Below are 57671 nucleotides of genomic sequence, written 5' to 3' on the forward strand. Positions count from 1 at the left end.
GAGGGTTGGGCACCAGAACCAGCTGTTGTCCTTTCTGCCAGCGTTCCAACTTGTACGGCCCCGATCCGGCGGTGTTAGCCGCCAGCCAGCCTTTCCCCTGATCGTCAGGATGCGCTTTGGCGATAGCCGGGTTCACAATGCCTGCGCCGTCATTCGCCAGCGTATAGAGGAAAGGCGCAAAGACCGTTTTCAGCGTAAAACGCACGGTCATCGGATCGACGACCGTCACCGCCATATCTTTAGGAAACGCTTCCGACGGCCCTTGTCCCATCTCCATCAGGCGATCGAACGACCATTTCACCGCTTCTGCGTTCACCTCCGAGCCATCATCAAATTTCGCTCCCGGCTTCAGTTTGAACGTCCACACCAGTTGGTCGTCTGATGCCGTCCAGCTTTCCGCCAGTTCGCCTTCGACTTCCGTCGAGCCTTTACCGCCTTCAGTCTTGTACTGCACCAGCCGCTGATAGGCCGGGTAGGTTACCGTCCAGTCGTTGTTGTCAATGGTAACCGCAGGATCCAGCGTTTGCGGATCGGCCGCCTTGCCGATAACCAGCATATCCTTAGGCACGGCAGCCTCCGTCTGAAATGTGGCCCCCGCCACAGCAAACAGAACGGCTCCCGCCAGCAGACCACGGGTGAATCGGCGATGAAGCGGGGTAGGTACTTTGTCGCTAAAGATGCTCATGGGCAGACTCCTGGTATCAATCAATAAAAGGGCGAATAACGTCGTTTTTTACCTGCAAGATTTGCTGCATATCAGTCATCAGCCGGCGTTTATCGGCGGATAACAACCGAAACGATCGGTTAATAACGGGTATTCCCGCGCGTTGGGTAATTCAAAATGCCACCACTCGCTGGCAATGCCGCGATAGCCGCCAGCCTGCATCACTGCGTTTAATAACAATCGATGACGCTGTATCTGTGGAGGAAGATCGGGATAAAAGGGATGCGAACGTTCATTCATTTCGTCAAACGCGGCGCCCATATCGAGCGCCGCGCCATGCTCATCCAGCAGCGTGAGGTCAATGGCGACGCCACGGCTGTGATGGGAACCAAGACGAATATCCACCACATATTCGGGATTCGGAAACGCCGTCCACAGACAGACCTGCGCCTGCTGCGGGCGATAGGCGTCAAAAATTTTCAGGTTAAAACCAGCCAGCCGGGCCACATCGGCACAGCGAACCAGCGCCTGCGACGCATCCGGGTGCAGCAGGCAACGGTGTTCACGGTAAATCGGCTGTCCGGTCAGGTTATCGTCGGTGGCATATTTCAGATCGATAACCACCTCCGGCAGCAGCGCCGCGACATCGACCAGTTCCACGCCGTCATCTTTCTTCATCAAACCGTTTTGCGTCACGGTGTATTCCTCATTCATCAGACTATGTTTATCCGGGCTATAGCGACCAACGCGATATTTGCTGAAACGAGTGGTTCAGGGCCATCGGCTCGTTTCGTCACGACTCAAACTGGCCAAACTGCTTTTGCAGCGTCCGGTTTTCCGCCAGCCGCTGCTCGGCGTCAATGCCGCGCAGCTCCAGTACCGCAGAGGTCAGCAGGTTGAACAGGCAACTGAGCGGCGCCAGTGAATCCCAGAACTGGCCGGTATCGGTCTTCACCTGTAGCAGATCCACCGGATAGTCCCGCGCCCAGGGACAGTAAATGTCGGTAATCAAGGCCAATGACAGGCCGCGTTCACAGGCGGCATGACAATATTTCTGCGCCACCACCGAGTAGGCGCGCGTGTCCGTCACCACCAGATACGGGGTATCGAATTCCGAATTCAGCGATTCCACATAGGTTCCCGACAGCCCGTCGGCGAAGTAGACTTTGGGGCGCAGGTACTCAAGGTGGCTGTAAAACGCATTGGCGATGCCGCGCATAGACTGAATCCCCAGAATGAATACCGCATCAGCATCAGCCAACCGGCGACTGATGCGGGTAAAAACCTCTCCCTGCGCCAGTTGATACACATGGTTGATCGCGTCCAGCTCCAGCGTCAGCGCCTGTTGCAGTTTCTCGTGCTGCGGCTGCCGCCGGCGCTGCTGATATACGCCAAGCCGATCCGTTACCAGCCACGGCTGATAAACCCCGCCATTCTGCTGACGCAATGTGCGTTTGAAATCATCCAGATTGCGATATCCGAGGCTGCGCAGATAGCGACCGACCGAAATACCGGTGGTGGCGGCACTGCGGCCAATGCTGTCCGCGGTTTCAAATGGCACCTGCGCCAGATTGGCAAGCAGATATCCGGCAATACGTTTACCGGTCGGCGTCTGCCCGGCGAACGATGCTTCAATCTGTGCAATCACATCGTGATGATCGGCCATACCCGTCCTTTGTTGTTCCGCTATCAAAACCGGGTTAAATGTTAGTTAGCTAACAAAGCATGGACTGTGCCAATCTGCACTGACTTGATTAATTTCATTAATAAACAAAGGATTATGGAGGAATGCGATGTCATTGCCTCTCATAGGCAGGAAACCGAAGATTGAAATCGGGAGAGTCACTGCACAATAACAAGGCAGTTGCCCCAAAAATTAACAAAAGTTCAACTAATGGAAAAACGATGAGGAGGTAGAGCTTCAGCGAGAAAGAAAATCATGCAACCGGATTCACCACATCAACCTGAAGAATGGGATCCATGCTTGTCTGCGTATTTGCCTTTATTGCAGGGTTATTCGCGTTCAGGCGGATAACCCCGCAGCATGATATTAATCTCGGGTTGGATAAATGCCGAGCGAAGCAATGCACGCTTTCAGAGCAATTTGAGGCGATATAATATCGAATGACTGAGAACCCCCGTTAGGTTGTACCGCAATCGTCCCGCCCGAGCCACCGCCGCTCACGCCGCCTAACGGAACCTGCGTGCCGCCGGCAGGCGCATAAATTCTTGCCGCCGGGGTGCTCGCCGCCGCTAACTGATTGTTCGCCGCCGATGGCGTAGCGGACACGCCCGCATTCTCCGTCGCGTTAACCACCACGGTCGTTCCCGGCGTTGGCGACAGTGTAGCCAGATGGCTATGGGCCGGCATTTGCGCCACCGTCAACGTTACTTTTTCATTTCCCCGGGTGGACCCCATTGGGGCATCCGTCAATCCCGGTCCCTGCCCCTGGCCTATCGGGGATCTGCCACGGAGGTCGGGCAGTTGGAAAGTGGTACGCCCATCACCACCATACCGGTTGCCGAGCAGGGAATACAGTGCCTGATAACTACTGATTTGTATCGTTTGTCCCTCCGCAGCAAGGTATCCAGTGGGGCAAAACGCCACGGCGGTGAAACAGACCGAGCCGATATACGGACTATCGGCACTGCATGTCGCCATTGCCCCCGGCGAAACAGCAACCAATGTGAGGCCCGAGGCCAGCATATAACAACAGCTTTTCAGACGAAATTTCATATGAACCTTCCTTATTCCTTGCCATTGACATAAAGCGATATCCCGTCATCCTTCAAGTGCAGAGGCGCTGGCTGCTCGCCTTTCTGCAACTCGAATTATTTAAGGTATATAGTGATATCGCCAAAGCGTTAACGATCGGTACCGCGCTTATTCGCCCAGATAAATGGGATGAATTAGAATACATACTGAAAGCAGTCCTGCTTATTTATGTATAGATTTAAATTGCATTTCGTCAAATATTCGCCCGGCAACTTTTTATTTCTATAATCATCAGGTTATTTTTATTTCTCTATTGAGATTTAATGATTATAAAAAACCGACATTCCCCAGGGGCGTTATACTTGGCAGAGATATAAATAGACTGCTATTAATATATTCACAATATACCGGAAAGGCCAGCGTACCGGCTATTTAAAAGATAACAGCAACTGCGTTAAAAACCGCTTTCTCTCACGCCAATTGCCGCTAACCGCCGCCAGATACTGGTAAACAATGATTCTCTTTCACCATTAATCACCACCACGCCACGTAATGGCTGCTTTGGCAAGGCCCTATCCGAGGTTACGTCAATGTTTACACCGTACCAGGCTTGCACCGGCCGGGGCTTTTTCTGATCGTCGCGGCGCACTGCAATCGGCCCGCCGCGATCGGAAGCCAACATTTCGCGATCCAGCGCAGTAATGCCGGTAGGATCGATCGCCTGCACCAAGGCTGACGTTGCCGGCCAGACAGGATCGTCAGCAATAAACTTCCCCGTTGTTCCTACGCTGACACGGTGCAGATTATCCTCACGCAGATAGCCCCGCAGCCGCCCGCTGCGGGTATCGACGATGCGAAGCACCGGCGATTCCGTGCCAAGCCAGCGCCCTGCCGTCAGATCAATGGCCACATCTCTGACCTGACCCGACTGCGGCGCCCGAATCTGCAAACGTGTCTGCTGTGCGCGCAGTCCCCGATATTGTGCCAGCGACTCGGCCAGCTCCTGTTCAAGAATCAGTGTTTCACCAATGGTGTCGCGGCTCGCCGCCTGCCGACGCAGCTGTAGTTGCAGAATAGCGATACGTTGACGCGCGATCAGTAAACGGAAATCCAGATCCGCCGACGTCAACTCCAGCAACAGATCCCCCGCTTGCACTAATTGACCATCCGTCACGTGCAGCTGGCGTATTTGCGCCGGTACAGGCGCATACAGCGTGCTGGTGCGCGGCGCTTCCAGGATTGCGGGCATCTCCACCTGGCTCCGCCAGGGGAAAAACAGCAAGGCCGACAGCAATAGCACCAACAGCCCGGTTCTCAGCACAGCAGACAGCCGGGAGCGCTGACGCTGTTTCCACCACTGTACGAACTCCTGAATGATGGGTAAACCAATAAACCAGCTGATTTCAACCAGCATAAGGAAGATACCTAATACTTTGAAAAAATAGTGATAAACCGCCAACGCAATGCCGAAGAACAAAAAAAAGCGCCAAATCCAGGACGCGTAGCCCCACAGCAACAACCGGCGTCCCATCCGCGGCGACCAGCGCTCCGGCGGCGGTTCGCCATAACCGAACAAGGTTTCCCGCAAATGCCAGCGGCACAGGGCATATGCCCGCCCTTGCAGGTTATCAATCCGCCAGAAGTCGCTTAGCATAAAGTAGCCATCAAAACGCATCAGCGGGTTGATATTAATAATGATTGTCGTAATCCAGGTCGCGCTGGACAACAAAAAGGCCGCCGAATGCAGCGGCCCTTCCGGCAATACCGACCAGGCTAACAGTGCCACGGTGGCAAGCAACAGCTCCGCCAGAATGCCGCCGGCACCGATTAACAGACGCGCGCGGTGTTCTTTGACGCGCCAGGCGTCGCTGACGTCAGTATAAAACATGGGAAACATGACGATAAACGCCACGCCCATGCTTTGCACCCGGCACCCGGCTTTCTTCGCCATGTAGGCATGGCCCAATTCATGAATCAACTTGGCGAACACCAACGCGCAACCAAAGGCAATCATGCCTTCCATACTGAACAGATGGGGAAACGAGCTGCGATAGCGCGGCCAGTCACGGCTAACCAGAAATAAACCAAGCAGGAACAGAACCGGGAAAGCGAATCGCAATAGCGAAGAACCGTACTTTTGCAGCCAGGGCCAGGTTTTATTCAAAAACGGTTCCGGTCGCCACAGTGGAATACGGAAAAACAGATACTGGTGCAGCGCCTGTTTCAACAGGCTTTGGCGACGGCTCGCCGCTTTTATGGCGTAGCTGCCGCGCTGTTCGGGATCGCTGGCGGCAATCAAATCATGAACACGCAGAAAACGCAGGAAGCTATCAAGTTCATCATGGCTTATCGGCACACCCGGCTCCCGGTTGACCGCTGAAATCACCTGCTCGCTGTCCTGTAATGACCAATGACGGAGCAAACGAATCGCCGTGTTATTCAACTTGAAATAACGCCCGGAAATGCTGTCGGCCAGCGTCCACTGGGGAGAGCCATCCAACGCTGGCGCGGCCCCGGATATTTGCAGGTCGTCGCGCAGTGGAGGTAAGGCCGCCATTATATCCCCACGGTCTTACGCAATGCCGCAACCGGGCGGCGGAAAAGGTACATCCCCAGCGGGACATAATTACCATAAATTTTTGCCGTGCCCCGCAGGCCGATACGCGGCACGGCATCCACGAAACGGGCATCCAGCCGGTAAGCCAATGTGCCGTAATCCGTTAACGCCGACTCATAAGCAATACGCTCGAGGCTGGCGGCGTAACGCGTCAGCGGATCGCTATCCAGGAACAGGGCAACATCCGCCGCATCGGGAAACTGAATCGCATCGCCAACGTCCAGTTCGATTTTTAACTCCGCCTGCTGCGGATTGGCGAGTTCCATCAACCGTTCGCCTGTTCTGACTGGTTTTCCCATCAGGCGATCCACATCCGCAAATACGACGATGCCGTCGCGTTCGGCTCGAACATCGCTACGTTGCAACAGGTCGCGGGCATACATCAACTCAGAACGCTTCTGCTCTACCTGTGCAGCGAGCAAATCGAGTTTTGATTTTGATTCCGCATCCTGAAAGGCTCGCTGCGTTCCTGTTCGCAATTCGGCTTCCGCCACTCCCAACGCGCGCTCGGCAACATCGGCCTGCGCTTTTAACGTCGTGCTGTCGAAGCGGACCAATACATCCGCTTTCCGTACGATCTGGTTAGGTTGCACCATCACTTCCGCAATCACGCCATCCAGCGGTGCGGTCACCACCCGTGCGCCAAGCGGCACAACCGCCGCGGGCGCTAATACTGACTGCCTTATCGGGATCAGCAGCACGCCGACAACGATCGCCGCCCCCGCCAGAACCTTGATTTTAGGCACGCCGGGCCGCCAGGCTTTACGCGGTTCCAGCGCCAGCCAGGCATGTCCGTAAGCGTCCGCCAGTTGTTCGATCAGCCGCTGTTCCGCCTCCTGCCAGGGCCGCTCGCGGGCATACCATAACCCGCCAATCAACCGCTCATGGCGATCCTTCAGCGGCACCCAAAGCGTTTCCGCCGCCGAAAGGGTTTGCCAGTCATGCCGTGTCTGCGCATCCAGCCACTCGGCCCGCACCGTCGTAACGCGTTGCGCCCGTTCCTGCTGTCCCGTGATGAGCTGTTTAGCCGCCCGCTCAATAAACGCAATAAACGGGGCATGCGGATCGGGAACGGAAACACCGGTCACCGCCCGAACGCGGCCGTTGATCACCAGCGCCACATGACGAAAGCCAAACAGGCTTTGACTGTCATTGACCATTGAATAGGCCAGCGTTTCGGTCGTTTTGGCGGCTCTGGCCAATCCCTCGAGGTGGATAAATTGGGCAAACGCCCGCTCTGCGTGTAATAAATCGGGCTCGTTCACGGTGTCTCCGTGAAACGCGCATTACCACTCATCCCGGCCAGTAAACTGCCGTCCGGTTTTATCACCTGACCGATCAGCGTTAACGTCTGGCTGCTTTCATCAATACGCGCGCCGATTCGCAACACTTCAGCCTGTAATGGTACGCCCGTTTCATCCGGCGTGAAGGTGAAGGTTTGTTTGGCTTTCAACGCAGACAGCCAGCGGGAAGGCACCAGCAGATTGATCTCCAGATGGCGGTTATCCACGATCTCAATCAGCGGCGTTCCCTGACTGACATATTCTGAGACCTGGACCTTACGAGACACCACCTGTCCGGCAAAAGGCGCAACAACACGGCAGCGGCTGGTTTGAATCTGGTAGACCTGACTTTCCGCCGAAGCCTGCGCCAGACGGGCTTCAGAGAGCGCCACCGCATTGCGGCCAACGGATTTCATATCGGCCAGCTGTCGGTTCTGGCTCAATTCCTGCTGTGCGGCCCGCATCGCGGCCTGTGACGCGGCGAACTGCGCCTGATAGGCGGAACAGTCAAAACGGACCAGCAAGTCACCTTTTTGGAACGATTCACCATCGCGAAAAGGCATTTCCAACACTTTTGCACTAAGCTCGCTGGACAGGACGGCCTGATCGACCGCTCGCAGCACCCCACGGGCCTCTTTGTCCGTGGATGCCGAACCGGAAGCAGGTGATGAATCAAGCTGCAATTCATCCTCTGTTGTTGCTGCCTGAACCGTCGTCATGGCTCCGAAAATCGATGCCAGCAACAGGAAGGATAATGCGCTATGCCGAAACGTTGCTTTATTATTCAAATTATTCACCCAGCGTACATCGAGTGGTTTATTCATCGACCCGCCAGCGCGCCGACAGGCCGCTGGTGTCGTTATCGTCCCTGAAAACGGGATCACATCCCAATTTTCATAGCGTTTTCATACGCCATTACATCGTAATATTCCCTGCTGCCCAGCGTTTTTCCGTCTGATCGAGCGCACGCCCGACTGACGGGATATCATTCAACGTTTGGGCGGCAGGTAACGGATCCAGACCCGCGGTGACAAAAATCTGACCATAGGCGTTACGCAATTCAGCGTAGGCCAGATCGTTACGCAGCGAGGTATTCACCGCGTTTAATTCCCCCTGAATGAGCTGCAACTCACCAATATTGCCCGCTTTGTAACGATTATTCAGTTGTTCAAGAATATCGGCGTCAAGCTGCTGTAACTCTTTACCGGTGTGATATTGCCGCCGTGCTTCATTGAAATTGGCCCGGGCAACGTACAACTGCGCCAGTACCGCCATCGACATCGCCTGGCGACGCACTTCGGAAACGGTTTCGCCTGCTTTGGCGACATTATGGGCCGCAGGACCGGATAGCAGATTAAACAGGTTCCACGTCACTTTTACCCCGGCATCGGCCCAGTGCTGATTGACCAGGAACGAGTTGCTGTCGTAGTTACCGCCCACCGACAGTTCGATACCCGGCAACATGCGCAGCAGCGATTTACGGGTTTCCGCCGCGCTGATACGAACCTGATAATCCTGTTCCCGCAGTTCCGGGCGATTCACCAGCGCCGCTTTTTCCAGTTCGCTGAACGCCACGTTCAACGTCGGCTCAGACAATTCATTTTCCTTCGGCATCACCAGCGTGTAATCGGTGGCCAAAGGCAGGTTCATCAGGGTTGCCAGCTCGGTTTTCGCCAACGAGAGCGCCCGGCGTTGCTCTTCCAATTGACGGGTCGCATCCAGCAAGGCGCGCTGATAACTGTAAGCCTCGATCAGATCGCCCACCTTCTGTGTCGACATTTTCTGGCTATTTTCACGCGCCATATTAACTCGTTCAATTAACGAATCGATACGATGCAGCAATCGTTCGGCCGCCACGGCGCGCCAGTAGGCGGACTGAACATCCTGAACGATGGTGTGTGTTACCTTGCGGCGACGTTCTTCGGCAATCCAGCGCTTATCCGACTGCTGATGCGCCGTAACGTAGCTGACGCCGAAATCGAGGATATTCCATACCATGGTCAGGTCAGCCACCCGTCGTGTTTGATCCTGCGAGGTTGACGGCTCCAGAGACTGGCTTCCCGTTTCGATACTGCGACTGCTGGAGGCGCTCACGTTACTGCGCGTGACATACCCGGCGTCCGCCGCCATTTTAGGCAACATATCGAAGCGTGATAAATCAACCTGCTGCTGCGCCAGCGCGTGTTCCATTACTTTCAGACGCGCTTCAAGGTTATATTTGAGCGCTCTCGCCATCGCATCATGCAACGTAATCGGCGCAGTGACCGGCTCCTGATTACTGAACATCACGCGAAGATCGGCATTCGCACGCGCCATGCTTGCTGATTTATCAATCGGCTGTGTTGAGACGGCGCACCCGCTGATCATTAACGCAATAATAGTGACGCTGAATATTTTTGGGCATCGTTGCATAATCGTTAATTCCTTACCCTTGTTATTGTCTTCTTTCTTCATCCGGCCTTTGCTGTGTGTTTAAACTGGCCGTTTAACGTTTTGTAACGCCCCTTCAATAGAGGCAATTCTCTGATATTCATACTCATCCAGCTCTTTTAGCTGTTGGCTGAATACGGGCGCACCAAAAACGGATGTCGGGGTAGCCATTGACGCCATGTTAGCGTCGGAAACGTTCTGCCAGCTCCCGTCGGAGAAGATCTCCAGCGCCGTACTATCCGGCAGGGACGGACCGGCAAAGAGGCCCGCCAGCGTGGAGCGCCCCCCGAGTGTCTGATTGAGATCGGATGTATTGCCGCGCACAATGCCGGACTCATAATGGTTAACGCCGTTATTGGAGAACACCATGGCAATATTTGACGGCGCAACGGCTCTGCCTCCCTGAGCCGACGCGCTGAAGATGACCGACGTCCCCGGCGTGGTATCGCCAGGCGTCGGCGCGTTGAACAACGAAGAAGGCGCACCCAATAACCCACCGCTACCCGCATCAGTCTGATTAAGCAGCGAGAGCTGGCTTTGATCTCCCGTATTGCTTATTGAGATAACCAGTTTCGAACGGCCGCCCATTGCTCTGAATTCAGGATCCCCATCCAGTTCGACTAACCGTTGAACAGAGAGTACGAATACCGCGCTGACGCTGGCCCCCTGCAAATCAGTCGCGGTCACACGGATCGAGATATCCCCGCTATTGTCATTGGCCGGCGTCCCCATGAATATCCCCGTCGCCGGATCAAAACTCAGCCAGGCGGGCAGCGCGGCACCATTGCTTAATGTTGCACTGAGACTCAATACATCGCCGACATCAACATCAGTAAACGTATCGGCCGGTATCTGAAAACTAAAGCGATGGCCGCCGATAGTACGTTGATCGCTAATACCCACCGTTTCAGGCGCATCGTTCGTATTGTTAACGGTTAATACGAAATCACTCGATACTGAGACATCATTTTTATCGGTAGCCGTGACCCGGATATTCAACATACCGACGTCACCATTCTCTGGTGTACCGGAAAAAGTCTGCGTCTGCGCATCGAAGACTAACCAGTCCGGCAAGGCAGAACCGTTTGCCAGTTCAGCGCGGTACGTCAGCGTCTCGCCCGTATCGCTGTCCGTGAAAACATCAGGCGGTAGCGTAAAGTTAAAAACATCGTCTTCATTGGCAGTTTGATTGTCGATTCCTGATGAAACAGGCGCCGTATTGGTATATATCGCCCCATTTATGCTCTGGTTTACCTGATTGCCCGCATTATCCATCACACCCGCATTACTGCTGTTGAACACCAACTGTACGGTTCCGGCGCCGACCACATTCACCAAATCAATCCGATAGGTTGTTGAACTCAGGGCCGTCACAGAACCGATCGCTGCCGTTGCGCTACCGGTATTCACCAGGGAAAAATCACTGATATCAACTCCGGTCACCGACTCCGAAAATACCAGTGTATAGCTCAACGTCTGCCCTGCCGGTGTGCTATCCAGCGTCAGGCTGACCGGTTCTGGCCGTTCGGTATCAATGCCGTAGTAGTTCGAATCGGTGGTGCCGGCGCCNTTCGGTATCAATGCTGTAGTGGTTCGAATCGGTGGTGCCGGTGCCGGTGTTACCCGCCGCATCCGTCACCCCGCTGTTATCCAGCGTGATCAGGCTGGCGGCATTGGTCACATTGGCGGCCGGTGTGAAAATGGCGGTCCAGGTAATGCCGCCATCGGACGAGCTGACCGGGCTTAGCGTGCCGTTAGCCACCGTCAGATCGGCATTGGTAAAGCCGCTCACCGCCTCCGAGAAGGTGATGGTCACCAGCGAGGTTTCTCCCGCCTTCAGCGCCGTCTCCGCCACCACAATGGTCGCCGTGGGCCGTTCGGTATCAATGCCGTAGTGGTTCGAATCGGTGGTGCCGGCGCCGGTGTTACCCGCCGCATCCGTCACCCCGCTGTTATCCAGCGTGATCAGGCTGGCGGCATTGGTCACATTGGCGGCCGGTGTGAAAATGGCGGTCCAGGTAATGCCGCCATCGGACGAGCTGATCGAACTCAGCGTACCGTTAGCCACCGTCAGATCGGCATTGGTAAAGCCGTTCACCGCCTCCGAGAAGGTGATGGTCACCAGCGAGGTTTCTCCCGCCTTCAGCGCCGTCTCCACCACCACAATGGTCACCGTGGGCCGTTCGGTATCAATGCCGTAGTGGTTCGAATCGGTGGTGCCGGCGCCGGTGTTACCCGCCGCATCCATCACCCCGCTGTTATCCAGCGTGATCAGGCTGGCGGCATTGGTCACATTGGCGGCCGGTGTGAAAATGGCGGTCCAGGTAATGCCGCCATCGGACGAGCTGATCGAACTTAGTGTACCGTTAGCCACCGTCAGATCGGCATTGGTAAAGCCGCTCACCGCCTCCGAGAAGGTGATGGTCACCAGCGAGGTTTCTCCCGCCTTCAGCGCCGTCTCCGCCACCACAATGGTCGCTGTCGGTAACACGCCATCAACGATAATGTCTTTCTGATCGGCCAAAGAGCTACCACCGCCCAAAGCCGGTAACGTCAGCACAGCATCAAGACCGCTGCTATTGCGAATCACTGCGCCATTAAGCGACAGAGCCGCAGTACTTGCATAATTCAGATCGGCGCTCAAATCGCTACTCTGTACGGTGTAACTGAAGGTAAGCGTGTTACTTCCCGATCCAGAAACATAGCTCGCTTCACGATCAACCACGCCGGTTTCCAACAATAATGTTGGCACTCCGCCACTGGTATCTACCATGACGGCAGAGTCGAACGCCACAGAGACATAAATGGTGTCGCCAATTTTATAAGTACCGTTCGCAGTACCTGAGCTGACGCCGGTGACGTAGGGGTTATTCGGATCCACCGTCACACTGATGACATTGGTATCCGTTTGTGCGCCCCCTGAACCGGACGCCCCCTGATCGTTACTGGTAATCACGATCTCAGCACTGCCGTTATAGCCGCTGGCCGGCGTATAATACATCCCGTTAAGCGCGCTGTTTATATCGCTCAAGCTGCCGCTGAATGACATAGTGGCGTTACCCGTCCCCGAACCGACAAAGAAAGTCAGACCGGTAACTGACGACAATGTCAGCACCCCGTGCGTCGCGGCCAGCGTAATTGACATCGAATTACTGCCGATATCGACATCGCTGACAGAAATCAGATTGCCATTGGCAGAATTGAAAACCAGGATACCGTCCTGCGCTACATTTTGTGCGCCGGGGACATTGTTGACCGGTGCATCATTGACCGCCGTCACCGTCAACGTCAGCGTTGACGTTGCGGCTTCAGAACTGTCGGTTCCGCTGTTACCGGGATCAAGGCCGGTATTGCCTCCATCATCAATCGTCACGGTAAGCGTAACATTACCCGTCGCATGACTGGCGGTAGTAAAGGTCACGTTGCTGGCGGCAATAAAAGCGTTAACATCGGCAATCGAACCAACCAGCGTCAGTTGCCCGGTTCCACTCCCGGTTACGGTCACGCCCGAGCCACTGGCCGCAGCCAGAGAGCCGCTTCCCACCGAAAATGCCACGCTGACGCTGGCGTTGCCTGAATCGACATCCGCAAAGCTAATCCCCGTTATCGGGGTGACGACATCTTCATTAACATTGATTACCGCGGGAAGCGTTATCGTGGGAGCATCATTGATAGCGATAACCGTCACAACAGACGAGATTGCCAGAAAGGTAGTATCCACACCGCCATTACTGGTGCCGCCATTGTCGGTAATACTGGTTAACGTCACGATCCGGTTTGCCGCCGTCGGATTGTCACTGCTGTTTTGATAGGCCAGACCATCAATCAGACCCGTAGCGGCGGACATACTCACCCCACCCGATTTGCTTAACGTAACCGTTGCGGTTCCGTCAATCACGCTGATGCTGTAATCCATACCATTAGCGGCTGTTGTACCACTGTTGCCATTCGTCAGGCTGAGACTGGTACCGTCAACCATCAGGATTTCACTACTGCCGTCCGTCAGGTTGCTCACGGTTAGCGTAAATTGGGTAACGGTCTGACCGGACTCAACGGTGCTGATCAACACGCCGCCAAACAGATCTACCGCACTGCCATTTTCGGTATAGGTTGGCGAATTCCCCGTTGCCAAGATCTCCGGTGCATCATTAACGGCGGTCACGCTGACGGACACCGTGGCGGCAGTGCTGGTGGCGCCATCACCGTCGTTAAGCGTCACCGATACCGTGCGCATGGCGGTGGAAGGGTCAGCGTTATTGGTGTTCTGATAGGAAAGCGCGCGAACCAGTGCCTGAACCGCAGCCGGCGTGGCATTGGCGTTGAACGTCACCACAAGATCGTTGGCGCCGCTACCGCCGGTATAACTGCCAATCACCGTTCCATCATAAGAAATCGCCGAACCCGCGATCCCGATCTGTCCCGCATCGGTTCCCTGATTGACGATGCCCAACACATCTTCATCGTTGCTGCGGTTGGCAATGATAGAGACCGTCAAACTACCGCCATCGAAATCCGCCGAATCCGTATCGGTGACGGTGGCATTACTACCGGCATCCAGCAGAACGCCGCTTCCTCCTTCCGTGAAGCTCACGCTGTCGCCATCAAGATTACCGATAACAGGCGGTACCGACAGCGATTTAATATCGGTGATATTAATATCCTGCAAAACCGAATAATCATCCGAGGTGATCACCACCTCGGTGACATCATTAATGGCGATGGGAAAACTGGTTATGGAAGAAAAACTACTCGAGCTGACTGAAATATTAAAGGATACGGTTGATCCACTGCCATAGGTCACGAAAAAATGCACAACACCCGTCAGCGCACCAGCATTTAATGAAGTAAGATCAAAAGTATATCCGGTGGGTGCGGTGATCGTGAGCTTGGTATCGCTGCCGTTCACCTCGCCCTCCAACGCATAAAGCCCCTCAGTGCCAAATGAATAGTCAGTGCCTAACCCACCGGTTCCCGAGCCGCCGGAAAAGGTGATCTGGTGACCATCCACCGTACGAGTTATCGAGGTATCGGTATAGCCCAAATCGCCATCCGCATCGCTAAACGTCACGACGGTCAGCAATTCCTGATAACTATCGACGGTCAGCGCCAGTGATTCCACCTCGCCAAGCGTTTTTTCCAGCACCCAGTCGCCGCCAATCACGCTGCTGCCCGTTGCATTAATTGAAGCGGCCACATCTGCACCGGTTGCGGCAGCAAGCCCGGCAATAAAGGCATCGCCATGAGCGCCTGCGGCGACATCACAGCCGTAAAGCAGTAAATCGCCGTCTGCGGTCAAGGCATTACCAATAACCGCAAGTTCTGCCTGAACATTTTCTGACTGCAAAACGGTTTCGGTCAGCAGTGTTGTACCCAGATTCAGCTTTCCTTCGGAACCGTGGGAGAAAATATGAATAGCGTCATAACCGGTGTGAGCGGCAGCCCACTCGGCAATCTGCTGTAAGCCATCCTGATCGCCGTTAATCAATACGATCTCAACGCCGGGTTTAATTCCCGCCACCAACGTTTGGTAATCCCTGACCGAGGTATCAATAAACGCGACCTCTTTACGATCGGACGCCGTTTCGTCAGTCACCGCTGTCACATCGATATTCTGAGTGGCCTGTACCACGCTGTCGTCAGGGTTGTTTTGCGCTGTTGCCGTCGTATTGTTCACGGCGTGGTCAATAGTGGAATCAGAGGTCGTCGCTGCCGTTTCAGCTACCGTTGCAGCAATCGCACCATCGAATAACATTCGGGGTTCCAGCACGTAAGCTGGAAAAGAGGGAGCAGGCGCATGATCCGCTGCTGTATTTTTATTATTGGATCGCAGATTACGAATAAACCAATTACACCATGCCATCATAGGCTCCTTCAGCAGCGCAATGCGCTCTACGGGATATTGAATTTTAATAATATATTTTGGTGTTTATCCATCCTGACCGAACTGACGAGCACAGCAAGGAAAGAAAGCAGGGTCTAAGAAAAGAATCCGCCTCCATATTTCCATAAGTTGATACTTTTTAACAATAGATTTAAAACAGAAATATTTCATTAACGACCTAAATATTTCCTAATATTATGAATTTATTTAGCCGGTCGTGGATAAATACGGGTGGGGTTGGTTGCGAAGTTTGAAGCTCAGGATCCGATTTATGCTCGTGGTACACGCCAGCCAACCCCATCCGAAGATGGAGTTCAGCCGGTCAATACCCAACGGCGACCCCGGCTTCCTGAACCTTTACACGCGGGGGATTCAGAACTAAAGCCCGAGGCAGGCTTCAGTCAGCAATAAATAGCCGGCGTGGAGTTTGCGTCAGCCGTTCATGCCCTTGTTCGGTAATGGCAATCGTCTCGCTAAATGCCAAGCCTTCCGCATAAATATACATATGAAACACCATGCCTGGTTTCAGACGCCATTCCGCGTTAGGTACGAAAACGCGACTGAAATCGCTGGTATGAGGCGTCGAAATCGAATAATAGCCTAAGTTATACCCCGTAATACTGGCATAATCATCCCGTAACCCAGCAACAAGTACCGCATCGCGAACTAGCGCATCAATATCCTTTGCCACCGCCCCAGGCCGCATAGCGGCAAACTGTGCATCTTGGATATGAATGAGTTGCTCAGCGATTTCGCGCTGCCGTTGCGTTGCCTTGCCAATGATGGCTGGCCGCATCAACCGGGCACTGTAACCATGAAGAGTCGACAACAGTTCCATATGCACAATATCTCCCTCTGCTAAAGGATGATTGTGCAAATTACCGTGCAAAAAGCTGTTGCCGACCCCTGTTGTGATAATGCCATAGCGATGAGAGTCCATTCCATTCTCCATAAGTACCTGGTGAACGATGGTCGCGGCATCCCGTTCAGTCTTCCCTACCCTTAATCCAGCAACAGCGGCAGATAATGCTATATCTGCCACTTGTGCGGCTTTGGCAATATAACTAATCTCTCTTTGTGATTTACATTCCCGCAGTTGTTCCAGCACACCAGAAAAATCCCGAAAGGATTGTCCTGGGAAACCGTTTTGTAAACGATTAAAACGCTTCACCGTCATATTGTATGAGTCAAAATCCATCCCGATATGCAACCGATCCCACCCACGCGCTATGAGCGTATCAATCAAAACATCAATCGGATCCTGCCAGTCAGAAAAGGTTACCATATCTGTGACCCAGCTGTTTTCCTGAAAGGTATGCGCATCCATGGCGCGGAATATCATCACTGGCTCATCCTGCAATGTCAGTAGACATGCCCGATACATATTCTCGGAAATACCAAAACCGGTCAGGTAAAATAAAAACTCCGTCTGATCGATTATCAGTAATTCGATATTCTTCTCTCTCATATGAGAACGGACTATATCGACCCTTTGATGATATTCCTCTGGTGTGAATATTATTTCTTTATCACTATTCATTTTATCCCCATCACTCTTCGCTATTATCATAATGGTTTTGTCATAAAATTGGCTGTCAGCAGCATGACAACCGTAATCAGTATCAACAATACGCTCACCGCGGCTATCGTCGGCTCCAGCTCAAACTGAATGTTATTCCATATTCGAACCGACAGGGTTTGTACATCATTACCCGCCATAAACATGGAAATCAGCAACTCGTCGAAGGAGCTGAGAAAAGAGAATATCGCCGCAGATATCATTCCTGGCGCAGCAAGCGGAAACGTTATGCGTCTCAATACCGTAAAACCGCTGGCGCCCAGGCTCATAGCGGCATATTCAAGTTGACTGTCTATTCCCTGCAACGAGGAAGAGATAATAATTGTGGCAATAGGGAATGAAATCACCGCATGCCCAATAATAATCGCACTGACGCTGTCTGCAATTTCTACAGCGGAAAAGAAAAAGAACAGCGAGAGCGCGGAGATAATATTGGGAACAATCATGGGAAGTAATATCAACGCATAGATAATTGTCTTTCCCCTGAAGCGAAAGCGAACTAATGCCATTGCCATCAGTATGCTTAAAATCATTGCCAAAATGGTTGATATCGTCGCGATACGAAAACTCAGCCATAGGGAGCTTAGCCAATCAGCGCTGCTCAACACTTTTTCCATCCAGCGCAGAGAAAAACCCTGAGGAGGGAAAGCCAGGTAGTTCGCATCGTTAAACGCCAGCGGGAAGATGATGATGATCGGCAAAGCCAGGAACAAGAGTACCAGCGTTGATAGCGCCAACGAAATAAATCCAGGTTTATTCCGGTTCATCGTTTTGCCTCAAACAACCGCTCTAATCCAACAACCCGCTGATATAGCCAGAATAATAGCAGCGTACAGACTAACAATAACGCTGACAGCGCAGAACCGAATCCCCAGTCAAAATAGGTTTCAATCTGGCTTTCAATCACCATAGAAATCATGGTCTGCTGTGGTCCGCCCATCAAGGCTGGCGTAATGAAAAAGCCAAGCGACATGATAAAGACCAATAGCCCCCCCGCAGCGGCCCCCGGCAACGAAAGCGGAACAATCACCCGCCAAAAAGCCTTAAGACGCGAAGCGCCGAGACTTTCAGCCACACTGAGCAAGGTCAGATCAATACCGCGCATCACGCTATACAACGCCAACACCATATAAGGCAGCAAAATATACGTCATACCAATCAACACGCCGGTTGAGGTATACATCAGCTTTAATGGTTCGCTCACTAAACCTAGCGCGATCAACCCCTGGTTTACGATGCCTTGCGTTCCCAGCAGCACCATCCACGCATAGGTCCGCACCAACACGCTGGTAAAATAAGGAATAATGACAATAATCAAAAAGATATTAGCCGTCCGCGGTTTTAACCTTGCCAAAAACCAGGCGAGCGGATACCCCAAAAGCAGTGTGCTTAGCGTCACCCACAAAGAAATACGCAGGGTAATCCACAATACGTTTATCCAGACAGGCTCATCAATAATCCGCAGATAATGCTGCCAGGTAAACTCCGGACTATAGAGACTAAAACTCAGCATTTTTATCAATGGATAGATAAAGAACACGGACAACGCCAGGAGTGACGGCGCCAGTAACAGCCAGAGTTTCCAGTTTCTACGGGACAGCGATACCTTCACTACGTCTGTTCTCCGGCAACAAACCATAAATCCTCCGGCTGCCAGCCAAGAGAAACATCCATACCCGGTATCAACGCTGTTTCAAGATGTATATTCTGCGCCTGAACCAGCAACTCGGTTCCATCATTGAGCCGTAGCGTCACTTTTACCGTATGGCCCAGATAAAGCACATCGGTGACAACGGCCTTTACCGGCAGTGTGCCTGAGGCCGCCAAGCGAATTTTCTCTGGTCGTAACACGGCTAGAACCCGCTGCCCGCAGGCCAGATCCCTTACCCCTCTGCCGCTTATCGAGTCGCCGTTATCCAGCGTGACATCGTATCTGTTTGCCTGAACGGCATGAATGCGACCAGAAATGAAATTGGACTGTCCGATAAACTCGGCAACCCAGCGGTTAGCCGGTTGTTCATACAGAAATCGGGGAGAATCAATCTGCGCGATTCGCCCGTCCTGCATCACGGCGACGCGATCGGAAAGCGTAAGCGCTTCTTCCTGATCGTGGGTGACAAATAAAACGGTAGAGCCTGATGAGGTATGCAGCCGCTTAATTTCCAGCTGCATATGCTCACGCAGTTTTTTATCCAGCGCCCCCAGCGGTTCATCCATCAATAAGGCCTGGGGTTCAAAAATTAACGCTCGCGCCAGCGCAATCCGCTGCTGTTGACCACCGGACAGTTCACGCGGCAACCGATGACCTTTATCGGCCAGCTGCACCATATCTAATGCATCTGCGACTTTCTTTGCGATCGCGTGCCGCGATTCTCGGCGCATCTCCAAGGGGAATGCGAGGTTACGCGCAACAGAGAGATGAGGAAATAGAGAATAGTTCTGAAATACGACGCCCAGATTCCGTTCTGCCGGCGGCATCTCGGTCACATCTTTTCCGCCTAACAGAATCCGTCCCGAGGAAGGATCGGTAAAACCGCCGACCATCATTAACGTCGTGGTTTTGCCTGATCCGCTGGCTCCCAGTAATGTAACAAACTCACCCGGATCGATAGTTAAATTCACGTCATCTACGGCAATGGTTTGCCCAAAACGTCGGGTAATACCTTGTAAACAAATTTCCGTTCCCACTTTCCGGGAACGGAATGACAGATGGCCTACACTCATTAAGCCTGACCCAGAATCCACGGTTGCCAGATTTTACCCACTTGATCGATATTATCCGACCACCACTGAGCATCCTGAACAAACGTATCAGGGAAATAGGCCGGATTAGACGGTAATTTCACCAAATCCTCAGGACGGACAAAGTCGAATGCTTTTTTATTGGTTGGACCATAAGCGATGAATTGGGTTAGTTTCGCCTGTATTTCTGGTTGTAGTGCGAAATCAATCAGGAGTTGTGCATTTTCAGGATTCGGTGCGCCTTTCACCACACTCCAGTATTGCACTTGCTGTTTTGCCTGATTCCACTCAATCGCCAGCGGTGCCCCCTGATCGATTAACGCTTGCGCTCTACCATTCCAGATAGCGCCCAGAACAGCATCTTTACGTTCTAATAATTGAGCAGAGACAGCACCAGTATCCCACCACTTTGATACATAAGGCTTGATTTTACCCAAAGAGGCCAAAGCACGCTCAATATCAATTGGATAAATATTCGCTTTTTCTACATTATCAGCCAGCAAGGCAAACTCGAGTTCGACAGAACCTGAGCGCATATCCGATAATGTTCGAGAACCGGGAAAACGTTGAATATCCCAAAACTCTTTCCATGTTTTAGGATGCGAATCGGCTCCAAACACGTCAGTGTTATAGACCATAACGGTAGCAAATAAAAGATTGCCAATCATATTTGGATGGCGCAACTCCGGTAAAATATCATCCGGGTTACTGAACTTCATTCCCGAATAGTTAATCGGCGCCAATGCCCCGGCTTTATCCAAATTGATTTGTATGATATCGCCCAGATCAAGAACATCAATACTCACTTGCCCGGATCTTACCATCGCCAATATTTGTGCCGCTGTCGAGGGCTGGATTTTTACATTAATACCTGTTGCTGCCGTAAAAGGCTTATATACCGCACTCTCCATGGCTTCCTGATAGGCACCACCAAGACCTCGGACGATAACCTCCGGATTACTTTTAGCAAATACAGCAGGAACAGAAAAAGTATTAAGCGCCATACCCGCACTAATAATCGAGCCTTGCTTGATTAACCGACGACGGGAGACGTTTATACCTCCATTTTCTTCCTCATGACAGGTAGAAAGCAGGATTTTCTTTTTATTACTCATACTCATTATCCTTTGGTATATAGATAAAAAAATCCTCTCTGGTATCAAAAAACTCAAAAAATAATTTTTATTTAACTTTCTTTATTGATTTTTCGTTTAACTTTTTATTTATAAAAAATTCCCTGGTGTTGTCATTTTTCCAATGACCTAGCAATTCCCATACATTATCTGATTGTCTTAGTTTTTCTTTTATATTCTCCCCATCCAAAATAACCATTTGTGACATTAACCAATCGGCCATGATTAATGTTCCAGCTTGTGACCACCATGCAACAGAAGATGTACTCCTTGCGATATAAAGTGCCTCATCCGCTTCTTGTACCAGGGGTGACGTCTGTCTATCCGTAAATGCAACGACATAGGCACCCTGCATACGAGCAATGTGCATCAATTCAATAGTATAAGGTATATAACGCTCATAACCGATGCCGATGAAAACATCGCCTTCACTAACATGCCTTATACGATCGGCAATATCACCATGCCCAATATCAAGAACATCCGCACTTTTCAGTACATTAAGTTGCATCGCCAGATAAGAAGCCATGGCATACGTTGTACCATGGGCGCTAACCCATATACGTCTTGCCGAAATCAGTTTTTCCGCAATACGAGAAACGACTTCGGCACTATTCAATTCCCCAGTCTGATTTATTAACAGACTGCCATTTTCAAAAACGAGAGCTTTTAGCTCTATATCATTAGAGGGCATCTCAGCCCACTGGAATGTGCCACTTAACCCTGTCTTTTCAATCAGCGCCTCGCCCAAATCTTCACGCAAATGAGCATAACCGCGATAACCTAAAGCTCGAGAGAATCGGACCACCGCCGCATCACTGATACTTATGGCATCCGCCAACTGCCTGGCGGTCATAAACGCGACACGTTCTTTATTACGTTCAATGTAACGCGCAATAATCTTTTGTGATGGCGTCAAACCTGAAAAGCGTTCACCAACCAGCTTTGAGAAATCCATACAGACCTCATATGACTCAATTACTACAGTAAATTACAAACATGTTGTGTTTGCAACAATAAATTTTTATATTTTTTATAAAATAAATGGCAAATCACAAAAATGCCCCAACGAAAGTGGTAGGAAATCCATATATCATTGAAAAAAAACACAAACAAAAAAAATTAGCAAGCTAATTACCCACCATATATAAAAATACATTTCACCATATCAGTTTAAATAAAATAGATTAGGAAACTACTTATTAAAAAATGAATAAATGAAATCATGCGGTTATTTTTCACATATAACTCTAGTATACCGGGAAGAAAATACAGGCGAAAAAGCATGTTTTTTTCGCCACTGAAGGAAACCAGGCCGACTATGCCGGCAACACGATATCGCTATCCGCCAATGCTCCCATATTGTTGTACATCGCACACGCCGCATCAATCAAATGCATGGCGATTGCTGCGCCGCTGCCTTCTCCGAGCCGCATTTCCAGTTGCAGGTAGGGTTCAAGTTGTAAATGGCGCAAGGCAATAGCGGCGCCTTTTTCCGCAGAGAGGTGCGAAGGGATCAAATAATCGCGTACCGTCGGTGCAATCAGGCAGGCGGCCAATGCGGACGCATAGGAAAGAAATCCATCCAGCACAACCGGGCGGCCAACCGCGGCCGCGCCCAGCATAACGCCGGCCATACCGACCAGATCGAAGCCCCCTACCCTGGCCAGTACCTCAATACCATCCCGCGCGTCGGGTTGATTAAAGGCAATGGCGTCACGGACAACGGCGGCTTTATGATGCAGGCGATCGCTGGGGAAATTAGCCCCGATGCCGACCACCTGATGCGGATCGCGATCGGTGATCACGCTGATTATTGCTGCGGCAGGCGTGGTATTTGCCATGCCCAGTTCCCCCACGCCAAACACGCCGACGCCACCGGCGGCCTGTTCTATGGTCAACTGCGCGCTGGCGTACAGTAAATCCTCCGCTTGTTGACGAGTCATCGCGGCCTCACGGGCAATATTGCCGCTCCCGCGCTGTACTTTCATATTCAACACGCCCGGCAGTGGTTCGCTGTCGATCCCCACGTCCACGACGTTAACCTCCGTGTTTGCATTGGCCGCCAGCACACAGACACCGGTGATGCCTTTGACCATATTGGCGGCCTGAATGGCCGTCACCGCCCGCGGTGAAATCGCCACGCCTTCGTCATACACGCCGTGGTCGGCGGCCATCACGATAATCTGTTTACGTTTGATCCGATGACCGGACAAACCGCGCATTCCCGCTAATTGAATCGCCAGCGTTTCCAGACGCCCCAGGCTGCCCGTCGGTTTCAGCAAACCGTCGATTCGGGCCGAGGCCCGTTGCATCGCTTCATTATCCAGCGGAATAATGGACTCAACCAGTTGTGAAAGCGTCAGTTCTGAATGTAGGTGCATAGACTTTATTCTCGTGATTCCAATTGCCAATATGTCCGCTGATTAAAGGCGCGCAGCGTGACAAATCCGTCCTGAATATCCAGCACGCTGTATGTGCCCTGTTCAAAATGAAAATGCCACATGGCGGCGGCCGGCATGGCTAACAGCCTTGCCAGCAACAAACTCAGTGCGCCCTGATGCGCCACCCACAGATGATTTCCCTGAACGTTCTGCGTCAGCAATGCCTGGACGGCACGCTCGATACGCATTGAAAACTCAGGAAACGATTCTCCCGCCGTCGGGCGGGCATTCTGCCAGTCAGCAACCCAGGCCGCCCAGTTCTCCGCATCTTCCTGTTGTAAATCGCGGTGATGACGCATTTCCCAGTCGCCAAAGTGCATCTCGTTTAGCGTCGTATCCGGAACGGCGGTAAGCGCATGCGATTGGAGTACCATTTCCGCGGTCTGCTTCGCCCGCGCCAACCCGCTACAGGCCGCAGAGGTAAAATCGATATCCTTCAACCAGTCGGCAACCTGTCGGGCCTGCGCTACGCCGATTTCCGTCAGGCGGACATCCGTTGTACCGCAAAAAACGCCGCTGAGATTGGCCTCGGTCTGACCATGTCTGACAAGAAACAACCGCATGCTTTTCCTCAAAATTTACTTTGATGTCGTTCATCACAACAGCGCCAGCAAGAACACCAGCTCACCAACCTCTACCGCCGCCCCCAGCGTATCGCCGGTTTGCCCGCCCAATCGGCGTCGCAGATACGTTCCCATCAGCCAGATGACCACCAGCGTTATCCCCAAAGCCAGTAATGCACGCGCATGGCCTGACAATCCGGTCAGTAGCGCCCCGATCAGCAGGGTAGTCAGCGTTGCCCTCATACTCACCTGACCGATATACCAATTCCCCAGCCCCTGACCTTCGCGGGCATAGCGCTGCCGATACATCAGCAGCACAATCGTCGTGCGTCCAACCACCGACGCCGCCGTCAGTATCGCCAACATGGGCGTACCGCGCAGCGCCAGTTCGCTGACGACCAACACTTTGGCTACCACGATAAAAATCAACGCCAGTCCGCCGTTAGTGCCGAGTCGGCTATCCCGCATAATTTCCAGCATTCGCTCACGTTTGCGGGCGGAAAAAACGCCGTCACAGGTATCGGCTAATCCATCCAGATGAAATGCACCGGTGATCAACGCCAACGCCAGAACATAGGCCAAAGCTGCCAACGGTAGCCCGCTCCACGGAGCAAGCAGCGTAAACACGCCCCCGGCAATCGCCCCGACGATCAGCCCGATAAGCGGAAAACAGACGATACCATGCACGTACTGCTGCATCGCCACCCCTTGCGTCCAGCGTTCAGGCACCGGGATACGCGTCATGAATTGCAAGGTGGCAAAAAACAATCGCAGGCTCATTTGATTTTTACCTCAATCCCTGAGACCACCAGATAGACAGACTCTGCCGCCGCCGCCAAACGCTGATTGACGCGTCCGGCAATATCGCGAAAATGCCGGGCCAGCCGATTTTCCGGCACAATGCCCATACCCAACTCATTCGTCACCAGATAGATCGGCGACGGGCTTTGTGCGCAGGCGGCGATCAATTCATCGATCTGCCGTTGGATCACCGCCTCGATGGTCGGAAAATCCATCTGTTCGGGCGGTGTATCGCCGGCCTGATCAAATAACAGATTGGCGATCAGGGTGGTGATGCATTCCAGAATAACGGCTTCATCCGCCGCAGCCTGCTCCACGATCGCCTTGCCTAAATCACGGTAACCTTCCCATGTCCGCCAGTGTGCCGGACGGGTTTCGCGATGGATGCGTACACGATTAGCCATTTCGTCATCAGTCACCACCGATGTGGCGATATACAACACCCGATCGCGGCACGCCGCCGCCAGCTTTTCCGCCAACGCACTCTTACCGCTCCGGGCCCCGCCGGTAATTAAAATCAAATGAGACTCCTGTTCAGGAAATACGATTTTTATCCTCTACGTTCAGGATAAATCGAATACATTTCATCGCGTAGATACCGTGATTTATCGCCGGGTTATTACGGTTGCTTCCCCATAAACCGGTATACCGCCCCGATATCAATATGCTCCCGCATGGCAGCGGCCAAAATATCAAACTGTTGCTGCTTGTGGCGGGCGTAATCAAACGCGTCGCCAGCGAACGCCGCCAGACCTTTACGCTGGCGCAGCGTATTCAGTAGTGCGCGGGTAAACGCATCGTTATCAAACAGGCCGTGAAGATAGCTGCCCATTACGCTGCCGTCGGCGTTGACCGCTCCGTCAAAGCGCGCCGTCGCCTGCCCATGACGCTGAGTCAGGCAAACAAAAGGTTCGGCCTGCCGACCAAGGCGCGATTCCCCCATATGGATTTCATAACCGGCAACCGGCAGACCGGTGCAGCCTGTCAGCAAGCCAGGCAATTGCGGACAACAGCTTCCCGTCACGCGGGTGGTCACTTTCTGTTCCGCAAACACGGTGTCCACATCCAGCAGCCCCAGTCCGTCCATCCGGGCGACACCTGATTCCATGCCATCAATAATATGTTTCCCCAGCATCTGGTAACCGCCGCAAATACCGATGACAGAGACCCCCGACTGATGCTGTGCCTGTAGCGCATGAGCCAAACCGCTTTGTTGCAGCCACTGCAAATCACCCAGCGTATTTTTACTGCCGGGTAAAACGACCAAATCCGCGCCCGCCAGCGCCGACGCCGTGGCGACATAGCGTAAACGCACGTCTGGCTGAGCCGCCAGTGCATTAAAATCGGTAAAGTTGGCAATATGCGGCAGCCGAACGACGGCAATATCCAGCGCGTTTTGCGGCGCCCCCGCGTATTTCCCGGTTTGCAGCGCAACGCCGTCTTCGTCTTCCAACTCGATATTCAGCCACGGCATGACGCCAATCACCGGGACGCCGGTCAGCGCTTCGATCTGTACCAAACCCGGCTTTAGCAACGCCACGTCGCCGCGGAATTTATTGATGATCACCCCCTTCACCCGCGCCTTTTCTTCCGGCGGCAAGAGAGCCAGCGTGCCATAAATCGCCGCAAACACCCCGCCGCGATCGATATCCGCCACCAGCAACACCGGCGCATCGGCCATAGCCGCCATCCCCATATTGACGATATCCCGATCGCGCAGATTGATTTCCGCCGGGCTGCCCGCTCCTTCCAGCACCATCACCTCATATTCGCTGGCAAGGCTGTGGTAGACCTCATTGATTTGCTGCTGTAACTGCGGTTTATACTGGTGATACGTCATCGCATCCATATTGCAGGCGACCTTGCCCATCAGCACCACCTGAGATTTGCGATCGCTGGTTGGCTTGAGCAACACCGGATTCATACGCACGTCCGGCGCAATACCCGCCGCCTCGGCCTGAAAAATCTGTGCCCGGCCCATTTCTTCGCCATTCGGCGTAATACCGGAATTCAAGGCCATGTTCTGCGATTTAAACGGCGCACAGCGGTAACCATCTTGTGCAAAGATACGGCATAGTCCGGCGACCAGGATGCTTTTACCGACATCCGATGCCGTCCCCTGAATCATGATGCAGCGACTCATGGCGCCACCCCGGCGCCCCATTGCCGGTTCACCAAAATGGTGGAGAAATACGGTAGCGTCTGATCGTCGCCGATCTGATCCAGACGCCGCCAGCACTGCTCGCCCGGTAAAGAGGCATCAGCCATCAGCAGCGCGTGCTCAAACAAATTGAGCCGCGCCAGCAGCGCACGCACGGTGGCAAAACGGCCGTAAACCTTCATCAGCACCACACAGTCATGAGTAAGCAATGCGTGTTCCAATGCGGCTTCCGGCGCGGTGCAGGGCATGATCGCCAGCGATTGCTGTTCCATCGCCAGCGGAAACGCGGCTCTGGAAGCTATTGCGGCAAAGGAAGTCACCCCCGGCACAATTTCCAGCCACGGCTGTGGTCCAATCCGGGCCAGCAGGAACACCCAGGTACTGAACAACATTGAATCCCCCAGCGTGATAAAACCGACCTGCTTGCCGTTGGTCACGTCATCCGTCAACTGCCGGGCCATCTCATCCCAGACCGCTTCTTTTTCGTCGTTTTCAGCACGCATGGGAAAATGACGGGTGCGAATCTCCGTTGAGGGCGACAGATACTCGCGCACAATGGATAACGCCAGACTATCCCCGCCTTTACGCCCTGCCGGGGCATACAGAATATCGAGCGTACCGATCAGACGGGCGGCACGTACGGTAATCAAATCGCTGGCGCCGGGGCCGACGCCTAATGCATACAGCCTGCCGGTCATTACACGACCTCCTGTTTTTCAGAACACAATGGCTCAGAACACAATGGCTCAGGACATGATGGTTCAGGACATAGCGCCGCGTCCAGATGCCGGGAAAACATATCGCGGATCAGCGGATTTTCACCCAGCCCCTGCAACCAGCTTTGCGTGGCAATGCCCGCAGCTTCGAGTTGGGATTTCCAGGAGTCCGCGTCATCCGATGCCATATCGTTGATGGCATGATCGCCCGCGACCAGCATCAGCGGCATCAGATGGACTTTACGTATCCCCTGCTGCTGCAATCGTCCGATGATGTGATCAATTTCAGGGTAACTTTCAACAGCCCCCACCAGCGCCGGGAAATTCCGGGCGGTCATCAGATGATCGAGACAGGCATAGGCCGAAAAAGCGTGATGACTGGCGCCGTGTCCCATAAAAACCACCCGCTCATCAGCATTCAACGGCGGCATCTGTGCTTCAAGCGCCGTCATCAGTTGCTGATAGTCAGCAAAACGGCTCAGCAATGGCACACCCAGAACCAGACGCTGGAACCGTCCGCTGAATGCCCGTGCCTCACTGACCACTTTTTCGTACTCATCGCCGTTAATGACATGCAGAGACTGGACCGCCACATCCTGATAGCCCTCATCCGCCAGCCGCTGAAGCGCCTGACGAGGATTATCAATCAGCAAACCGTCGCGGTTGCGCAGCTTGCGAATAATCATTTCGGAGGTAAATGCCCGAAACAGATCGCGATCGCGGCAATGCGCGGCCAGATGCTGCTCACAGGCATCAATATTTTTTTGTCGGGTATGCTGATAACTGGTGCCAAAACTGATAATCAACAGTGCTTTTTTCATTTTTTATCCTTGTTGCGCCCGCCAGCGGGACAGACGGTGAGCAAACTCCGCCGCGGAAACGACCCTATCCCGTCCGTCGTTCTCATCCAACACCGCAGGGCGGCGAACCACAATGCAGGGGATACTCAGCGCCAGACAGGGGGCAACCTTTTGCAGATAGCCGCCCTCGGCGCCCGACTCTTTGGTTATCACCACATCGGGCTGGCAGAGTTCGTACAGCGCACGATTAAATCCGGCGCTGTACGGCCCGCACTGGGCAATGATCTGTTCAACCCCCAGTCCCAGCGCTTCGCACTGCGCCAGCACCGCAGCCGTTGGCAATACGCGCACCAGCAAATGCTTACCCGGCAGTTTTTGCCGGTATTCCGCCAGATCTTTACTGCCCGTGGTCAGCAATACCCGGGGGCCAAGCGTCCCGGCCACCGCACATGCCGCATCCAGATTCGATACCTTGTGCAGCAACGGATGTTCGATAGCCTCAATGTCACTCGGTCGCTGATAGCGGGTGAGCGGTAAATGCAAACGATGGCAGGCGGTAGCCACATTACGGTGCAGCGCCTCGGCATACGGATGGGAGGCATCAATCACCCAACGCACTTGCCGGACCGACAGGTAATCCGTCATTTCCTGCGCATTCATGCGGCCCACCACCACCTCACCGGCAATATTTCCCGCCAGCTGCCGGCCCGTTTCCGTCGCCACCGACAGCCGATAGCGCTCTCCCGATGCGTCCAGCACCTGACAAATCTGCCGGGCGTCGCTGGTGCCGCCAAAGACATGAATGACCGGACGGTTCAAAGTTCATAACCCCGCGGCGTGATCATCAAACCCTCCCGGCAATAGGTGGTTTTGTTCCCCACAATCACCAGACTGGTCATATCTACCGGGGAGAAATCCATGGCGCCAAAAGTGGTGATCCACTTCTCCTCTTTCTTGCGTCCCGCCGCTTTTACCACCCCCACCGGGGTATCGGGTGACGTCCACGGTGTCATCAGTTCAAACGCGCGGGCCAAATGGCCTTCCCGGCCCCGACTGCGCGGATTATAAAAGCACACCACGAAATCAGCCTGGGCAGCGGCAATAATGCGTTTTTCGATCGCCGGCCACGGCGTCAGTAAATCACTCAGACTGATATGGCAAAAATCATGCATCAGCGGCGCGCCCAGCAGCGATGCGGCGGCAATACTGGCCGTAATCCCCGCCACCAGACGGACCTCCAGCTCCAACTGCTGCTGACTGACCAGTTCCAGCACCAGCCCGGCCATACCATAAATTCCAGCGTCCCCGCTGCTGATCAGCGCCACATTGCGGCCTGCCATCGCCAGATCAATGGCTGTCTGACAGCGTTCGATCTCTTTGCACATCCCGGTTTTGATGACCTGTTTGTCTCCGGTCAACGACTTCACCAGATGGGTATACGTTTTGTAGCCCACCACGATTTCCGCTTCACGAATGGCGGAGATCGCCTCCTGCGTCATCATGGCTTCACTTCCCGGCCCAATGCCGATCACGGTTAACATTAATGCGATACTCCCAGGGTAATAGTGACCCCCTGCTGACGCAGGGTATTGCCAACCAGTTGGCCTGCACTCATCAGCCAGGCGACGGGTTGCGATACGCTGCCAACGCCAATGGTTTGACGGACAAACTCAGAAGAGGGAAAACGCGCTTCATGGCGCCGAAGCGCCTCAACGCTGAACCATTCAACGGGGACCTGCCAGCGTTGCGCCAGTTGATGCAGCGCGGGTTCGTCTTTCTTGATCGTGACGCTGCCAATCGCCCGCAGCGACAGCGGATCGAAATGGTTTTCAGCCAGTTGCTGCGACAAGAGCGCAGCCAACGTTGGCAGCGACGTGGCCCGCCGACAGCCAATCCCGGCCACCACTCGCCGCGGCACCAGTTGGTACACCGGCAGCGGCAATTCAGGCAGGCTATCGCGCAGGCTGACACAAACCAGTGCATCCAACTCCGGCAGGGCCGCCAGATTCGCCACTGGAATGAAGCCACGCACATCGCAACGATCGCGTTCGTCATGTAGCGGCGCATCCCACCACAGACCGACTTTCTGCTCACTGACCAGCATCTGATTAACGATTTTTACCGCATGACGAAAATCCCGCATCCCGGCATCCAGCTGTGTCGCCAGCCTATCCAGCGCCGTCATCTGGTTAACATCCGTGGCGGTGGTAATCACCGGATCGGCGCCCAGCAGCCCCGCCAGATGACATGTCAATGCATTGGCTCCGCCAACGTGCCCGGACAGCAGGCTGATAACGTGTTGCCCCCGTTCATCAATCACCACCACGGCCGGATCGGTCAGTTTGTCATTCAATAACGGCGCGATCGTCCGTACCGCGATGCCTGCCGCCCCGATCACCACCAGCGCGGCGTAATGTTTAAACGCGTCGCGCAGGGTATCGCCGAAACTGTCATTGAACGCAATAAATCCCGGCTCCCGCAGTTTTTCACTGGTAAAGCAGGTCAGCGGCGATAAATGCGCCCGTAAACGTTGGGCCAGACGAACGCCGCCGGGCGTCAGACAAAACACCGCTATCGATTCAGGCTTGACGATATTCATGACTAAACCCTGCATCATAAAGTCGGGAATAGTGGTATTCCTCTCCCAGAAAAGCGCCGACCAGAATCAGCGCGGTCTTGCGAATGGCCGCCGCCTTTACCTGTTCGGCAATATCGGCCAGCGTGCCGCGTACCGTTCGGGTTTCCGGCCAGGTCGCCTTGTATACCACCGCAACAGGTGTCGTTAGCGGATAGCCCCCCGCGACCAGCCGCGCGACCACGCCGTGAATGTCCTGTACCGACAGGAAGATCGCCATGGAAGTCTGATGGGCGGCCAAGGCTTCCAGCCGCTCCAGCGGCGGCATCGGCGTGCGGCCTTCAATGCGGGTAATAATCAGACTCTGCGCCACTTCCGGGACGGTATATTCCACCCCAAGCTGGGCCGCCGCCCCCAAAAACGCACTGACGCCCGGCACGGACACAAAACCGATCCCGTGTTCCGTCAACGCCTCGCCCTGCTCCCGGATGGAGCCATATAGCGAGAGATCGCCGGTTTGTAATCGGACCACCAGTTTGCCGTCCCGGACGCCGGTTACCATCAGCGCAATGATTTGCTCCAGCGTCATACCGGCACTGTCATGGCAGGCCGCGCCCGGCCGGCAATCGTCGAGCAATTCGGTATTGATCAGCGAGCCGGCGTAAATCACCACATCAGCCTGTTGCAGCAGGCGGTAGCCTTTCAGCGTAATCAGCTCGCGGTCTCCCGGCCCGGCCCCGACAAACCAGACTTTTTGCGTATCAAACGCTTTCCGGGTCGTACTCTTATGTCGTGTCTCTTCCGGTTCAGACATGGTTTTGCTCCTTGCAGCAGGAAATAAGATAGGTGGGATTGCCGGGTTTAAAATAATGACCGCGACCAAGCGGCGTCAGCGTGGCAACCTGTAATTGCGTACATTCCAGTGAGGTCACGTTCAGCGACTGCAAATGCGCCAGCGCCGTATGCAGGTTATCCAGCAAAATAAACGTCAGTACCAGGCGGCCACCGGGAGACAGATGGTCCAGCGCCCAGTCGATCAGCGCCGCCAGTTGCCCGCCGCTCCCGCCGATAAAGACGGCATCTGCGATCTCCGTCAGCGGAAATGGCGCTTCCCCTGCGATAATGTCCACATTCCGGCACCCCAAACGCCGACAATTTTCCGCAATCAGCGCCAGCGCGGCCGGATTGCGCTCAATGGCCGTCACCTGTAGTTGCGAAAACCGCAACGCGGCTTCCAGCGCGACGCTTCCCGTCCCCGCGCCGACATCAATCAGGCGCCGCGCGCCGGTCAGTTCCAGCCGTTCCAACACCAGCAGGCGAACCGGCTCTTTGGTCATCGGTACCCGTTGACCACGTAAAAACTCGTCATCTCTCATTGAGGATCACCACCACATTCATGTCATAGTGTTGCGCCACGTTATCCGGTTGCAGGCGATGAATACGCTCATCCGGCAGGGAAAGGTTTTCACCAATAATCAGCGTGCGGCTGAGCCGGCGTTGCAGAATGGCATTCGCAATCACCCGGGGACCGATTCTCTCGTCCGTCACCATCGCCACTTTGTCATGTTGCAGGATCCAGTCGAAATCCGGCTCCCGCCCATGGCTGCTGGTGAGATAGATATCGTTCATATCCAGCGCGATGCGGGCGCACAAATACTGTATGGCGCTGATGCCGGGAATAATTCGCAGCGACTGCGCGCCGAAATGGGATGAAAGCCGCTTGCCGATGCCATATAGCAGCGGATCGCCCGAAGCCAGCACCACGATATCCCGCTGCCGCTGCCCGGCGAGCCACGCCACCAGCGCGGGGAGATCGGCATCCAGCCGCCGGGTTTGTCCGCGGAAATCGGGAAATATCGCCAGATGCCGCACGCCGCCGACCAGAACGTCGGCAGCGGCAATCGCAAGCCGCGCTTCCGGCGTCAGGTGCGCAAGCGATCCGGGTCCAATACCTACCACGGTAATCATCGTAGCGCCTCCACAATATCCCTAAGCGCCCGGCTGCTTCCCAGCACCTGATTGTCAAACGAAAACAAAATGGCATCGATAGCCGGCGGCTCGACGGAGAAGCGCAGCATGTCGTTTATCCGCTCACAAATACGCCGCGCAATACGTTCATACACCGACTGGAAACCATGCTCCGCAATCAGTTCCATCGCGGCTTCCGTGGTATCGCACTGATTGACCGCCAGCAGTAAATCATGCGGGGCGCCGAGCAAGGCCAGATGGGCAATCAGGGTTTCCATACGGCCATCAGCAATATGGCTGTGGGTATGAAAGATCCCGGCGGCGACCTTGACCAGCTTGCCGGGGTGGCCAATCAGCACCACATGGCGAAATTTTAGCCGTACCGTCTCCTGCAACATGTAGCCCACAAAGTTGCTCATGGTGACTACCCGTTGACTATCCAGCCCGAGCTGTTCGCGGACAAAGCGCTCGCCGTGGTTGCCGGGCACCAGAATCACCTTGTCCAGCCCTGCGGCGCGCTTCATTTCCAGCTCCAGCGCCAGCGAGCGTTTCCAGCTCTCTTCCGACATCGGGGTCACAATACCGGTGGTGCCAATGATGGAAATCCCACCGAGGATACCCAATCGTCCGTTGTAGGTTTTTTGGGCCCGCGCCTCGCCCTCCGGGGCAAAAATCGTGATTTCCGCCCCGCGCGATGGACCAATCACATCACGTACCGCCGCTTCAATGGTTTGCAACGGCGTGCGGTTAATCGCCGGACTGCCGACAGGCAACCCGATGCCTTTACGCGTGACCGTACCGACGCCTTCACCACCGGTAATATGGATGTCGCCACGATCGCACAAGATGACGCGGGCAAAAATCAGCATGCCGTGCGTCGCATCGACATCGTCTCCGCCGTCCTTACGAATGGCCGCCGTCGCCTGCTGTCCTTCAATCAGCGGCTGCTCCACGTTGAGATACAGCGTGACGCCTGACGGGGTGACAATCGAAACCTGATCGATGACCTGCTGACGCAGTATCATCAGCGCCGCCACTTTAGCCGCCGCGGTCGCGCACGAGCCGGTGGTATAGCCCGTCCGGTATTGCTTGCCGTTATGCCAGACGGTATCCATCTGCGTATCGAAGCTCACCGTTCCTCCCGTATCCGATACAGAATGGCGTTCACAATGGCGGCGGCGACATTACTGCCGCCTTTGCGGCCCGCCGCCGCAATACAGGGAATATCGCTGTGAATCAGCGCATCCTTTGATTCCGCCGCGCCGACAAACCCGACCGGAACGCCAATCACCGCCAGCGGCGTCGCCCGTTTTTCCGCTGAACGCTCCAATAGCCTGAATAGCGCCGTGGGGGCATTACCGAACACAAACAGCTTATCTCCGGCCTCTTCCAGCGCGATATCCACCGCGGCCATGGAACGCGTTATGTTTTCGGCGTTTGCCCGCGCCACCACGCGCGGATCGCTGATAAAACAGCGGCATTCGCATCCCAGTTGCGCCAGCAGCGTTTTATTTATTCCCGACAGCGCCATAGTGGTATCGGTATAGAGGAGACAACCGGCGCGCAGCCCCGCCGTAATCCGTTCCAGCACCGTCGGCGAAAACCACAACACGTCCAGCCAGTCAAAATCCGCCGTGGTGTGGATCACCCGCTTGACGATCGCCTCCTGCATCCGATCGACAAAGCGATAGCCGGGATACTCACGGGCGATGATATCGCCGATAATCTCAAAACTTTGCTGCTCAATTTGCCGGGGTTGCTGGAGATAATTCATCGAATTTCCCTATGTTATAAGGCGACTAAACGTTCTATATGACGAGAGCGGCTGACAGCAGCAGATACGCCAGAGCGAACAACAGCAGCGCCAGAAGCGAAGCCACTCTCATCAGATTGATGCTGCGGGGAATATCGCTCAGTGCGATTTCCCGGCTTTCATCACCGATCCACGGTTTCTCTACCCGCTCACCAAAATAATTATTCGGGCCACCGAGCCGCACGCCGAGCGCCCCGGCTACCGTGGCTTCCGACCAGGCGCAGTTGGGGCTGGAATGCTGATAACGATCGCGCCAGCCAATGCGCAGCGCCTGCCGATAGTCGGCTTTCAGCAGCCAGGCGGCGGCACTCAGCAACAGCCAGCTCAGCCGGGCGGGAATGAGGTTCGCCACATCGTCCATCCGGGCAGAAACACAGCCAATCGCCCGATATTTCGGATTCTTGTAGCCCACCATCGAATCCAGCGTATTAACAGCCTTGTAAGCCATCGCCAGCGGCGCACCGCCGAGCAGCAGGAAAAACAGGGGGGCAATCACGCCATCCACGCTGTTTTCCGCCACGGTTTCCACCACGGCGCGGGTTATCTGCGGTCTTTCCAGCTGTGAGGTGTCGCGTCCGACAATCCACGATAGCTGGCGGCGACTGTCTTCCAGCGAACCGTGTTGTAATGCCTGATGTACCGCCATCGCGGCATCGCTCAGGCTACGCCCCGCCAGCAGGGTGTAAATCATCCAGACTTCCGCCAGCCAGCCCAGCCACGGATGGATGATGTTCATCAGGACCAGCCATCCCCAGCTCAACAACCAGGTCAGTCCGACCACGATCAGCCACAGCACCGCCCCGCCCAGTCGGAGCGAACGCTCACTGTGACAACAGGCGCGGATGCGGATTTGCAGCCATGAAATCAGATTGCCAATCCAACGCACCGGATGCGGCCAATGCGGCGGATCGCCCAGCCAGTAGTCAAGCAGGAAGGCGGCAAACCAGGCGCTCAGCATCATCGCGTCTCCTTTACACAAGAACGCCTGGCACTGACGAACCAGCGGTCAAGCAGGCCCGGACGCTGAGCAAAATGAAGATGAAGATAGCTGGCACAGGTCTGTTGAAGCTGATATCCCCCCTGCCATCGTTTGATTACCGCGCCATCACGCAATTTTGCGCAGTTAAAACGGGGAGAGAGCGAGGTAGAAAAATCGGAATAATGAAATTCATGGCCGCGCAGTATATCGCCGCGCGCCGCCAACAACGTATCCGTCATGGCCTGAGCCTGACAGTAGCCAAAGCGGGTCAGCCGTTTTCCCATCCGGCTTTCACCAGGCAAAATACCGCTCATGCGATGACGTTGGCCGTCCGCATCCGTCAACCCGTCCCCCAGATACATCAACCCGCCACATTCGGCATAGATCGGAATATTACGCCGATGCGTATCCTGTAAGGTATCGCGCATCGCGGTATTGGCCGCGAGTCGGGCGGCATAAATCTCAGGATAACCGCCGCCGATATAAACCATCTGACAGTGGGGAAGCTGACGATCGTGGATCGGACTAAAGCGCCGGATACGCACGCCGGCCTGCTCCAGCAGGTCGAGATTATCCTGATAGTAGAAATTGAAGGCTTCATCATCCGCCAGCGCCAGCGTCAGCCCTTCAGCCAGTTCAGGGGCGGACAAGACGGGTAATTCGCCATCGGGTAACCGAACCTCGCGGCACAGGGTCAGCAGGCGATCCAGATCGATGGTTTCCTCAATTTGCTGCGCCAGTTTCCGCCAGCGGCGATCGTCACCCGCCGGTTGCTTTTGATAAGATTGTTTTTGATAAGATTGTTCCTGAGCGGGGATCAAACCAAGATGACGGGAAGGCAGCTCGATATCTGCCATAACGGGTAAACGCCCCAGAACCGGAATACCACAATAGTGCTCAATGGCATGACGCAGCAGTTCATAGTGTTCCGCTGAATTCACCCGATTCACAATCACACCGGCAATGGTCAAATCAGGGTCAAACTGACGAAATCCCATCACCGTCGCCGCCACTGACGTGGATACCGCCTTACCATCCACCAGCAAAACTACCGGACAGCCAAGCTGTTTAGCCATGGCCGCCGTACTGCAATAGTTCGGATCCGTGCCATAGCCATCAAACAGCCCCATCACACCTTCGATCACGGCGACATCGACATGACGCATACGCTGGTTATACAGGCCGTTGAGCGTCGCCGCAGGAAGCATAAACGCATCCAGATTGCGTGATGTAACGCCGCATACGGCGCTATGCCAACCGCTGTCCAGGTAGTCAGGCCCGACCTTGAAGGGTTGCACCGTCAACCCGCGTCGCATCAACGCCCGCAGGATCCCGAGCGTGACGGTCGTTTTGCCGCTGCCGCTGCCGGTACCCGCGATAACAAATGCGGTTTTATTTCGTCTCTGACTTACTGACGCGTTCTTAGGTTGTTCTTTTGCACCCGGCATAAAAAATCCCGACATCATCGGCCGGGAAAGGTTATGTCACAGTGTTCGCAAAAGCGGCGTTGCCGCTGTACGCACCGGACGATCACCCGCTTCCCACCGAAGGAGTTGAATCTGTCATCGTCAGGTCGGTCTTCTGGCTTAGCGTCATTCTTCCCCGTCCCTTCCCAATCACAGCGATCAGTGGGTTTTTACGGAGTCGTCGGCATCACAGCAGCGGGGGCTGCGGGGGATTCACACCCCCTTCCCAGTTGTCATGCATCATGACAACATGCAGAACCGGACATTCTTTTTCCATGCCCGCTTCTAACCTGACAACAATATCCCCGTCATACTTCGCGTTGGTTTTCCTGCAACCCGAATTATTCAGGGTATATATTGATTAATTTCTTACATGTTTTATCTCTCTATTTACAGATTTATCAGATACGCCCTGATACTGATGATAACAGCCTGTGCGCCACCATCACGACAAATCGGCCCAAAAGTTGGCCATAAATCGTTAAAGCAGAGTTGCTAATCTGAATCATACTGAATTCTGGTATTGATCTTTTGATGTCATGCATAAATTGAAGAGGAAAATCGCAATGCAAAATGTACGTGGCTTTGCTGCACTGGACTCAACCAGCCCATTGGTTCCACATCAGTTTGTCCGCCGGGACCCGCGAGAAAACGATGTGGTTATTGATATCGTCTACTGCGGCGTCTGTCATTCAGACATTCATATGGCTCGTAACGAGTGGAAAAACAGCCGGTATCCGATTGTGCCGGGACACGAAATCGTCGGGAAAGTCGTCAGCGTTGGTAAAGCGGTTGATCGCTTCAAAGCAGGCGACTGGGTCGGCGTAGGTTGTATGGTGGACTCCTGTCAACAGTGCGATGCCTGCGATGAAGGGCTGGAGCAATACTGCGAAGAGGGGCCTACGCTTACCTACGGCAGTTTCGATCGCCACGATAGTCTGCCAACCTTCGGCGGTTACTCTGAACGCATCGTCGTCTCCGACAAATTTGTGCTGAATATGCCGGAAGCATTGGACATGAAATCCGCCGCGCCGCTGCTGTGCGCCGGTATCACCACCTATTCTCCGCTAAAACATTGGAATGTCGGCCCTGGTGATAGCGTCGCCGTTGTGGGATTAGGTGGTCTGGGACACATGGGTCTGAAATTTGCCAAAGCGCTGGGCGCGAATGTCACGCTCTTCACCCGTTCTCCAGGCAAAGAGCAGGAGGCCCGCCGTCTGGGAGCCGATCGCGTGGTCATTTCTACCAATGCGGCACAAATGGACAGTGTTACCAGCCACTTTGACATTATTCTTGATACCGTACCGATGCAGCACGATCTCAATCCTTATCTGACCACGTTAAAGCGTGACGGCACGCTGATTCTGGTGGGATTGATCGAACCCATTGAACCCACCGTGCATAGCGCACCGCTGGTGATGGGGCGTAAGACTATCGCCGGCTCGCTGATTGGCGGCATTGAAGAAACGCAGGAAATGCTGGATTTCTGCGCCGAACATGGCATTAGCTGTGACGTTGAGATGATCGATATACAGAATATCAATACGGCATACGAGAGAATGTTAAAAAGTGACGTGCATTACCGATTTGTCATCGATATGGCGTCATTAACATCCAGTTTTGCCGGGTAAGCGCCACGCCGGTGGACGCAGGGCATTGACGGCCATTTCTTCGCTTATGTTATGCTGACCCCATCGCAATCAGGGATCTAACCAAAACATCATGAGTGAACATGGCGGTAATGTGCTGGAGATGGCGCTGAAAATCGGCGTGAATGCCGATGAAATTATCGACTTCAGCGCCAACATCAATCCATTGGGCATGCCGGCGTCGCTGAAAGCGGCGATCGCCAGCCAACTCGGCCGCGCCGAGCATTATCCTGACGTGGAATACCGCGATCTTCATGCCGCTCTCGCCCGCGCTCATGGCTGTTCACCTGAGCACATCATGGCCGGCAACGGGGCAACGGAACTGATCTATGCGGTCGTCCAGTATCTTCAGCCTCGTCGGGCGCTGCTGCTGACGCCAGGGTTCGCGGAATATCGCCGGGCCTTACAGCGCATGGGTTGCGCCATTGATGATTATGCCATGTCGGCAAAGGACGGCTTTCAGCCTGATGTCCGGCTGCTGGCCGCGCTGGATAAGACTCGCTATGACTGCCTGTTTATCGCCACCCCCAATAATCCCACGGGACTGATGCCTGATAGCGCGCTGTTGCAGGCGATTGTCGAACGCTGTCATCAGCGCAATACCGCGCTGATCGTTGATGAAGCGTTTATCGACTTTCTGCCCGATGTTCCGGGTCTGATCCCCCAGCTAACGACCTTTCCCCAGCTGTATATCCTGCGCTCCCTGACCAAATTTTTCGCGATCCCCGGTCTGCGGCTGGGTTATCTGGTCAGCGCCGATCGGCGTGCAATCCGGACCATGAAACAATCACGGGAACCGTGGACCATTAATGCCTTTGCCGCGCTGGCGGGGGAAACCATGCTGGACGATGCGCCTTATATCGCCGCGACCCATCGCTGGCTGGCAGAGGCGCAACAGTGGCTCTACCGGGAACTGAGCGCAATGCCCGAACTGCAAGTATGGCAGCCCGCCGCCAACTATATTTTCCTGCATTGCCTGCGCCCGGAAATTCCGCTTCAGCAGGCGCTGTTAGCGCACCGATTGCTGATCCGCGCCTGTGCCAACTATCCCGGTCTGACGGCCAATCATTATCGGGTTGCCATCAAAAGCGCGGCCGACAATCAGCGGCTGATCGCTGCGCTGCATCAGGTGTTCGGTCATGGCTGACGCACGTTGCCCCGCGTCCTGCGGTGAATTGATTCAGGGATGGATTCTCGGCGGTGAAAAACTGATCTCCTGCCCGGTGAATTGGTTCAGTCATGTCTCCGTCACGGACGGTCGGCCCGATGGCGCCGAGCGTCCGCGCATGCGGCAAATGCTAAATAGCGTTATTGCTCATCTTGGCCTGCCTGCGGATACCGGACGCGGATTACGCATTGAATTCACTTCCACGATCCCTGTCGCTAAAGGCATGGCCAGCAGTACTGCCGATATCGCCGCCACCGCACAGGCAACGGCCCGTCATCTCGGCACAACGCTGGATGAAGCAACGCTCGCCACACTGTGCGTTCAACTGGAACCCACCGACAGCACGCTGTTTCGTCAGTTGACGCTGTTCGATCATCAAACGGCTCATACACAAATTGCCTGCGACTGGCAGCCTTCGATGGATATTCTGCTACTGGAAAGCCCATACACGCTGGATACGGCGAACTATCATCGCCTCGATCGCCAGTCGTCGTTGCTGGACAATGCCGATGTGCTGGAAAAGGCCTGGCGTCTGTTTTGCGCGGCGGCGGATAAACAGGATAATGCCCGGCTCGGAGAAGCCTGCACGCTGAGCGCAATCGCCAGCCAGCAGATACTAACCAAACCCGCGTTCAGCGAGTTACTGGCCGTAGTTGAAGACGCCGGGATACATGGTTTGAACGTTGCTCACAGCGGCAGCGTAGTGGGGTTACTGCTCGACAGACGAATACACGATGTGGAAAGACTCACCTGGCAATTACAACAGCGTGGTATTACCCGGCATTATCTCAATCACTATCTGCTGCCGATGGTGGTTGGCGGCGTGCGATAACGCCTCCCGCCGTCACTCTGCGACTGCGCGAAGTGACGGCGGCGGTGATTAATTAATCACGCGTGATATTCGTGGGGGGATGGTGGCGTTGGGAAGAAAATCAACGCGGCGCCATATGACTACCGCCGCCACCGCCGTGACCGCCGCCGCCATGACCACCGCCACCGGGAGGTGGGAACAGGCAGCCGCTCAATGCAGTAATTAGCGTGATCACTCCGATTATTTTAACTATACGACTCATGCAGACCTCTGTGTAATAAGAACGATGTTGCAGGCGAATCATAAAGAGGCAGGCAGCAGCAAACAATGCAGAATAGTCTTGAAGAGAACGGTATAAACAATTGGTTACATTCACATACTCATTCCTGTCCCAACCCAAACGGCTTCCTTAAATCGTTTATCGCGACAGACTCTCAGCGCTATCTCACTTTGCCGTTCAACTTTCTGGCCAGCAGCACCACGCCCTTCGATCTGGCGGGAAACGGGCAAAAAAAAGCTCTTCATCACCGGTACACAAACCGAAAATGAAGAGCCCGTTAGCATGACGCCAGATACCGAGATCTCCAGCGTATTACTTATTCGTCACACCATACAGTGGATTACGACGCTGTAGCATCTGCCCGCCATCACGCGTCAACGGCACCCATCCAACAGCACCGCGCTTCACGGTTGGTTCAGTGAACAGCAGGTCAAACGGTATCGAGATATAGAAACCTTTTGTAAAGCTGCCTTCCCCGTATTCGCTCGAACTGACGTCCGTTTTAGTGGCAAATGCGCCAGCAATGATACCGCTGTCAAAGCGGCGGGACAGATCAATCGTTACCCCTTTATCCCCTGCCAGATAACGGCCGACACTGACCTTCGCCAGCGCCCCTTCCACAAACGGCAATTCCCAGTAGGCGGTCAGATGCCCTGTCACCACGTCGTAATCGGCCATCTTCATGACGTCGTTCCAGTCACGCTGTTTCACGTAGTTGACATCCATCCCCAGCGCCCAGCTTTTACCAAACGGTCGATACAAGACTTCGGAACCGACGCCGGCATACATCATTTCCAGATAACCGCCATACACCTGGGTGTACCAATCCTGCGCCGGATTATCCATACGGGTTAATTGCAGGTTGGTCAGCAGTAAATCAGAAGAGGTGACATATTCCCGGATCCAGGTCCTGACGCGCGGCAATGCGGCGCCGTCCGCCGGCGGGGTTTTATAATTGAACTTATCGTAATTATCCAACAGATTCAGCGACGCCGATCCGCCGATTGACCAGTGATCCGTCAGGCGATAATCAACACTGCCGGCCAGAGCGACCTGATACATATAGAATGATTCAGGCCCGCCAATCGATTGGGTCAATGTGGGTTCCAGCGAATAAGAGAAACGCTGCGGTTCAGTATGTAATACCTGCTGACCACGGACCTCGGCCACAGGCTCCGCACGATGCGTTTCCGGCTCCGCTTGCCCTAACGGCGTGGCGGCCTGCTGTACCTGATGGAACGCCCTGGCATCCACCTGCGTACTGGCTATCGGCAAACGCTGGCTACGCTGCACGATGTGATATTCGCTGACGTCTTCGGGTACATGGTTTGCCAGCACCGTCGCGGCGCGCAAAGACGCTTCATCGCTATCGCGATATTTATCCTGCTGAGCCACCACCGTCACTTGATGCCGATCGGCATAAATATCAGCTTCGCGATACCCGGCCTTGTCGTCCAGCTCTTTTGCCACCTGCTGCCAGTTGGTTCCTTTCCCGTCATCAACTGGGGCATAAACCGGTGGAGCATTATCAAGATGCGTCGGTTTCAGGCTGTTAAAATTGGTCCTCAGGGTAAAACCCCACATCAGGGTATTACCGCGCTGCCAGGAGAGCGTCGTGTCCAACACATCCCCTACGCGGTACACCATACCGACGTTAAGAGGCGAATCCTGCTTGATTTTCTCACTGCGGCCACGATCGGCGGCTTCATTGCTGTAGTCGTTACCCTCATATTCCAGCTTCAGACGGAGCGGATCCCACGGCGTTTGATACTCGATGCCTGCGAACAACGCTGCCGGGCCGTGGAAAAAGTTCTTCACTTCAAACTGTCCGCCGCCCGTTTTATAAGAATCACTGCGCTGGCAGAAACTATCTTTCAGAGAGCAGGCGGGATTCTTGATATTACCGCTTTCGGCCATATTGCCCCAGCCCATGCCAAGGGTAAAATCAAACGGCCCCAGCCGCTTACTGGCCACCAGATATTCACTGTCGAATAATCCTGTTCCGGCAATATCACGGAATCCTATTGATACATCGGGTAGCCAGTAGCTTTCCTGCCACAGTCTGGCCTTCAGATCGAAGGCTTTGTCCTTATAGGTTTGATTACCGCTGAAATCAACATTACTACTATAAGAGCGTGTGCGAATATCCGTATAACGCACCGTCGTTTCCAGCCAGTCAAACAACTGTAGCGAAACCGAATAACGACGATATTCATCGTTATCACGGTAGTTCACGCTGAACTCCCCGGTTTCCGCCATACGCGCCGTCGGCATTTGTAATAAACCGGTGCCGCCAAAGTCGGACTGCGAGACACCGGCAGGTTGAAAGCGGGTATTCTGGTTGGTCGCGCTGCCATCTGTCGCCTCGGCGGCCATCGCCTGGGCACTCAAAATGCTGCCAATTGCCAACGACAGACAGCCAAATTTAAAGTTCCTGTTTTTTGTCATTAGAATGGGATCCGGTTAGCAAGATAGTCAGCAAGTTGATCGTTTAACGAGGCCATGTCATCCGGCAACTTTGACGGATCAAAACCAATAAACAGCGTTTCTCCTGCGGCAGGCTCAATATGCCGGCGATTCCACAACGCCAGCGGCACCTTACGCCATGTACCATCACCGCCAATCAAATAGCCGAAACTGTTATCTGCGCCGGCCAACAATCGTTTACCCGCGACATAGCGTTCGATTGACCATCCAGACCGGAGCGCTACGCGCCCGGAGGTCTCCAATTCGCCAACATCGGCTGAGGTATTCAACAAACCAATCAATGAAAAGTTGTCGGCATACAGCGGCACATACAGTGCGTATTCTCCCACCAGCGGGCGATTATTTTTCAGGTGAACCCGTACCCGATCGGGGTCAAGTTCAGTGTGAATTCGTCCGGCAACGTTGATCGGTTCCAACGTTTTACGCAGCAGCCACGCCGATATCGCCAGATCGCCATCGCCTGAATTACGCCAGCGCGTTTCCAGCTCCGCCAGTTTCTCGCCCAGCTTATCGCCCTGCTCATACGTTTTCTGCGTAGTGGCGAAATCTGAAATCAACGCCGCTTGCCAGTTTACATTTGGCGGAAAAGCCACCTGCTCATAAAATTTTTCAAGACGCGTACCCTCTTCCAGCTTAACAACCGCCAGCGTTTGCTGCGGATCTTTGACGGTTAGCTGGGCGGCTGTCGCTACGCCGGAGACCAGCAGCAACAAGGTAGCCATACGAGTGAGTGCCAACATTTAAGCCCCTTATTGTACGTATGGTTTTAATACGGTGAATTTTACCAATGCCATGTCAGGCCCCATATACTGATAGCTCTGTACCACCTGTCCATTCGACGGCTCAATCCAGTAGCTATTGGTATAGCTTTCATTCAGCGCCGGCACGGTAACCTGCTCATCAAAACGCACCAGTTCACGAGGTTTATCCAGAATAGTCAGCGTTTCTTTACCACGGGAACGGAATACCGACGTGATCTCATAGCCACCCCGGAACACTTGCGCCCACTCAACGCGGCTTTGCCACGTCATCGGCGTGGTTGATTTCAGTAATCCCAATGCCAGTGGGTCCTGGCCAAGATTACTGACATACGTAATATCTTCACCAAATCCCTGGGTTTTTATCAGCCGACCATGCTGCGTTACGACCATATTCTTGTCAGCGGCAATCCATTTCAATTGTTCCTGCTCAGCAAACGCCAATACCACAAAAGCCTGCGGCGCCTTGCCGACTTTCAGATAGGCGGACGCATAAGGGGTATTTTGCACCTGACTGGCGGTAACATGGATGTCATCCTGTCCCAGAAAGGCCAGCCTGGCCGTTTTTCCCAACGATTCCATCTTCTGGGAACAGCCCATCAAAAGAAAGGGGAAAATAGATATGGCAATCAATGCCTTCGTTCTTGCCATTCGTTTTATTGTTGTCATCGAATGAAATTCCCGCCGAACAGCGCGATCCAGAAAAAGAAAGGCCACCGAAGTGGCCTTGGGATTTACACGAAATTATTGAGTAATTGTTGTGGTGCTGGTGCTGGTAGCAGAACCGCCATCATCGTTCTCAGCAACGGCAATAGCGATACCCGCAGCCACAGCGGCGGCGGCACCGATAGCAATCCAACCGGTCGTACCAGCAGCAACGCCGGACCCTGCGGCGCCAGCAGCACCGCCAGTGTTAGAAACACCATCAACAGCAAACGCATTAGACGACATAGCCAGTACTGCGGCCAGTGCAATTAACGTTTTCTTCATTACGATTTCCTTTTTTGAATATGAAGTACTTCAGGGTGAGATATCGCCAGTTCGACCATACCCCGACCTTCATTCCGACCAGACCATAAGTAGGGTATAACTCCCTATTCTACCGTTAGCCAGCCGAGACTGGGATCCTCCCAGCCGTGCGTTACAGGTGCATGGCAGTAAAAACCACTCCAAACAGAGAACCGAGGCGCCCGCCTCAGATCAATTTTCGCAACACCGTTAAAAATAGCAAGATTTTGACATAATAGACAATGAAGATAGCGGCGAAAAAGAAAGTTGGCTTAAGCAAACTGACAAAAAGAAGGTGAAAAACACTATAACAATCTGAATGATAAGAATATAAACCGCATTTTAAGCAAAAACGCCAGATATATCCTAATCTGGCGTTTTTATCTAACGAATCTCGTTGCATAAGCAACAGATTACATTATTCCAGCCACTCGGTGTGGAATACACCTTCTTTATCCGTACGTTTGTAAGTATGCGCACCGAAATAGTCACGCTGAGCCTGAATCAGGTTAGCGGGCAATACCGCGGAACGATAGCTATCATAGTACGCAATAGCCGCGGAGAACGTTGGCGTGGGAATACCCTGTTGAACAGCATAGGACACCACATCACGCAGCGCTTGCTGATATTCGTCAGCGACTTTCCTGAAATAAGGCGCCAGCAACAGGTTGGCGATATCGGCCTTTTGCTCATAGGCATCGGTAATTTTTTGCAGGAACTGCGCGCGAATAATACAACCCGCACGGAAAATTTTGGCGATCTCACCATAGTTGAGATCCCAGTGGTTCTCTTCCGATGCGGCTTTTAACTGAGAGAACCCTTGCGCATAGGATACGATCTTGCCCAGATACAGGGCGCGACGCACTTTCTCAACGAACTCGGCCTTATCGCCGCGGAACGCCTGCGCGGTAGGCCCGGTCAGGACTTTAGACGCCGCCACGCGCTGATCTTTCAGAGAAGACAAATAGCGGGCAAAGACAGACTCGGTGATCAACGACAGCGGTTCGCCCAAATCCAGAGAGCTTTGGCTGGTCCACTTGCCCGTACCTTTGTTTGCCGCTTCATCCAGAATCACGTCAACCAGATATTTCCCGTCTTCGTCTTTTTTGGTAAAGATATCAGCTGTGATTTCAATCAAATAGCTGCTCAGTTCACCTTTATTCCATTCGGAGAAGGTTGATGCCAACTCATCATTACCCAGATTCAACGCCTGCTTCAATAGCGCATAGGCTTCGGCAATCAGCTGCATATCACCGTACTCAATGCCGTTGTGAACCATTTTCACATAGTGGCCAGCCCCATCCGCGCCAATGTAAGTGACGCAGGCTTCGCCTTCGGCGCGCGCCGCGATTTTTTCCAGGATCGGCGCAACCAGCTCATAGGCTTCTTTCTGACCACCCGGCATGATAGAAGGCCCCTTCAGCGCGCCCTCCTCACCACCGGAAACGCCAGTGCCAATGAAGTTAAAGCCTTCTGCGGACAGCTCACGGTTACGACGAATAGTGTCTTTATAGAAGGTGTTGCCGCCATCAATGAGGATATCGCCCTTCTCCAGATACGGCTTCAGAGATTCGATGGTTTTATCGGTCGCTTCTCCGGCTTTTACCATCAACAGAATACGACGCGGTTTTTCCAGGGATTCAACAAATTCTTCGACGGTGTAATACGGAACCAGTTTTTTGCCTGGATTTTCTGCAATAACCTCGTCGGTTTTATCTGAAGAACGGTTAAAGATGGAAACGGTATAGCCACGGCTTTCAATATTCAGCGCCAGATTGCGCCCCATCACCGCCATACCGACAACGCCAATTTGCTGTTTGGACATTAAAGCAACTCCTGTCTGAAGGATAACCTGCCCGCCGCCGCAAACACGTGAGTTGCAAACCCGCAGGCAATTAAAAACAGGCTCACATGTTAACTCAGCTTTACGTGAGTGGATAGTGATTGGTTTAATCGCCACACCCCGTGATTTTATCCCGCCTTTTTTCCACTTTTCGCTGAGATTTTAGCGTTTATTAAAGGGTTGCGTAATATGCGGGAAACGGCTTATTGCGCGCTCCCGTTTACCTTCAACTGAACGCGTAGAGATAAAATATAGAGATCGGATGTTATCAACTGAAAATCAGTCTTATTGGGGCAAATCCCCGGTGGGTATGGAGGAAGAAACCAACCGCCTCAGCCTATTTCAGGATAAACAGTCGTTGCAGTTCACGTCGGTTACGCGCCTCCGTTTTACGATACAAATTCTTCAGATGCGTGCGTATGGTGTTGACGCTTAAATTAAGCTGTGCGCCGATCTGTTCATTATTCATGCCAACGCCCACCAATGCGGCAACGGCCTGCTCGGCAGGCGTAATCTTTTTATTCCCCTCGTCTACCCGTTTCTGGCGAACAACCGGTTGTTCTTTCAGCAACGGGGCATAGAGCATGCGGGCAAATATGCGCGTCTGGGACAGCTGTGCTTTAATACTAATACTTTCATTCGTTTGATTTTTACCGGATTGCTGAATACCCCACACGGCCACCGGCAATCCTAAAGAGCGGATCACCGACACCATGGTCACGCCACCGACGCCGACCAGCCGCGGCGTTACGTTCAGCTCTTTTTCTATCGCATCTGAAAGGATTCGGATCACGGGAGAACCACCCGGCGTAATGGGCGCATTCGGAGTAATTTCTACATAGCCAAAAGCAAAAACCACCTTCTCTTTCTTTTCAATCAGCCGCGCCAACTGCTGAAGATCGTCCATCACCGGTTCCAGCGCGCAATTCGGCATTAAACGAATATCCAGATAAAACACAAAATTCGCCGGAACGTGGTTCAGGCCGGTACAGTTGGTTTCCGAATGCGTGGGCGTAATGGTTGACGTCGGCGGAAAAAAGAAAGGATCCGGGCAGGCATAACGCCGGCGTACCTGTTTCAGGCGAGAAATAAATCGCGCGGCGGCCTCAAAACAATTTGGGCCTTCACTAAAACCGGCGTGATACTCCCGCCCACGAACATCAATACGTACCCAGGCGTTACGTTTCTCGCCAATTTCGATAATGCTGCCATTTTCATTGCCATAATCCGGCACCACGATCAAATCATCAGCGCGAAACAGGTTCGGCGTCTTATTGAGAATATGGCCGATACCTTTGGTGTAATCGGTAATTCCTGCGCTGGTGAATACCACGCCAATGCCCATCGGCGGCGTGATATTCAATTGCTTGACCGCATCCAGCAATAATAAGGCCGATACAATCCCCTGATTATTATCTTCCACCCCCCGACCATAAAGGCGGTCGCCATCAATGCGCAGCGTGAAAGGATCACTCACCCAATTTTCCACAGGGCCTGGCGCAGCGACGTCCATATGCGTCACCAGCCAGAGTGTCTGTTTGCATCCTGCCGGCAAATAATGCGCCACCAGATTCGGACGTAGTTTGTTGTGGGCCTGAATATCCAATGCATCCATACGTTGCACCCGGCATAATCCATTATGATAAAGCCAGTTTTCTATCCAACGGGCCTTTATTTCTTCTCCTTCCCCGCCGTGTTCGGGATTAATTGCCGGACGACAGACCAATTCCCGGTGTAACCCCACCACTTCACCTTCCTGCCGCGTAATAAAACTTAACAATTTATTCATAAAAAAATAACCATTGCAGAAAGAATGAAAGGTATCAACATCAATATGTTGACCTGCACAACAGCGTTTTACCGTGATCGCCCACATACTGTAAATACAAAAAATCAATTTCACCCCCACCTGTCGACATTTACCCTCTGTTGGGAGGTGATATTGGCGTGTGAAAAAACAAAAATACTTAAAAAACAAAATATTAAATAACAACCTGAGGGGGTGGCATCCCTGCTCACCCCCCACTATTTTTCTGCTCGTATCCTTGCAGCCGCGCATCCGGACGCGAATGATTATGCCAACAGGCATCGAGCGCCACTTCCCGGGGGGTGAATAACGAATCAGATAAAAGGTGATAGGAATATTCTGAGTTTTGGCTACTCTGAACATGAAAGGAAATAGGTGATAAAAGAAACTCACCGGATAAGCGAATATTACCTGCCGATATGATTTCGCATCAAATAGCCGTTTCATTTTTCACAAGTTAAAACAACGTAGTGTCATTTTTGTTACCAACTTATAAAAATATATGCGCAAACTGGTTGAGGAATAGAAGATGAAAATACCACTCACCATTATCGGACTAACGGGTGGATTACTTATTAGCGGATATGCCGCCGCAGATATTGGCGAGAAGCGCCAGCGCTTTTACCAGGATAAATTAACCGGCAGTATTGCGCTGGGTTTTTTGGCCGGAGAATCTCAAGAGTCAATTTATCATCCTAATAACGGCGGGAAAAAGGCCAGCGAGCTCGACTGGAAAATTAATAGCGCCGTCATTCTAAAAGGTGACGTGAGTTACGATATTCTGCCCCGCTTCAGTGCTGGATTACGCGGCTGGACGACGCTCTCTTCCGGCAATGGCACAATGGATGATTATGACTGGCTAGATAACAGCAAACCCGGTTGGTCACACTGGAGCCATCATGCAAAAACCGATCTGAATTATGCCAATGAAATTGATGTGAATATCATTGGCTGGCTGGTTAAAGCGCATGATTACAAGGTTGGCGCAACTTTCGGCTACCAGAGAACCGCCTTTAGTTGGTCAGCTTATGGCGGTGCCTTTAACTACGATAACGGCAATGATATTTTCACCTTTCCCAACAGCTACAAGATAATCGGCTACCGGCAAACTTATAGCATGCCTTATATCGGATTAATTGGTTCATGGCGTTATCAGGATTTTGAACTGAGTGGATTAATAAAATTCAGCGATTGGGTTGAGGGGAAGAGCAACGACGAACACTATGACAGAGACCTGACCATACGTAACAAAGGAAATAATGCCCGTCATCTCTCTGCAACCGTAAGCGCAGGCTACTATATCCATCCGCAAACAAAAATTTACGCAGAAGCCGCATACAGCCGTTATGAGGAAGCAAGAAGCGGGTTGGAATGGAAAGAGGCCGGGAGCTCTAATTATTTCGACGGCGACTGGAGTGGACTGGATAATAAATACTACACGCTATCTTTAGGCGTGCAATATAAGTTCTGATGATCGGTTCTAATAACGATCGTCATGCCTGAAAAGCAGGCACCCATAAACAGTAATCTTCGTGTTTGATGAAGTTTGGTGTAGATAGGAACAAGATTAAAACGATTATACCCTAAATAATTCGAGTTGCAGGGCAAAAAGTTGTCGTTTTGAACAACGCACATACAACTTGAAGTATGGCGGGTATATCACCCATTTTCTAATGGGAGCCAATAACAGGATAATACCGGGTTAATGACTTAGCCGATAAAGATGGAATTTGAGGACGGTTATTATGGCAAAAAACAACTCCCTGAGCAGTATCATTACTGCACTGGCGAAATCCATGGCGCAGGCCCAAAATGATGTGGCAGAAGCTCAATCTTTAAATATGTTGCGTTTTTTCAAAAGAAAACGCAGAAGAGATCCGAATCCAGAGCTTAGCGACAAAGAAAATTATTTACCCGGTATTTTCCCCAGAAGATTAAAAATTGGATTACCCTCACATCGTGAAAATGCCACTGATAATGATGTCGACTATTACTGTGTTCCTTTTATCAATCTGGTGCCATTAAGCAGCGTACGAATTGAAAAAGCGTCTGCCGAGTTCGAAGTCGGGCTCACCAATCTTGATGAATTCGAACCTGAACGCCAAAACGAACCCGATCGGAATAATATAAAACTCTTCGCCAACGACATTCAGGACGATCCTGAAATTCTTGCTAATCAGCCTTCTTTACAAATTGATATCGGCAGCGGGATACTGAAAAAAAATAACGGATTATTAGCGAATATAAAAGTCGAGCTCGTTCATCAGGACACGCCGGAAGGCGTCATGCGGATGGTTAATGAGTTGATTAATACCTCACAAGGCTATTTTTATACTGGAACGAAACAGGGAAAAAACGACCGGGAAGATGACCTGTCGAAATGGCTTTATAAAAACAAGAAAGACGTTAAGCAATAATTACACTTACAGCACAAGGAGTAACAATCATGGCAAATGAGATCGCCAACCAATTTAATGGGTTACCCATGAATACCCTCATTGGCGCCCCGTTACAGGCCGCCTGCGAGGCACAGGTGATGCTGGCTCGCGCCACAGCGGATTTTATTGATGAAATTGGATTTAACACTTCCTACAAACTGGAGAATGATAAAAAAACAGTCGATAAAAAAACGGTTCGAAGCGTTGCATTTGAATTCCAACAAAATATACCTACAGCTAAAACCGATGGCTCTGGAGAGATTGAGAAATATGCCCTCCAGGATATGGTTATCAACGTTCCTCTATTATCCATCGTCAATATTCCGGCGTTAGCGGTCAAAAAAGTGGATATCACTTTTGATATGGAGGTGAAATCCGCTACGGAAGATAAACGCGCATCAGATGAAAATATGGAACTCAATGCTGGCGGCGGATTGTTTGGCTGGGGAGTAAAAATCAAAGGTAATGTCAGCGCCCATCAGGAAAGTACGCGCAAAACCGATAACTCAGCCAAATATCATATTGAGGTACATGCCTCGGATGATGGTATGCCGGAAGGGCTTTCCCGTGTGCTGGATATTATGCAATCGGCGATCCAACCCATTCCCAAACCTGAAAAGGCAAACACAGCAGGATAAAATTAAGGATCAAATACCAGAGTAGCGATGAATAAATCAACATACGGTATTTGATATGTTGAAACAGGGTAAGAATATTGAGGTTCTTACCCTATTCCAGAGCTTATCACCCGGCAAGGAGGACAGAATATGGCAGGACAGATATTTGATCTCACCAGCGTCCGGTTTATCAAACGGATCGCCATAGGCAACCCTAATCCTTCCATTCCCTATTCGGAAGAGGACTCGCAACAAGCGATCGATGTGCTGAACCGCTGTTTATCTGAATCCCCGAAAGGGCACATCGTGGGAGTTGAGAAAAACTTCGTTTTACTCAACATGGGGGAACACCAGGTGATTCAGCAATGGCTAGTTTATCACATTGGATTTGAGCGCAAACCCCTGTGGCTGGCATAGCCATGAAAATTCCTCTCACCCGGCTAGCCCGCATTCTGCAAGAGGAAAAGCAGCGTACCCAGCAAGCACTCGATCGCTGGCTGGCGGAATACCATATGCAACGCCTGATACATTTCAGCCAGCGCTGGCAAAAAGATATAGCACATACCCGCCCAATGCTGGACTGCCATTGTTATCGTCTTACCTTGCAGATTGCCTTCAACGCTTACAGTCTGAAAAACCGCCAGACGGTACTCTACGCAGGCAAACCCGGCATCCTGACACGTTGGTTCAGAACCTGGCGAACACATCAGGTCATAATAAAAATTCACGCGACGTCCTCCGAACAACAATCGCACTACGACATTTTTATCGACGGACGCGCGATCAAAGAAATCAATAATAATGTTGTTTGACTCCGCCGCCATAACGGCAATGCAGATTCATGCTCTTTTTTAACGAGGTATTTTTATGGCAAACATTCCTATTGCAACTGGTCACGCAGGTATAGCGCTTATCAAAAGTTTCGAAGGATGTAGACTTACCCAGTATCGGGATGCCGTAGAAAAATGGACCATCGGCTACGGTCATTTAATTCTGCCTAACGAAAAATTTGATCACACGCTAACGGAAGAAGAAGCGGAAGAATTATTACGCAACGATCTAAAAATCACTGAAGCGCAGATACTGAAACTGGTCGACGTTGATATTAACCAAAATCAATTTGATGCACTGGTTTCTTTTGCTTTTAATCTTGGCCCAGGCAATTTAAAACGCTCAACACTTCTGCTGTACCTCAATCAAGGGAAATATGCAGAGGCCGCAGAACAGTTTCTACGCTGGAATAAAGCAGGCGGGAAAGAATTGTACGGGCTGACCAGAAGAAGAGCGGCAGAAAGAGAACTGTTTTTACTGAAAGAGTAAAAAACCATCACGTTTCATTCCGTTCTTTTTTGGGGACATGACGTCATTTCAGAAAACGGTGACGATAAGCCAGACGAGTTTGAGGGTTGCTATTTTATTTTGATATGAACACGTTAGAGATCGATGCATAAGATGCCTGCATTTTGCAGGCATCTTAAAACGGACACAATCCGCCATCCATCAACCCTGCTTTTTCAGCAACGCCTTGATGCTTTCCCTGAATTCCGCACCCAGTTCAGGATTACGCAATCCGTAAGAAACGAAAGCCTGCGCATACCCTAGCTTACGGCCACAGTTGAAATTTTTGCCTGCCATTTGCACGGCATCAACCTGCTGAGTCGAAATCAAATCAGCAATCACATCGGTAAGCTGGATACGGCCCCATGCGCCGGGAACCGCTTTAGCCAACAGCGGCCAGGCATCCGCTGTTAACACATAACGACCGACGGCAGAGAGATCCGACCCCGTTGCCGAAGGCGCTTCTGGTTTTTCGATCATTGATGTAATGGCAGACGCATCGCCGGGATTAACCAACGGAGTTTCACAATCCACTACCGAATACTCCGGCAACACTTCATAAGGACGGTGTTTGACCAATACCTGACTGCGCCCCGTTTCTTCAAAACGGGAAATCAGCAATGCAAGATTGTCTTTAGCCTGATCGGCGGTGTTCTCGTCCAGAACAACGTCCGGCAAAACGACAACAAACGGGTTATCCCCCACTATTGGTCTGGCACAGGACACGGCGTGCCCTAATCCCAGCGTTTCCCCCTGACGGACGTTCATGATGGTCACGCCTTTTGGGCAAATAGACTGAACTTCTGCCAGCAACTGACGCTTGGCGCGCTCTTCCAACAGAGATTCAAGCTCAAACGAGGTATCGAAATGGTTTTCGATCGCGTTTTTAGACGCGTGCGTCACCAGTACAATCTCTTTAATGCCGGCATTAACACACTCGTTGACGATTTTCTCAATCACCGGGCGATCGACTATCGGCAACATCTCTTTAGGTATTGCCTTAGTCACCGGCAACAAATTCATCCCTAAACCTGCCACAGGGATAATGGCTTTCAATGATGTCATGAATTGACTCTCTTCAATCTGATTGTTTTCACCTGGCAGCGTAATCCCGCTACACCGCGCATGACACTAAGATTACACCTAATCCGAATCAAAGCGATCGCGGGTATAGACTTTTTCTGATACATCGGACAATTCTGGTGCGGTTTATCAGTAAGAGACAAACAAAGCTAAAAGCGCGAGTGTACCAGTGCCCGCTCCCAGACTTAAATGAGCGTAGTTTTGCAAACATCCTTAACCGCAAACGCGGGGAGATGTTGTAAAATTCTGGATCGCAGATGGTTGGCAAAAGCTTCCAATGACTGATGGGCAACGCTCAGCGAACCGGCGGGGATAATTTTTTTGATATTTATCGTGGGGGGAGGAATAAATCAGAAAAGGGGTGATAGACACATGTAATTTTTTATTAATCTGTGTCTTATACTGTTACGACTACATCAGCCAGATAATAATAAGGAAGCGACCATGAAGGATATCAATAAAACGATAGATCAAATGAAAACACGTTTACCTAAAGAACTGACGAACACACTTTTGCCTGAAGAACTGAATGAAGGGGATGTCCTGCTTTTTTCACCTGAAAAGGGTAGCTTTATCTCATGGGCTATTACTTTTTTAACCGATGCTCCCGTTAGCCATGCAGCAATGCTGTATAAAAAATCCCCGCTTAGCATTATCGAAGAAAGCCCGCCTCAGGTTGCTGTTAATGAAGCGCTGCACCGTTTTCATGACCGCACCATATACGTTTACCGGCATGCATCCCAGCAGGAATTATCGCCGGTTATTGATGCGGCTACGCTGCACCGTAATAACCTGGAACCCTATGATAATGCCAGTCTGTATATTGTGGGGATATTACTGCTGTATAAAAAAATCTCATTCCCTACGCTCGCTCAGAAAGTCATTTTGCGCATTTTGAAGAAGTTAACCGCAACGTTGACCCAATATCTCCAGCAGCATAAAAACCCGGGGAAAATACCCATGGTTTGCTCGCAGTTCGTTTCCCAGTGCTTTGAAGATGCAGGTAGTCAATACCAACTGCATTTTCATCACCAGCTTCTGAACGCAGCCCACGGCCAAAACCTGCTGGATAGGGCTGTGGAATTTATTGACCAGCATCCCTTCTCGGCCAGGAATATCGTTAACATTACTTCTAATAATACTGTTACTGAAAGTGATGAAGAGCTTTGCCGGGCATTATACGCCGCCATTGATAGCGGTATGGTCAGCAACAATGTACCAGCCATTGATCCTGAATTAGCACAAGCTATTGAGGAGTTTGCGGGCATCAACGCAGCGTTATCCGGTACGCAGAACAATGCAAATACATTAACCGCAACCCATCAATTACAGGCCAATATGAACATGTTTGTTTTCCCCGGAGATCTGCTGCAACACTGTACCAGTCTGAAGCCTGTGGGAAAAATCGAGATTTAATCCTCTGAACAACCAACCAGATTAACTGATTCACCTTATACCGGGCTCAGTGCCCGGTATTGCAACACCGGCGGTGAAAACTTATCCCCCCACTCTGGGCCAAAGATGGACCAAAGCTAACACTCAAACTTCATTTGACTGGATTTCATAAACCAACCGATAATTTTCGTGAGGGAAAACCTCCGAATCTGTTAGATAGGGATGAGTATAGATTTATTTGATTTTTCCCTGTCGCATCAGACAACGCTGGTATCATTCGATATACTACTGCACTTATAACTATGTCTCTTGAAAAACGTTTATAGGTGGCATGATGAAAGGGATCGTACTCGCTGGCGGAACAGGTACACGGTTATACCCGATTACCCGCGGAATTTCGAAACAGTTACTGCCGATTTATGATAAGCCCATGGTTTATTACCCTATTTCGGTTTTAATGCTTGCGGGTATCCGAGACATATTGCTCATTACCACACCGGAAGATATGCCCGCCTTCCAGCGTCTTTTAGGCGATGGCAGTCGCTTTGGCATTCAATTGAGTTATGCCATTCAGCCCAGTCCCGATGGCCTCGCCCAAGCCTTTATCATTGGCGAAAAGTTTATTAATGGTGAGCGTTGTGCCCTGGTTCTTGGCGATAATATCTATTTTGGTCAGAGCTTTGGTAAAAAACTGGAAACCGTTGCGGCAAAAGAAGAAGGCGCTACAATTTTTGGCTATCAGGTAACCGATCCTGAACGGTTTGGTGTGGTCGAGTTCGATGAAGATTTCAGAGCACTATCAATAGAAGAAAAGCCAACCACGCCAAAATCAAATTGGGCCGTTACTGGGCTCTACTTCTACGATAAAAATGTGGTTGAAATGGCTCGTCAGGTGAAACCTTCATCTCGCGGCGAACTGGAAATTACCACGCTTAACCAAATGTATCTCGAACAGGGTTCGTTAAGTGTCGAACTGTTGGGTCGGGGATTTGCCTGGCTGGACACCGGCACGCATGATAGCCTGATTGAAGCCTCGCAATTCATTCATACCATCGAAAAACGTCAGGGGCTTAAAGTTGCCTGTCTGGAAGAGATCGCATTCCGTAAGGGTTGGATATCTCGTCAACAGCTTGCGGAAGAAGCAGACGTGATGATTAAAACGCCTTATGGGCAATACTTAACACAATTAATCGCAGAAAAATAATATGCATGTCATTGATACCGCTATTTATGGCGCAAAAATCATCCAGCCAAAAGTTTTTGGCGACGCACGCGGATTCTTTTTGGAAACGTTTGAAAAGAAACGCTACCAGCAATACTTAAATATCGATCTGGACTTTGTTCAGGATAATCATTCTCGCTCAAGCAAAGGCGTACTACGAGGGTTGCATTTTCAGCAAAAAAATCCGCAAGGAAAACTGGTGCGGGTCGTGCGTGGTGAAGTTTTTGATGTTGCCGTTGATATACGGCCACAATCGCCTACCTATGGGAAATGGGAAGGAACCATCCTCTCGGAGGAGAATAAAATGCAATTCTGGCTACCGCCAGGGTTGGCGCATGGTTTCGTCGTGCTTTCCGATATTGCCGATTTTGAATACAAATGTACGGATTACTATAACCCTAAAGATGAAGGCTGCCTGCTGTGGAACGATCCTGAA

At 52.4% G+C, this 57671-nt stretch carries 52 protein-coding genes, 1 pseudogene and 1 riboswitch (2 of these 54 cut by a window edge); of the genes and pseudogenes, 12 read left to right on the top strand and 41 right to left on the bottom strand.

Going from position 1 to position 57671, the window contains the following annotated elements:
• The 33 genes and pseudogenes from DDT52_RS12180 to DDT52_RS12340 form a co-directional block, all read right to left on the bottom strand.
• Window positions 1-685 carry the start of an ABC transporter substrate-binding protein gene (locus DDT52_RS12180; RefSeq protein ID WP_136156600.1) on the bottom strand. The gene continues 908 nt to the left of window position 1, outside the view, so 685 of the gene's 1593 nt are visible here — the first part of the coding sequence; it begins with the start codon at window positions 683-685; its stop codon lies off the left edge, out of view.
• A 78-nt stretch (window positions 686-763) separates the two neighbouring features.
• On the bottom strand, window positions 764-1378 hold the full coding sequence (gene ddpX, locus DDT52_RS12185; RefSeq protein WP_425591550.1) for a D-alanyl-D-alanine dipeptidase: 615 nt from the start codon (window positions 1376-1378) through the stop codon (window positions 764-766).
• A 79-nt stretch (window positions 1379-1457) separates the two neighbouring features.
• Window positions 1458-2330 carry a MurR/RpiR family transcriptional regulator gene (locus tag DDT52_RS12190; protein ID WP_136156601.1) on the bottom strand — a complete coding sequence of 291 codons (873 nt, stop codon included), beginning with the start codon at window positions 2328-2330 and terminating at the stop codon, window positions 1458-1460.
• 384 nt (window positions 2331-2714) lie between these two features.
• Window positions 2715-3401, bottom strand: coding sequence for a phage tail protein (locus DDT52_RS12195; protein ID WP_136156602.1), 687 nt, complete (start codon window positions 3399-3401; stop codon window positions 2715-2717).
• Window positions 3402-3834: 433 nt separating this feature from the next.
• Complete coding sequence (locus tag DDT52_RS12200) at window positions 3835-5937, bottom strand: site-2 protease family protein (protein WP_136156603.1); 2103 nt, start codon at window positions 5935-5937, stop codon at window positions 3835-3837.
• Window positions 5937-7262 carry an efflux RND transporter periplasmic adaptor subunit gene (locus DDT52_RS12205; RefSeq protein WP_247595522.1) on the bottom strand — a complete coding sequence of 442 codons (1326 nt, stop codon included), beginning with the start codon at window positions 7260-7262 and terminating at the stop codon, window positions 5937-5939. Before DDT52_RS12205 ends, DDT52_RS12200 begins: the two co-directional genes overlap by 1 nt.
• Window positions 7259-8077 carry an efflux RND transporter periplasmic adaptor subunit gene (locus tag DDT52_RS12210; RefSeq protein WP_425591551.1) on the bottom strand — a complete coding sequence of 273 codons (819 nt, stop codon included), beginning with the start codon at window positions 8075-8077 and terminating at the stop codon, window positions 7259-7261. The genes DDT52_RS12205 and DDT52_RS12210 overlap by 4 nt, the downstream gene beginning before the upstream one ends.
• A gap of 118 nt (window positions 8078-8195) precedes the next feature.
• A complete protein-coding gene (locus DDT52_RS12215; protein ID WP_136156604.1) occupies window positions 8196-9692 on the bottom strand; it encodes a TolC family protein in 1497 nt (498 codons plus the stop codon).
• A 60-nt stretch (window positions 9693-9752) separates the two neighbouring features.
• The coding region (locus tag DDT52_RS12220) for a putative Ig domain-containing protein (RefSeq protein ID WP_210732709.1) at window positions 9753-11279 on the bottom strand (1527 nt) is incomplete at its 5' end.
• 1 nt (window position 11280) lies between these two features.
• Window positions 11281-15573 (bottom strand): annotated as a pseudogene (locus tag DDT52_RS21500) (Ig-like domain-containing protein); the annotation flags it as partial.
• Between the two features lie 415 nt (window positions 15574-15988).
• On the bottom strand, window positions 15989-17131 hold the full coding sequence (locus DDT52_RS12230; protein WP_136156607.1) for a M24 family metallopeptidase: 1143 nt from the start codon (window positions 17129-17131) through the stop codon (window positions 15989-15991).
• Between the two features lie 26 nt (window positions 17132-17157).
• Window positions 17158-17937: an ABC transporter permease gene (locus tag DDT52_RS12235; RefSeq protein ID WP_136156608.1), complete on the bottom strand. Its 780-nt coding sequence runs from the start codon at window positions 17935-17937 to the stop codon at window positions 17158-17160.
• The gene (locus DDT52_RS12240) at window positions 17934-18782 is read right to left on the bottom strand and encodes an ABC transporter permease (protein WP_136156609.1); all 849 of its coding nucleotides are present in this window, start codon (window positions 18780-18782) and stop codon (window positions 17934-17936) included. The genes DDT52_RS12235 and DDT52_RS12240 overlap by 4 nt, the downstream gene beginning before the upstream one ends.
• Window positions 18782-19894: an ABC transporter ATP-binding protein gene (locus DDT52_RS12245; RefSeq protein WP_136156610.1), complete on the bottom strand. Its 1113-nt coding sequence runs from the start codon at window positions 19892-19894 to the stop codon at window positions 18782-18784. The genes DDT52_RS12240 and DDT52_RS12245 overlap by 1 nt, the downstream gene beginning before the upstream one ends.
• On the bottom strand, window positions 19894-21027 hold the full coding sequence (locus tag DDT52_RS12250) for an ABC transporter substrate-binding protein (RefSeq protein ID WP_136156611.1): 1134 nt from the start codon (window positions 21025-21027) through the stop codon (window positions 19894-19896). The genes DDT52_RS12245 and DDT52_RS12250 overlap by 1 nt, the downstream gene beginning before the upstream one ends.
• A gap of 67 nt (window positions 21028-21094) precedes the next feature.
• Entirely contained in the window at window positions 21095-22003 is a 909-nt protein-coding gene (locus DDT52_RS12255) for a MurR/RpiR family transcriptional regulator (RefSeq protein WP_136156612.1), read from the bottom strand.
• Window positions 22004-22364: 361 nt separating this feature from the next.
• The gene (gene cobT, locus DDT52_RS12260; RefSeq protein WP_136156613.1) at window positions 22365-23429 is read right to left on the bottom strand and encodes a nicotinate-nucleotide--dimethylbenzimidazole phosphoribosyltransferase; all 1065 of its coding nucleotides are present in this window, start codon (window positions 23427-23429) and stop codon (window positions 22365-22367) included.
• Between the two features lie 5 nt (window positions 23430-23434).
• The gene (locus DDT52_RS12265; RefSeq protein WP_136156614.1) at window positions 23435-24052 is read right to left on the bottom strand and encodes an adenosylcobalamin/alpha-ribazole phosphatase; all 618 of its coding nucleotides are present in this window, start codon (window positions 24050-24052) and stop codon (window positions 23435-23437) included.
• A gap of 33 nt (window positions 24053-24085) precedes the next feature.
• Window positions 24086-24832 (bottom strand): adenosylcobinamide-GDP ribazoletransferase, encoded by a 747-nt coding sequence (gene cobS / locus DDT52_RS12270; RefSeq protein WP_136156615.1) that lies wholly within the window; start codon window positions 24830-24832, stop codon window positions 24086-24088.
• Window positions 24829-25374 (bottom strand): bifunctional adenosylcobinamide kinase/adenosylcobinamide-phosphate guanylyltransferase, encoded by a 546-nt coding sequence (gene cobU / locus DDT52_RS12275; protein WP_136156616.1) that lies wholly within the window; start codon window positions 25372-25374, stop codon window positions 24829-24831. Before cobU ends, cobS begins: the two co-directional genes overlap by 4 nt.
• A gap of 98 nt (window positions 25375-25472) precedes the next feature.
• Complete coding sequence (locus tag DDT52_RS12280; protein ID WP_136156617.1) at window positions 25473-26996, bottom strand: cobyric acid synthase; 1524 nt, start codon at window positions 26994-26996, stop codon at window positions 25473-25475.
• Entirely contained in the window at window positions 26993-27712 is a 720-nt protein-coding gene (locus tag DDT52_RS12285; RefSeq protein ID WP_136156618.1) for a cobalt-factor II C(20)-methyltransferase, read from the bottom strand. The genes DDT52_RS12280 and DDT52_RS12285 overlap by 4 nt, the downstream gene beginning before the upstream one ends.
• On the bottom strand, window positions 27712-28551 hold the full coding sequence (gene cbiK / locus DDT52_RS12290) for a sirohydrochlorin cobaltochelatase (protein ID WP_136156619.1): 840 nt from the start codon (window positions 28549-28551) through the stop codon (window positions 27712-27714). The genes DDT52_RS12285 and cbiK overlap by 1 nt, the downstream gene beginning before the upstream one ends.
• A 3-nt stretch (window positions 28552-28554) precedes the next feature.
• Window positions 28555-29349 carry a cobalt-precorrin-6A reductase gene (locus tag DDT52_RS12295; RefSeq protein ID WP_136156620.1) on the bottom strand — a complete coding sequence of 265 codons (795 nt, stop codon included), beginning with the start codon at window positions 29347-29349 and terminating at the stop codon, window positions 28555-28557.
• Window positions 29346-30071, bottom strand: a complete 726-nt coding sequence (locus DDT52_RS12300; protein ID WP_136156621.1) for a precorrin-3B C(17)-methyltransferase — start codon at window positions 30069-30071, stop codon at window positions 29346-29348. Before DDT52_RS12300 ends, DDT52_RS12295 begins: the two co-directional genes overlap by 4 nt.
• On the bottom strand, window positions 30071-31129 hold the full coding sequence (gene cbiG, locus DDT52_RS12305; protein WP_136156622.1) for a cobalt-precorrin 5A hydrolase: 1059 nt from the start codon (window positions 31127-31129) through the stop codon (window positions 30071-30073). Before cbiG ends, DDT52_RS12300 begins: the two co-directional genes overlap by 1 nt.
• Window positions 31110-31919 (bottom strand): cobalt-precorrin-4 methyltransferase, encoded by an 810-nt coding sequence (locus DDT52_RS12310; protein WP_136156623.1) that lies wholly within the window; start codon window positions 31917-31919, stop codon window positions 31110-31112. Before DDT52_RS12310 ends, cbiG begins: the two co-directional genes overlap by 20 nt.
• The gene (locus DDT52_RS12315) at window positions 31912-32481 is read right to left on the bottom strand and encodes a decarboxylating cobalt-precorrin-6B (C(15))-methyltransferase (RefSeq protein ID WP_136156624.1); all 570 of its coding nucleotides are present in this window, start codon (window positions 32479-32481) and stop codon (window positions 31912-31914) included. Before DDT52_RS12315 ends, DDT52_RS12310 begins: the two co-directional genes overlap by 8 nt.
• Window positions 32471-33073 (bottom strand): cobalt-precorrin-7 (C(5))-methyltransferase, encoded by a 603-nt coding sequence (locus DDT52_RS12320; RefSeq protein ID WP_136156625.1) that lies wholly within the window; start codon window positions 33071-33073, stop codon window positions 32471-32473. Before DDT52_RS12320 ends, DDT52_RS12315 begins: the two co-directional genes overlap by 11 nt.
• Window positions 33070-34188 carry a cobalt-precorrin-5B (C(1))-methyltransferase CbiD gene (gene cbiD, locus DDT52_RS12325; RefSeq protein WP_136156736.1) on the bottom strand — a complete coding sequence of 373 codons (1119 nt, stop codon included), beginning with the start codon at window positions 34186-34188 and terminating at the stop codon, window positions 33070-33072. The genes DDT52_RS12320 and cbiD overlap by 4 nt, the downstream gene beginning before the upstream one ends.
• Before the next feature lie 14 nt (window positions 34189-34202).
• The gene (locus tag DDT52_RS12330; RefSeq protein WP_136156626.1) at window positions 34203-34847 is read right to left on the bottom strand and encodes a cobalt-precorrin-8 methylmutase; all 645 of its coding nucleotides are present in this window, start codon (window positions 34845-34847) and stop codon (window positions 34203-34205) included.
• Window positions 34848-34881: 34 nt separating this feature from the next.
• Window positions 34882-35847 carry an adenosylcobinamide-phosphate synthase CbiB gene (cbiB, locus tag DDT52_RS12335; RefSeq protein ID WP_136156627.1) on the bottom strand — a complete coding sequence of 322 codons (966 nt, stop codon included), beginning with the start codon at window positions 35845-35847 and terminating at the stop codon, window positions 34882-34884.
• Window positions 35844-37313 carry a cobyrinic acid a,c-diamide synthase CobB gene (locus tag DDT52_RS12340; RefSeq protein WP_136156628.1) on the bottom strand — a complete coding sequence of 490 codons (1470 nt, stop codon included), beginning with the start codon at window positions 37311-37313 and terminating at the stop codon, window positions 35844-35846. Before DDT52_RS12340 ends, cbiB begins: the two co-directional genes overlap by 4 nt.
• Before the next feature lie 106 nt (window positions 37314-37419).
• A riboswitch (cobalamin riboswitch) is annotated at window positions 37420-37609 on the bottom strand.
• A gap of 288 nt (window positions 37610-37897) precedes the next feature.
• Here DDT52_RS12340 and DDT52_RS12345 point away from each other — a divergent pair.
• The 3 genes from DDT52_RS12345 (at window position 37898) to DDT52_RS12355 (ending at window position 40980) form a co-directional block, all read left to right on the top strand.
• Complete coding sequence (locus DDT52_RS12345; RefSeq protein WP_136156629.1) at window positions 37898-38962, top strand: NAD(P)-dependent alcohol dehydrogenase; 1065 nt, start codon at window positions 37898-37900, stop codon at window positions 38960-38962.
• Between the two features lie 91 nt (window positions 38963-39053).
• A complete protein-coding gene (gene cobD, locus DDT52_RS12350; protein WP_136156630.1) occupies window positions 39054-40127 on the top strand; it encodes a threonine-phosphate decarboxylase CobD in 1074 nt (357 codons plus the stop codon).
• Window positions 40120-40980: a GHMP family kinase ATP-binding protein gene (locus tag DDT52_RS12355; protein WP_136156631.1), complete on the top strand. Its 861-nt coding sequence runs from the start codon at window positions 40120-40122 to the stop codon at window positions 40978-40980. The genes cobD and DDT52_RS12355 overlap by 8 nt, the downstream gene beginning before the upstream one ends.
• Before the next feature lie 100 nt (window positions 40981-41080).
• On the opposite strand, the gene DDT52_RS20950 is transcribed toward DDT52_RS12355, so the two are convergent.
• The 7 genes from DDT52_RS20950 to DDT52_RS12385 all read right to left on the bottom strand — a co-directional run bounded on the left by DDT52_RS20950 (window position 41081) and on the right by DDT52_RS12385 (window position 49124).
• The gene (locus DDT52_RS20950; protein WP_168709772.1) at window positions 41081-41221 is read right to left on the bottom strand and encodes a hypothetical protein; all 141 of its coding nucleotides are present in this window, start codon (window positions 41219-41221) and stop codon (window positions 41081-41083) included.
• Between the two features lie 330 nt (window positions 41222-41551).
• Entirely contained in the window at window positions 41552-43687 is a 2136-nt protein-coding gene (locus DDT52_RS12360; RefSeq protein WP_136156632.1) for a YjbH domain-containing protein, read from the bottom strand.
• Window positions 43687-44466: a capsule biosynthesis GfcC family protein gene (locus tag DDT52_RS12365; protein ID WP_136156633.1), complete on the bottom strand. Its 780-nt coding sequence runs from the start codon at window positions 44464-44466 to the stop codon at window positions 43687-43689. The genes DDT52_RS12360 and DDT52_RS12365 overlap by 1 nt, the downstream gene beginning before the upstream one ends.
• 9 nt (window positions 44467-44475) lie before the next feature.
• On the bottom strand, window positions 44476-45153 hold the full coding sequence (locus tag DDT52_RS12370; RefSeq protein ID WP_168709773.1) for a YjbF family lipoprotein: 678 nt from the start codon (window positions 45151-45153) through the stop codon (window positions 44476-44478).
• 75 nt (window positions 45154-45228) lie between these two features.
• On the bottom strand, window positions 45229-45474 hold the full coding sequence (locus DDT52_RS12375; RefSeq protein ID WP_109053600.1) for a hypothetical protein: 246 nt from the start codon (window positions 45472-45474) through the stop codon (window positions 45229-45231).
• A gap of 436 nt (window positions 45475-45910) precedes the next feature.
• A complete protein-coding gene (gene gndA / locus DDT52_RS12380; RefSeq protein ID WP_136156634.1) occupies window positions 45911-47317 on the bottom strand; it encodes an NADP-dependent phosphogluconate dehydrogenase in 1407 nt (468 codons plus the stop codon).
• Between the two features lie 355 nt (window positions 47318-47672).
• On the bottom strand, window positions 47673-49124 hold the full coding sequence (locus tag DDT52_RS12385) for a M20 family metallo-hydrolase (protein WP_168709774.1): 1452 nt from the start codon (window positions 49122-49124) through the stop codon (window positions 47673-47675).
• Between the two features lie 547 nt (window positions 49125-49671).
• On the opposite strand from DDT52_RS12385, the gene DDT52_RS12390 reads away from it, so the two are divergent.
• The 6 genes from DDT52_RS12390 (at window position 49672) to DDT52_RS12415 (ending at window position 53517) form a co-directional block, all read left to right on the top strand.
• Window positions 49672-50613: an omptin family outer membrane protease gene (locus DDT52_RS12390; RefSeq protein WP_136156636.1), complete on the top strand. Its 942-nt coding sequence runs from the start codon at window positions 49672-49674 to the stop codon at window positions 50611-50613.
• A gap of 274 nt (window positions 50614-50887) precedes the next feature.
• Window positions 50888-51559: a DUF2589 domain-containing protein gene (locus DDT52_RS12395; protein WP_136156637.1), complete on the top strand. Its 672-nt coding sequence runs from the start codon at window positions 50888-50890 to the stop codon at window positions 51557-51559.
• A 29-nt stretch (window positions 51560-51588) separates the two neighbouring features.
• Window positions 51589-52218 carry a DUF2589 domain-containing protein gene (locus tag DDT52_RS12400; protein WP_136156638.1) on the top strand — a complete coding sequence of 210 codons (630 nt, stop codon included), beginning with the start codon at window positions 51589-51591 and terminating at the stop codon, window positions 52216-52218.
• 129 nt (window positions 52219-52347) lie between these two features.
• On the top strand, window positions 52348-52614 hold the full coding sequence (locus DDT52_RS12405) for a hypothetical protein (RefSeq protein WP_136156639.1): 267 nt from the start codon (window positions 52348-52350) through the stop codon (window positions 52612-52614).
• Window positions 52615-52616: 2 nt separating this feature from the next.
• Entirely contained in the window at window positions 52617-53009 is a 393-nt protein-coding gene (locus DDT52_RS12410) for a hypothetical protein (protein WP_136156640.1), read from the top strand.
• 55 nt (window positions 53010-53064) lie between these two features.
• The gene (locus tag DDT52_RS12415) at window positions 53065-53517 is read left to right on the top strand and encodes a lysozyme (protein WP_136156641.1); all 453 of its coding nucleotides are present in this window, start codon (window positions 53065-53067) and stop codon (window positions 53515-53517) included.
• Window positions 53518-53697: 180 nt separating this feature from the next.
• On the opposite strand, the gene DDT52_RS12420 is transcribed toward DDT52_RS12415, so the two are convergent.
• On the bottom strand, window positions 53698-54600 hold the full coding sequence (locus DDT52_RS12420) for a sugar phosphate nucleotidyltransferase (protein ID WP_109053609.1): 903 nt from the start codon (window positions 54598-54600) through the stop codon (window positions 53698-53700).
• 462 nt (window positions 54601-55062) lie between these two features.
• On the opposite strand from DDT52_RS12420, the gene DDT52_RS12425 reads away from it, so the two are divergent.
• From DDT52_RS12425 to rfbC, 3 genes are all read left to right on the top strand, one after another.
• The gene (locus tag DDT52_RS12425; RefSeq protein WP_136156642.1) at window positions 55063-56034 is read left to right on the top strand and encodes a hypothetical protein; all 972 of its coding nucleotides are present in this window, start codon (window positions 55063-55065) and stop codon (window positions 56032-56034) included.
• A gap of 313 nt (window positions 56035-56347) precedes the next feature.
• Window positions 56348-57217 (top strand): glucose-1-phosphate thymidylyltransferase RfbA, encoded by an 870-nt coding sequence (gene rfbA, locus DDT52_RS12430; protein WP_136156738.1) that lies wholly within the window; start codon window positions 56348-56350, stop codon window positions 57215-57217.
• 1 nt (window position 57218) lies between these two features.
• Window positions 57219-57671: the 5' portion of a dTDP-4-dehydrorhamnose 3,5-epimerase gene (rfbC, locus tag DDT52_RS12435; RefSeq protein WP_136156643.1), read on the top strand. Its footprint extends 81 nt past the window's final position; the window shows 453 of its 534 coding nt (coding positions 1-453); it begins with the start codon at window positions 57219-57221; the stop codon falls past the right edge of the window.

The organism is Brenneria roseae subsp. roseae, from assembly GCF_003115845.1.
Taxonomy (GTDB): Bacteria; Pseudomonadota; Gammaproteobacteria; order Enterobacterales; family Enterobacteriaceae; genus Brenneria; species Brenneria roseae.

Excerpts from the sequence above, each read along its gene's own strand:
- ddpX (WP_425591550.1), bottom strand. The coding sequence starts at position 1,378 with ATGAATGAGGAATACACCGTGACGCAAAACGGTTTGATGAAGAAAGAT.
- DDT52_RS12190 (WP_136156601.1), bottom strand. The coding sequence starts at position 2,330 with ATGGCCGATCATCACGATGTGATTGCACAGATTGAAGCATCGTTCGCC.
- DDT52_RS12195 (WP_136156602.1), bottom strand. The coding sequence starts at position 3,401 with ATGAAATTTCGTCTGAAAAGCTGTTGTTATATGCTGGCCTCGGGCCTC.
- DDT52_RS12200 (WP_136156603.1), bottom strand. The coding sequence starts at position 5,937 with ATGGCGGCCTTACCTCCACTGCGCGACGACCTGCAAATATCCGGGGCC.
- DDT52_RS12215 (WP_136156604.1), bottom strand. The coding sequence starts at position 9,692 with ATGCAACGATGCCCAAAAATATTCAGCGTCACTATTATTGCGTTAATG.
- DDT52_RS12230 (WP_136156607.1), bottom strand. The coding sequence starts at position 17,131 with ATGAATAGTGATAAAGAAATAATATTCACACCAGAGGAATATCATCAA.
- DDT52_RS12235 (WP_136156608.1), bottom strand. The coding sequence starts at position 17,937 with ATGAACCGGAATAAACCTGGATTTATTTCGTTGGCGCTATCAACGCTG.
- DDT52_RS12245 (WP_136156610.1), bottom strand. The coding sequence starts at position 19,894 with ATGAGTGTAGGCCATCTGTCATTCCGTTCCCGGAAAGTGGGAACGGAA.
- DDT52_RS12250 (WP_136156611.1), bottom strand. The coding sequence starts at position 21,027 with ATGAGTAATAAAAAGAAAATCCTGCTTTCTACCTGTCATGAGGAAGAA.
- DDT52_RS12255 (WP_136156612.1), bottom strand. The coding sequence starts at position 22,003 with ATGGATTTCTCAAAGCTGGTTGGTGAACGCTTTTCAGGTTTGACGCCA.
- cobT (WP_136156613.1), bottom strand. The coding sequence starts at position 23,429 with ATGCACCTACATTCAGAACTGACGCTTTCACAACTGGTTGAGTCCATT.
- DDT52_RS12265 (WP_136156614.1), bottom strand. The coding sequence starts at position 24,052 with ATGCGGTTGTTTCTTGTCAGACATGGTCAGACCGAGGCCAATCTCAGC.
- cobS (WP_136156615.1), bottom strand. The coding sequence starts at position 24,832 with ATGAGCCTGCGATTGTTTTTTGCCACCTTGCAATTCATGACGCGTATC.
- DDT52_RS12280 (WP_136156617.1), bottom strand. The coding sequence starts at position 26,996 with ATGAGTCGCTGCATCATGATTCAGGGGACGGCATCGGATGTCGGTAAA.
- DDT52_RS12285 (WP_136156618.1), bottom strand. The coding sequence starts at position 27,712 with ATGACCGGCAGGCTGTATGCATTAGGCGTCGGCCCCGGCGCCAGCGAT.
- cbiK (WP_136156619.1), bottom strand. The coding sequence starts at position 28,551 with ATGAAAAAAGCACTGTTGATTATCAGTTTTGGCACCAGTTATCAGCAT.
- DDT52_RS12300 (WP_136156621.1), bottom strand. The coding sequence starts at position 30,071 with ATGTTAACCGTGATCGGCATTGGGCCGGGAAGTGAAGCCATGATGACG.
- cbiG (WP_136156622.1), bottom strand. The coding sequence starts at position 31,129 with ATGAATATCGTCAAGCCTGAATCGATAGCGGTGTTTTGTCTGACGCCC.
- DDT52_RS12310 (WP_136156623.1), bottom strand. The coding sequence starts at position 31,919 with ATGTCTGAACCGGAAGAGACACGACATAAGAGTACGACCCGGAAAGCG.
- DDT52_RS12315 (WP_136156624.1), bottom strand. The coding sequence starts at position 32,481 with ATGAGAGATGACGAGTTTTTACGTGGTCAACGGGTACCGATGACCAAA.
- DDT52_RS12320 (WP_136156625.1), bottom strand. The coding sequence starts at position 33,073 with ATGATTACCGTGGTAGGTATTGGACCCGGATCGCTTGCGCACCTGACG.
- cbiD (WP_136156736.1), bottom strand. The coding sequence starts at position 34,188 with ATGGATACCGTCTGGCATAACGGCAAGCAATACCGGACGGGCTATACC.
- DDT52_RS12330 (WP_136156626.1), bottom strand. The coding sequence starts at position 34,847 with ATGAATTATCTCCAGCAACCCCGGCAAATTGAGCAGCAAAGTTTTGAG.
- cbiB (WP_136156627.1), bottom strand. The coding sequence starts at position 35,847 with ATGATGCTGAGCGCCTGGTTTGCCGCCTTCCTGCTTGACTACTGGCTG.
- DDT52_RS12340 (WP_136156628.1), bottom strand. The coding sequence starts at position 37,313 with ATGCCGGGTGCAAAAGAACAACCTAAGAACGCGTCAGTAAGTCAGAGA.
- DDT52_RS12345 (WP_136156629.1), top strand. The coding sequence starts at position 37,898 with ATGCAAAATGTACGTGGCTTTGCTGCACTGGACTCAACCAGCCCATTG.
- cobD (WP_136156630.1), top strand. The coding sequence starts at position 39,054 with ATGAGTGAACATGGCGGTAATGTGCTGGAGATGGCGCTGAAAATCGGC.
- DDT52_RS12355 (WP_136156631.1), top strand. The coding sequence starts at position 40,120 with ATGGCTGACGCACGTTGCCCCGCGTCCTGCGGTGAATTGATTCAGGGA.
- DDT52_RS20950 (WP_168709772.1), bottom strand. The coding sequence starts at position 41,221 with ATGAGTCGTATAGTTAAAATAATCGGAGTGATCACGCTAATTACTGCA.
- DDT52_RS12360 (WP_136156632.1), bottom strand. The coding sequence starts at position 43,687 with ATGACAAAAAACAGGAACTTTAAATTTGGCTGTCTGTCGTTGGCAATT.
- DDT52_RS12365 (WP_136156633.1), bottom strand. The coding sequence starts at position 44,466 with ATGTTGGCACTCACTCGTATGGCTACCTTGTTGCTGCTGGTCTCCGGC.
- DDT52_RS12370 (WP_168709773.1), bottom strand. The coding sequence starts at position 45,153 with ATGACAACAATAAAACGAATGGCAAGAACGAAGGCATTGATTGCCATA.
- DDT52_RS12375 (WP_109053600.1), bottom strand. The coding sequence starts at position 45,474 with ATGAAGAAAACGTTAATTGCACTGGCCGCAGTACTGGCTATGTCGTCT.
- gndA (WP_136156634.1), bottom strand. The coding sequence starts at position 47,317 with ATGTCCAAACAGCAAATTGGCGTTGTCGGTATGGCGGTGATGGGGCGC.
- DDT52_RS12385 (WP_168709774.1), bottom strand. The coding sequence starts at position 49,124 with ATGAATAAATTGTTAAGTTTTATTACGCGGCAGGAAGGTGAAGTGGTG.
- DDT52_RS12390 (WP_136156636.1), top strand. The coding sequence starts at position 49,672 with ATGAAAATACCACTCACCATTATCGGACTAACGGGTGGATTACTTATT.
- DDT52_RS12395 (WP_136156637.1), top strand. The coding sequence starts at position 50,888 with ATGGCAAAAAACAACTCCCTGAGCAGTATCATTACTGCACTGGCGAAA.
- DDT52_RS12400 (WP_136156638.1), top strand. The coding sequence starts at position 51,589 with ATGGCAAATGAGATCGCCAACCAATTTAATGGGTTACCCATGAATACC.
- DDT52_RS12405 (WP_136156639.1), top strand. The coding sequence starts at position 52,348 with ATGGCAGGACAGATATTTGATCTCACCAGCGTCCGGTTTATCAAACGG.
- DDT52_RS12410 (WP_136156640.1), top strand. The coding sequence starts at position 52,617 with ATGAAAATTCCTCTCACCCGGCTAGCCCGCATTCTGCAAGAGGAAAAG.
- DDT52_RS12415 (WP_136156641.1), top strand. The coding sequence starts at position 53,065 with ATGGCAAACATTCCTATTGCAACTGGTCACGCAGGTATAGCGCTTATC.
- DDT52_RS12420 (WP_109053609.1), bottom strand. The coding sequence starts at position 54,600 with ATGACATCATTGAAAGCCATTATCCCTGTGGCAGGTTTAGGGATGAAT.
- DDT52_RS12425 (WP_136156642.1), top strand. The coding sequence starts at position 55,063 with ATGAAGGATATCAATAAAACGATAGATCAAATGAAAACACGTTTACCT.
- rfbA (WP_136156738.1), top strand. The coding sequence starts at position 56,348 with ATGAAAGGGATCGTACTCGCTGGCGGAACAGGTACACGGTTATACCCG.